Origin of the sequence: Mesorhizobium sp. Root695 (assembly GCF_001428185.1) — a bacterium.
Taxonomy (GTDB): Bacteria; Pseudomonadota; Alphaproteobacteria; order Rhizobiales; family Rhizobiaceae; genus Mesorhizobium.
The window spans coordinates 111943-169613 of sequence record NZ_LMHO01000046.1; the positions used below are offsets into that span (position 1 = coordinate 111943).

At 62.2% G+C, this 57671-nt stretch carries 51 protein-coding genes, 1 tRNA gene and 2 pseudogenes (2 of these 54 only partly in view); 19 read left to right on the plus strand and 35 right to left on the minus strand.

Translation table 11 applies throughout. The features are described 5' to 3' along the window. Positions 1–221, minus strand: a pseudogene (locus ASD99_RS35580) (IS5/IS1182 family transposase); its annotated part reaches 185 nt to the left of the window's first position; the annotation flags it as partial. 55 nt (positions 222–276) lie between these two features. On the opposite strand from ASD99_RS35580, the gene ric reads away from it, so the two are divergent. After that, on the plus strand, positions 277–1257 hold the full coding sequence (gene ric, locus ASD99_RS30885) for an iron-sulfur cluster repair di-iron protein (RefSeq protein WP_244497972.1): 981 nt from the start codon (positions 277–279) through the stop codon (positions 1255–1257). A gap of 191 nt (positions 1258–1448) precedes the next feature. Here the strand turns inward: ric and ASD99_RS30890 are convergent, their stop codons facing one another. From ASD99_RS30890 to ASD99_RS30910, 5 genes are all read right to left on the minus strand, one after another. Continuing rightward, the gene (locus tag ASD99_RS30890) at positions 1449–1736 is read right to left on the minus strand and encodes a DUF6522 family protein (protein WP_056583227.1); all 288 of its coding nucleotides are present in this window, start codon (positions 1734–1736) and stop codon (positions 1449–1451) included. A 253-nt stretch (positions 1737–1989) separates the two neighbouring features. Then, a complete protein-coding gene (locus ASD99_RS30895; protein ID WP_056583229.1) occupies positions 1990–2259 on the minus strand; it encodes a hypothetical protein in 270 nt (89 codons plus the stop codon). A gap of 318 nt (positions 2260–2577) precedes the next feature. Continuing rightward, positions 2578–2787, minus strand: a complete 210-nt coding sequence (locus tag ASD99_RS30900; protein ID WP_156389122.1) for a hypothetical protein — start codon at positions 2785–2787, stop codon at positions 2578–2580. Positions 2788–2828: 41 nt separating this feature from the next. Then, positions 2829–3167 (minus strand): metal-sulfur cluster assembly factor, encoded by a 339-nt coding sequence (locus ASD99_RS30905; RefSeq protein WP_057145958.1) that lies wholly within the window; start codon positions 3165–3167, stop codon positions 2829–2831. Positions 3168–3236: 69 nt separating this feature from the next. After that, positions 3237–3491: a DUF2249 domain-containing protein gene (locus ASD99_RS30910; RefSeq protein ID WP_056583234.1), complete on the minus strand. Its 255-nt coding sequence runs from the start codon at positions 3489–3491 to the stop codon at positions 3237–3239. 252 nt (positions 3492–3743) lie between these two features. On the opposite strand from ASD99_RS30910, the gene ASD99_RS30915 reads away from it, so the two are divergent. From ASD99_RS30915 to hemN, 4 genes are all read left to right on the plus strand, one after another. Further along, positions 3744–4172 (plus strand): Rrf2 family transcriptional regulator, encoded by a 429-nt coding sequence (locus tag ASD99_RS30915; RefSeq protein WP_057145959.1) that lies wholly within the window; start codon positions 3744–3746, stop codon positions 4170–4172. Between the two features lie 334 nt (positions 4173–4506). Further along, positions 4507–4743, plus strand: coding sequence for a hypothetical protein (locus ASD99_RS30925; RefSeq protein WP_056583240.1), 237 nt, complete (start codon positions 4507–4509; stop codon positions 4741–4743). A 9-nt stretch (positions 4744–4752) separates the two neighbouring features. Further along, a complete protein-coding gene (gene fdxA, locus ASD99_RS30930) occupies positions 4753–5094 on the plus strand; it encodes a ferredoxin FdxA (RefSeq protein WP_056583241.1) in 342 nt (113 codons plus the stop codon). Positions 5095–5346: 252 nt separating this feature from the next. Next, complete coding sequence (gene hemN / locus ASD99_RS30935; protein ID WP_057146021.1) at positions 5347–6699, plus strand: oxygen-independent coproporphyrinogen III oxidase; 1353 nt, start codon at positions 5347–5349, stop codon at positions 6697–6699. Between the two features lie 170 nt (positions 6700–6869). On the opposite strand, the gene ASD99_RS30940 is transcribed toward hemN, so the two are convergent. The 7 genes from ASD99_RS30940 to ASD99_RS30970 are packed head-to-tail and all read right to left on the minus strand — an operon-like array spanning position 6870 to position 15837. Then, positions 6870–7865 (minus strand): FAD:protein FMN transferase, encoded by a 996-nt coding sequence (locus ASD99_RS30940; RefSeq protein WP_057145961.1) that lies wholly within the window; start codon positions 7863–7865, stop codon positions 6870–6872. Between the two features lies 1 nt (position 7866). After that, on the minus strand, positions 7867–8409 hold the full coding sequence (locus ASD99_RS30945; protein WP_057145962.1) for a nitrous oxide reductase accessory protein NosL: 543 nt from the start codon (positions 8407–8409) through the stop codon (positions 7867–7869). After that, positions 8406–9236 (minus strand): ABC transporter permease, encoded by an 831-nt coding sequence (locus ASD99_RS30950; protein ID WP_056583247.1) that lies wholly within the window; start codon positions 9234–9236, stop codon positions 8406–8408. The genes ASD99_RS30945 and ASD99_RS30950 overlap by 4 nt, the downstream gene beginning before the upstream one ends. Then, positions 9233–10150, minus strand: coding sequence for an ABC transporter ATP-binding protein (locus ASD99_RS30955; RefSeq protein ID WP_056583249.1), 918 nt, complete (start codon positions 10148–10150; stop codon positions 9233–9235). Before ASD99_RS30955 ends, ASD99_RS30950 begins: the two co-directional genes overlap by 4 nt. After that, complete coding sequence (locus tag ASD99_RS30960) at positions 10147–11535, minus strand: nitrous oxide reductase family maturation protein NosD (RefSeq protein WP_057145963.1); 1389 nt, start codon at positions 11533–11535, stop codon at positions 10147–10149. The genes ASD99_RS30955 and ASD99_RS30960 overlap by 4 nt, the downstream gene beginning before the upstream one ends. A gap of 3 nt (positions 11536–11538) precedes the next feature. Beyond that, positions 11539–13464: a TAT-dependent nitrous-oxide reductase gene (gene nosZ / locus ASD99_RS30965; RefSeq protein WP_056583253.1), complete on the minus strand. Its 1926-nt coding sequence runs from the start codon at positions 13462–13464 to the stop codon at positions 11539–11541. Between the two features lie 24 nt (positions 13465–13488). Continuing rightward, the gene (locus ASD99_RS30970) at positions 13489–15837 is read right to left on the minus strand and encodes a NosR/NirI family protein (RefSeq protein WP_057145964.1); all 2349 of its coding nucleotides are present in this window, start codon (positions 15835–15837) and stop codon (positions 13489–13491) included. Positions 15838–16000: 163 nt separating this feature from the next. On the opposite strand from ASD99_RS30970, the gene ASD99_RS30975 reads away from it, so the two are divergent. The 3 genes from ASD99_RS30975 to ASD99_RS30985 all read left to right on the plus strand — a co-directional run bounded on the left by ASD99_RS30975 (position 16001) and on the right by ASD99_RS30985 (position 18848). After that, positions 16001–16846: a ferritin family protein gene (locus tag ASD99_RS30975; protein WP_082583472.1), complete on the plus strand. Its 846-nt coding sequence runs from the start codon at positions 16001–16003 to the stop codon at positions 16844–16846. A gap of 279 nt (positions 16847–17125) precedes the next feature. Further along, positions 17126–17569, plus strand: coding sequence for a pseudoazurin (locus tag ASD99_RS30980; protein ID WP_056583260.1), 444 nt, complete (start codon positions 17126–17128; stop codon positions 17567–17569). Between the two features lie 574 nt (positions 17570–18143). Further along, the gene (locus tag ASD99_RS30985; protein ID WP_056583262.1) at positions 18144–18848 is read left to right on the plus strand and encodes a Crp/Fnr family transcriptional regulator; all 705 of its coding nucleotides are present in this window, start codon (positions 18144–18146) and stop codon (positions 18846–18848) included. Here ASD99_RS30985 and ASD99_RS33010 read toward each other — a convergent pair. From ASD99_RS33010 to scpB, 12 genes and pseudogenes are all read right to left on the minus strand, one after another. Continuing rightward, on the minus strand, positions 18814–19065 hold the full coding sequence (locus ASD99_RS33010) for a DUF1858 domain-containing protein (protein WP_082525294.1): 252 nt from the start codon (positions 19063–19065) through the stop codon (positions 18814–18816). The genes ASD99_RS30985 and ASD99_RS33010 overlap by 35 nt on opposite strands. Positions 19066–19164: 99 nt before the next feature. Then, positions 19165–19689, minus strand: a complete 525-nt coding sequence (locus ASD99_RS30990) for a DUF2249 domain-containing protein (protein ID WP_057145966.1) — start codon at positions 19687–19689, stop codon at positions 19165–19167. A gap of 24 nt (positions 19690–19713) precedes the next feature. Beyond that, positions 19714–21075: a hypothetical protein gene (locus tag ASD99_RS30995; protein ID WP_056583265.1), complete on the minus strand. Its 1362-nt coding sequence runs from the start codon at positions 21073–21075 to the stop codon at positions 19714–19716. A gap of 234 nt (positions 21076–21309) precedes the next feature. After that, complete coding sequence (locus ASD99_RS31000; RefSeq protein WP_057145967.1) at positions 21310–22029, minus strand: peptidylprolyl isomerase; 720 nt, start codon at positions 22027–22029, stop codon at positions 21310–21312. Continuing rightward, entirely contained in the window at positions 22026–22745 is a 720-nt protein-coding gene (gene narI / locus ASD99_RS31005) for a respiratory nitrate reductase subunit gamma (RefSeq protein WP_056583268.1), read from the minus strand. Before narI ends, ASD99_RS31000 begins: the two co-directional genes overlap by 4 nt. Positions 22746–22763: 18 nt before the next feature. Beyond that, positions 22764–23387, minus strand: coding sequence for a nitrate reductase molybdenum cofactor assembly chaperone (gene narJ / locus ASD99_RS31010; protein WP_056583270.1), 624 nt, complete (start codon positions 23385–23387; stop codon positions 22764–22766). 10 nt (positions 23388–23397) lie between these two features. After that, complete coding sequence (gene narH / locus ASD99_RS31015; protein WP_056583272.1) at positions 23398–24930, minus strand: nitrate reductase subunit beta; 1533 nt, start codon at positions 24928–24930, stop codon at positions 23398–23400. Continuing rightward, entirely contained in the window at positions 24927–28706 is a 3780-nt protein-coding gene (locus tag ASD99_RS31020) for a nitrate reductase subunit alpha (protein ID WP_057145968.1), read from the minus strand. The genes narH and ASD99_RS31020 overlap by 4 nt, the downstream gene beginning before the upstream one ends. A 22-nt stretch (positions 28707–28728) precedes the next feature. Then, positions 28729–29982, minus strand: a complete 1254-nt coding sequence (locus tag ASD99_RS31025) for an MFS transporter (protein ID WP_057145969.1) — start codon at positions 29980–29982, stop codon at positions 28729–28731. A 224-nt stretch (positions 29983–30206) separates the two neighbouring features. Next, positions 30207–30401: a hypothetical protein gene (locus tag ASD99_RS31030; protein ID WP_056583278.1), complete on the minus strand. Its 195-nt coding sequence runs from the start codon at positions 30399–30401 to the stop codon at positions 30207–30209. A 357-nt stretch (positions 30402–30758) separates the two neighbouring features. Beyond that, complete coding sequence (locus tag ASD99_RS31035; RefSeq protein WP_056583281.1) at positions 30759–31223, minus strand: Hsp20 family protein; 465 nt, start codon at positions 31221–31223, stop codon at positions 30759–30761. Positions 31224–31683: 460 nt separating this feature from the next. Next, positions 31684–31989, minus strand: a pseudogene (gene scpB, locus ASD99_RS33015) (SMC-Scp complex subunit ScpB); the annotation flags it as partial. An 881-nt stretch (positions 31990–32870) separates the two neighbouring features. Here scpB and ASD99_RS34235 point away from each other — a divergent pair. The 4 genes from ASD99_RS34235 to ASD99_RS34240 all read left to right on the plus strand — a co-directional run bounded on the left by ASD99_RS34235 (position 32871) and on the right by ASD99_RS34240 (position 33990). After that, the gene (locus ASD99_RS34235; RefSeq protein ID WP_164482340.1) at positions 32871–33032 is read left to right on the plus strand and encodes a hypothetical protein; all 162 of its coding nucleotides are present in this window, start codon (positions 32871–32873) and stop codon (positions 33030–33032) included. Positions 33033–33101: 69 nt separating this feature from the next. Next, positions 33102–33323: a DUF768 domain-containing protein gene (locus ASD99_RS31055; RefSeq protein WP_057145973.1), complete on the plus strand. Its 222-nt coding sequence runs from the start codon at positions 33102–33104 to the stop codon at positions 33321–33323. A gap of 68 nt (positions 33324–33391) precedes the next feature. Then, on the plus strand, positions 33392–33682 hold the full coding sequence (locus ASD99_RS31060) for a hypothetical protein (RefSeq protein ID WP_056583289.1): 291 nt from the start codon (positions 33392–33394) through the stop codon (positions 33680–33682). Between the two features lie 143 nt (positions 33683–33825). Further along, positions 33826–33990, plus strand: a complete 165-nt coding sequence (locus tag ASD99_RS34240) for a hypothetical protein (protein WP_164482342.1) — start codon at positions 33826–33828, stop codon at positions 33988–33990. An 850-nt stretch (positions 33991–34840) separates the two neighbouring features. Here the strand turns inward: ASD99_RS34240 and ASD99_RS31065 are convergent. Together ASD99_RS31065 and ASD99_RS31070 are read right to left on the minus strand one after the other, a co-directional pair. Beyond that, a tRNA-His gene (locus ASD99_RS31065) sits at positions 34841–34917 on the minus strand. 373 nt (positions 34918–35290) lie between these two features. Beyond that, on the minus strand, positions 35291–35749 hold the full coding sequence (locus tag ASD99_RS31070) for a phasin (RefSeq protein WP_056583292.1): 459 nt from the start codon (positions 35747–35749) through the stop codon (positions 35291–35293). 249 nt (positions 35750–35998) lie between these two features. Between ASD99_RS31070 and ASD99_RS31075 the strand changes: the two genes are divergently transcribed. Continuing rightward, complete coding sequence (locus ASD99_RS31075) at positions 35999–39919, plus strand: PAS domain S-box protein (protein WP_057145974.1); 3921 nt, start codon at positions 35999–36001, stop codon at positions 39917–39919. Between the two features lie 386 nt (positions 39920–40305). On the opposite strand, the gene ASD99_RS31080 is transcribed toward ASD99_RS31075, so the two are convergent. Continuing rightward, the gene (locus tag ASD99_RS31080; RefSeq protein WP_057145975.1) at positions 40306–42276 is read right to left on the minus strand and encodes an acetoacetate--CoA ligase; all 1971 of its coding nucleotides are present in this window, start codon (positions 42274–42276) and stop codon (positions 40306–40308) included. A 217-nt stretch (positions 42277–42493) separates the two neighbouring features. Between ASD99_RS31080 and ASD99_RS31085 the strand changes: the two genes are divergently transcribed. After that, positions 42494–44347 (plus strand): AsmA-like C-terminal region-containing protein, encoded by a 1854-nt coding sequence (locus ASD99_RS31085; protein WP_057145976.1) that lies wholly within the window; start codon positions 42494–42496, stop codon positions 44345–44347. 20 nt (positions 44348–44367) lie between these two features. Here ASD99_RS31085 and ASD99_RS31090 read toward each other — a convergent pair whose 3' ends face one another. From ASD99_RS31090 to ASD99_RS31115, 6 genes are all read right to left on the minus strand, one after another. After that, positions 44368–45186, minus strand: a complete 819-nt coding sequence (locus tag ASD99_RS31090) for an ABC transporter permease (RefSeq protein ID WP_056583301.1) — start codon at positions 45184–45186, stop codon at positions 44368–44370. Positions 45187–45190: 4 nt separating this feature from the next. Beyond that, positions 45191–46162: an ABC transporter permease subunit gene (locus ASD99_RS31095; protein WP_057145977.1), complete on the minus strand. Its 972-nt coding sequence runs from the start codon at positions 46160–46162 to the stop codon at positions 45191–45193. Between the two features lie 9 nt (positions 46163–46171). Further along, positions 46172–47311 carry an ABC transporter ATP-binding protein gene (locus ASD99_RS31100; protein WP_056583305.1) on the minus strand — a complete coding sequence of 380 codons (1140 nt, stop codon included), beginning with the start codon at positions 47309–47311 and terminating at the stop codon, positions 46172–46174. A gap of 82 nt (positions 47312–47393) precedes the next feature. Next, entirely contained in the window at positions 47394–48491 is a 1098-nt protein-coding gene (locus tag ASD99_RS31105; RefSeq protein ID WP_057145978.1) for a polyamine ABC transporter substrate-binding protein, read from the minus strand. A gap of 350 nt (positions 48492–48841) precedes the next feature. Continuing rightward, a complete protein-coding gene (locus tag ASD99_RS31110) occupies positions 48842–49795 on the minus strand; it encodes a DMT family transporter (RefSeq protein WP_057145979.1) in 954 nt (317 codons plus the stop codon). Positions 49796–49930: 135 nt separating this feature from the next. Further along, positions 49931–51373 (minus strand): helix-turn-helix domain-containing protein, encoded by a 1443-nt coding sequence (locus tag ASD99_RS31115; protein WP_057145980.1) that lies wholly within the window; start codon positions 51371–51373, stop codon positions 49931–49933. A 236-nt stretch (positions 51374–51609) separates the two neighbouring features. Here ASD99_RS31115 and aceA point away from each other — a divergent pair, with 236 nt between their 5' ends. The 3 genes from aceA (at position 51610) to ASD99_RS31130 (ending at position 53885) form a co-directional block, all read left to right on the plus strand. After that, the gene (gene aceA / locus ASD99_RS31120; RefSeq protein WP_057145981.1) at positions 51610–52899 is read left to right on the plus strand and encodes an isocitrate lyase; all 1290 of its coding nucleotides are present in this window, start codon (positions 51610–51612) and stop codon (positions 52897–52899) included. A gap of 59 nt (positions 52900–52958) precedes the next feature. Then, on the plus strand, positions 52959–53201 hold the full coding sequence (locus ASD99_RS31125) for a hypothetical protein (RefSeq protein ID WP_006202762.1): 243 nt from the start codon (positions 52959–52961) through the stop codon (positions 53199–53201). Between the two features lie 279 nt (positions 53202–53480). Beyond that, positions 53481–53885 carry a response regulator gene (locus ASD99_RS31130; protein ID WP_413813971.1) on the plus strand — a complete coding sequence of 135 codons (405 nt, stop codon included), beginning with the start codon at positions 53481–53483 and terminating at the stop codon, positions 53883–53885. 69 nt (positions 53886–53954) lie between these two features. On the opposite strand, the gene ASD99_RS31135 is transcribed toward ASD99_RS31130, so the two are convergent. Next, on the minus strand, positions 53955–54671 hold the full coding sequence (locus tag ASD99_RS31135; protein WP_057145982.1) for an HAD family hydrolase: 717 nt from the start codon (positions 54669–54671) through the stop codon (positions 53955–53957). A gap of 145 nt (positions 54672–54816) precedes the next feature. On the opposite strand from ASD99_RS31135, the gene ASD99_RS31140 reads away from it, so the two are divergent. Both ASD99_RS31140 and ASD99_RS31145 read left to right on the plus strand, forming a co-directional pair. Beyond that, positions 54817–56253: a glutamine synthetase family protein gene (locus ASD99_RS31140; protein ID WP_027035719.1), complete on the plus strand. Its 1437-nt coding sequence runs from the start codon at positions 54817–54819 to the stop codon at positions 56251–56253. A 174-nt stretch (positions 56254–56427) separates the two neighbouring features. Continuing rightward, positions 56428–57671: the 5' portion of an NAD(P)/FAD-dependent oxidoreductase gene (locus ASD99_RS31145; protein WP_057145983.1), read on the plus strand. The gene runs 43 nt beyond the window's last position; only the first 1244 of its 1287 coding nucleotides appear in the window; its start codon is at positions 56428–56430; the stop codon falls past the right edge of the window.

Consider the following 57671-nt stretch of genomic DNA (forward strand, 5'->3'; position numbering starts at 1 on the left):
GCCACGGCGTCTTTGTCTGCGATCACTTGGCGCAGGCGATCGGCGTCTTAGGCAGCGTCGGCCATGACGACTTTGGCGCGCCGTCGATCAAGGGATAAGCCTGCGGCCTAACCCCGGTGGTCGGCGATCAGGATGAAGCGCACCCGGCAGGAGAGACCTCGTACGGCCCATATGGTGCTCAGGTCCCCGCGGGAACGGCCAACGGCCTGGTCGTCAGACCCCTTGTTTAGCGCTTGAAGACAGCTTGCTGCCTTGGGACCTTGGCGGTAGTGCGCGGTGGAACCCGACGTGGTCCCCTGGCTGTCCACCTTTGTGCTTCCGCGCTTCGATGGGCAATCGGCAGACAAACGGCAGCCATCGCCACACATGAACGATCCATGCCCGATTAAGGAACGCGCGCAAGAAATGCATTTTGCCCCTCTTTGTTCCAGCGCAAAGACTAGGACCTCTATCTGGACAATTCATGGTCCCAACGGCTGGCACTATTTCGCCCTCGCGACGGAGCGAAGAGTTCGCTCTGAGTTTCAAAGCCGTTGTGTTGAAAATGCATGGAGCTTCGTTATGAACACCCAATTCCCAGGTCCAGAATTATGGGAACGCACAGTCGGCGACATAGCCGCTACGCTGCCTGGCGCCACCGCCGTTTTCCGCAAATTCAAGATCGACTTCTGCTGCAACGGCGATCTCACCCTTGATGGCGCCGCGCACCGGCGCGGAGTCGATCCCGACGAGCTTGAGCGCGCGCTGGAGGCGCTTGGTACCGGCGCCGGGGACACGGCCGCACCAGCTGCGATGGACAGCGATGAACTGATCGACCACATCGAAGCCTGCTACCACGAGGCGCACCGCCGCGCTCTGCCCGAGCTCATCGCCCTGTCGCGTAAGGTTGAGGCGGTGCATCGCGAGCATCCGAAGGTGCCGGCCGGCCTTTCCGATGCGTTACGGCAGATGCAGAGCGCACTGGAGCAGCACATGGCCAAGGAAGAGGCTATTCTGTTTCCGGCAATGCGGCAGTGGGACAAAGGCAAGTTCGATATCCCGATTTCGGAACTGCGGCACGAGCACGATGACCAGGGGACCTTGCTTCGGCTCCTCGAAAGCCTCACCGATGACTTCGCCACGCCAGATGGAGCTTGCCGCTCCTGGCAGGCGCTGTACGTCGGCACGGCCCAGCTTGCCGAGGACCTGATGGAGCACATCCACCTGGAGAACAACATCCTGTTCCCGCGGTTCGCGGCAACGGAAAGCCGTGCCTAGCCGCCCAACGTTAATAGCGACTGCAGCAATGTAAATCGCTTGGCGAATCTTCGACTGACAAGCTTGGCGCTGGACCCGGTAGTCGCCGTGCTGCCACTGTTGCCGTTAACGCCAACTGGCCTACCGGTCTGTTTTTAAGCGAATGAAAAGAGGCTTAGTTCACGCATTTCAACGGGCATGGGCACCGTCCGCTATCGGCCTGAGCGATGCAATTGGCGCGGTAGGACAGCTTGGCCAAAGTCGATCATCGAGCGCCGTAACACGTTGCCGGCGGCATCAATGCTCACACGCGCGCGGCGATTGCCGTAGAAGAAGCTCAGTCGATATTCGCCCTCGTGCTCGCCAATCCCGCGTTCACAGAGAGATGTAATCTCTTGTGTTCTCAGCAGTGAGTGCACCGCCGTTGGATCGAGACGTAGCAAATCGGCAAGCAATCTTGCGTCGATGAGAATCTCGTCCGTGTCGATCTCGACTTGCATAGGTCCACCCGCGAATCAGAAAGCCTTTGACGAACCGTGGCCGGAGCCGCAACTGATCCATTCCGGAGGATCACTGGCGGGAACGATTCCCACAACGGCCGTGGGTCATCGCACGGCCACCTCCCGACATAAGATACACTAAATATATATCTTAATATTCGACATTACAAGGAATCTTGGAATGTCGCGCGGAAGCTGACGGCGCGGCCCGCATGCCGACGAACGAGCGGACGGGCATCGAAGCGCATGATGCCTAGGCTGTCACGACCCACTGCAAGATTGTTTGTACAGCCGAAAGGCCGGGATCTTCTGATTTGCGCATCAGCGTTAGAAGCTGGAACCAGAGATCATCGTCGGCTTCGTCGAGAAACGTTCGCACGGCTCCAGCTGAAAAGTCCCCGACGGACATCGATGCTTGTGCTGCGCGTTCAGCGACCTTTGTGGCGAGTTCGGGATGGAGAGTCGACAGGACACTGGCGACCACCTCTGGCTGGTCCAGCGCGGCGATCAAATCCCCAAGCATATTACACCCGCGCTTGGTTCACTCTGTGCCTTAGCCAACATAAGAATACAGGCCCTCAAGCTTGCGTGACGCTGCCCCCGCCCCTGAATCCCTCTGCGCTCGCCTACAGGGGCCAGTCGCTGACATCCTGTCGCGTATCGGCATGTCGGGTCAGGCTAAGCAGATGACGAAGATCATGCCGACGACGATAAGTATAAGGCCCTCGACAAGCATGGGGCAACAGCGAGCTTTCGTGTTGCGCTTGCTGCCTTTCGTCCTGAGCGGACCTGTTCATGGGATCGCCGTTGTCCATTCTCCGGCAAAGGCGCGATAGTCCCTCTACGGCTCGTCCCAACGCACCTGTTTGCTCAACCGATGCAGAAGCGCGTTGAACTTCTGCCATTGCCTCGCGTCGATGTCCCGCAGTTGGGCACACGCCCGACCGGCAAGGCGGCAGGCGGTATCTGTATGTCCGGCCTTTGCCAGTAATGCAAGGCTGGCGACCAGGATATCCGCCAGGCCTTCGATCCGATCCGCCTGTTGCACCATGCTGGCCTCCGTGAACTTGATCAAGGCAGTCCGAACGTCGCTCACCACTCGCCATCATCGCCAATGCCGAGGTGCCGCTTGGCTTCGATGCTCATCTTCTGTGGCGACCAGGGCGGCTCATAGGTCAGGGTAACGTCGACGAATTCGACGCCTGGAACGCTCCAGGCGGCGTCACGGGCCCCCTCCTTCATGTAGTTGGTGGCCGGGCAACCGCGTGTCGTTGTGGTCATCACGATGTTGACGACACCGCCGTCGTTGACCAGGACAGCGTACACAAGCCCCAGGTCAACGATGTTGTAGCCGAGTTCCGGATCGATCACGAGGCGAAGCGCCTCCTTGACCTTCTCGTCGTTAAGCCGCGGTTCTGCTCCAACGGTCATGTCACGGTCCCTGCCGCAGCGCCGCCCACGCAAAGTCCGGGGGCGGCTTGTCGGGTTGCGATGCCTGTCTCACGCCGCCTTCGAGAGGCGACCGATCTCGACGCGCCAGACCGGCCCCCTCTCGAGATAGGTCCAGGAGAATTGGTGCGGATGTTCTGCCTCCAGCTGGTAGTAGAGGGGCTTGGGATCATGATCGTTGACGAGGATGAACTTCCCGCCGGGCGCAAGCTGATCGACAAGCTCGAAGATCTTCTGGTGCCTCTGCATCGGCACCAGGCTGCGGACATCTATTTCGTTCGTTTCTGCTTCTGTCGTAAGTGCCATTGAATCGTTCCTTCGATTTCAGTGAGGAGCGGCGGATCCAATCTTGACCCAGGTCGCCGCCGTGCCGAGGCAAATTGCGCTGCACCGACAGTCATCGATAATCGATGCATAAAGATACATTGTCAATGTATGTTTTATCGCTCCTGCCAGAAACGCCGAAAATTGCCCGCCTTGCAAAAGATACCTCCGCGGCGCATCTTTCTGGTGTTTTATCGCCGAGATGGCGCATTGGGTTTGGCAAGAGGGCTTTGGATGAGACTGACAGATTTCTCGGACTACTCGCTGCGGTTGCTTATGTACGCCGCGGCCAGGGCCGGGCAGCTGGTCACTATCGAGGAAACCGCTCAGGTCTATGGAATTTCGCGCGCGCACCTCATGAAGGTGGCCAACCAACTGACCCGCGCCGGGTTCCTGAGGGCGGTGCGCGGCCGCTCTGGCGGCCTCGCGCTCGCCAGGCCGCCAGAGCAAATCCGATTGAGCGACGTATTGCGCGCGACCGAGCCCGACTTTGCGCTGGTCGAATGCTTCCGAAGCGAAAACAACTGCCTGATCACCCCGCGTTGTCGCCTGCGCGGTATGCTGAAGGAGGCGCTCGCCGCCTTCTCCGGGACGCTTGACCGCTACACCTTGGCCGACCTTCTGCTCAGTCCCGAAGACTTCGGCATCCAGCCGGCGGCCTAAGGGGGCGACGCTCCCGCTTCACCTGGTCGCAGCGTTTTCCCTTGCTGGGTCATATTCAAAAAGATACATTTATGATATATCTTTTATCCAGCCTGATGGTGATCACCTTGCCAGCCACTTTCATCGGTCACACGTTGCGTACCCTTCAAGGATTCTTGCCAGCGTTGACGCGCCCGGACCTCACCTGCGGCCTGTCACGCCAGGAGCGGCTCGGCCTGATCTTCTCAGCGATCGAACAATGTGGCGCCGACTGCCCGCCCTGCGCAATTTGGGCGCTGGAGCAGGACAGGTCGTAGGCAGTGATGGATATTGAACTAGCCGAAAGGAGATTGCCATGCTGAGCAATTCGCACGATTTCGTCCAGCCCGCGGATACAGCGGACCGCGCTTATCTCGAATCCTTGGTTCGCGCGGATTATGACGGGAGCCATCCTGGTGAAACTTTCGACGACATGAAGCGCCGCATGTCCTTTTCCAGGGAGGATCAAGGCCTCTACCGCGATTGGATAGCCCTTGCCGTGGCTCGCGCCGAGACCGCGCGCGCGGCAAGACCGAGCCCGGTTGCCGCCTGAGGATTTCGCATGGCCTATGTCGTCACCGACAATTGCATCAAATGCAAATACATGGACTGCGTCGAAGTGTGTCCTGTGGACTGCTTCTACGAGGGCGATAACATGCTCGTCATACATCCAGACGAGTGCATCGACTGCGGCGTCTGCGTCCCCGAATGTCCAGCGGAAGCAATCTTCCCGGATACCGACCCATCCGCCACTCCGGCCTGGCTCGCGCTCAATCACAAATATGCGTCGTCCTGGCCCAACATAACGCGCAAAAAAATACCGCCGGCCGATGGGGAAGCCTGGGACGGGATGCCCGGAAAGTTCGACGCACATTTCAGCGCCAAACCCGGTGAGGGCGACTGATTTGGTGCCCTTCCCTGACAATGGCCGCGGACGATGCGGGCAAATGAAACTCGGCCGACCGCTCGGGCAGTGGCAGCCGGAATGGCCCGCAGCTTCGATTTCTGTACTCGCCACGGCGTCGCCACTCTCTCGATGGCGGGCACAACTGCTCCGCAGCATCGCCTTCCCAGATGCAAGACATTTGGCATTTCGCAAAGAAGCCGGGCGGGAGATCCACGAGTGTCCGATGCTTCAACGGAGGCGAGGAAGGTCGTGAAATTGTCTGTTTTGCAAAAATATGGTGAGGCGCGCCTGCCGCGCTATACCAGCTACCCACCCTCGCCGGAGTTCTCACCTTCGGTCGACGTTGACACCTATGCAAACTGGCTGTCGCACCTGCCGCGAGGCGCTCCAGCCTCCCTCTACCTGCATATCCCATTCTGCCGCTCGATGTGCTGGTATTGCGGCTGCCACACAACCGTCACGGCCAAAGATCAGCCCATCGTCGAATATCTGAACCTGCTTCGCAACGAGATTCACATGGTCGCCGCGCAGGCGGCGCAGCCACTTCATGTCGACAGGGTACACTTCGGCGGCGGTACCCCCACCATCGTCACGCCAGCGGATTTCGTAGCATTGACGGATCTTCTTCGCGATCGCTTCGTTTTGGCCGAGACCGCCGAAATCGCGGTCGAGATCGATCCGCGCACGCTCACGATCGAGATGGCGGGCGCGTTGGGTGGCGCGGGCGTCGGCCGCGCCAGCCTGGGCGTACAGAGCTTCGACCCGGTGGTCCAGAGAGCGGTGAACCGCATCCAAAGCGAGAAGACAACAGTGGAGGCGGTCGACCGCCTGCGCCAGTCCGGCGTAGGCAGCATCAATTTCGACCTGATCTACGGCCTGCCTCACCAGACGGTCCGATCCTGCATCGACACGGCCAAAACCGCAGCCGCCATGCGGCCTGACCGGCTTGCAGTTTTCGGCTACGCCCATGTGCCGTCGTTCAAGAAGCACCAGCGCATGATCGAGGAAGCGACACTGCCTGACAGCCTCGCTCGCATGGAGCAGGCACTTGCCGTAGCCGGTACGCTCGTTGGCGCTGGCTACGTCCAGGTCGGGCTGGATCATTTTGCGCTGCCCAACGACGATCTCGTGCGGTCGCAGGCTACGGGAAAACTGCGGCGCAACTTCCAGGGTTACACCACCGACAATTGCGAAACGCTGGTCGGCTTCGGCGCCTCGGCCATCGGTCACACCCGTCACGGCTATGTCCAGAACCAGGTCGGCCTCGGCTTCTATGCCGGTTCGATCGCTTCCGGGCGGCTGGCGACCGCCAGGGGCTACCGGCTAACCGACGAGGACCGCCTGCGCGCGGAGATCATCGAGCGTCTGATGTGCGACTTCACGGTCGACGTGCAGGAGATTTGCATCCGGCATGGATTTGAACCGGCCAGGTTGCTCACCGACAACCAAAGGCTTGCCGAACTCGCCGATGACGGCATCATCTACGTCGCCGAGGGCATCGTCCGGGTACCGCGTGATCATCGGTTCCTGGTCCGCGCCGCCGCGGCTGCCTTCGACGCCTATCTCCATCGGTCGAGCCGAGGCCACAGTCAGGCTGCCTGAGCGGTGGCAATCTAAGGCGAGAATCCGGAGCGTGAGGGAGGCCAAGCGCATTGGCGCTGGCCGCTACCACCATTCGGCGATATCCGCCCAGCCGGAGTGGGACAGATCGAGATGTCCGCCGTGTTCAATGCCGCCAACCGGGCAATTGGGCCTGCTTTCCGATCGCCTCCTCATGCCCTGATACGAGTCCATCCACCTTCATGCGACAGGGTATGGACCTCCACGCCGGCATTGCCGTGGACGGAGGCCGCGATCGCGGCCGCGTCCATCAGGTTGAAGGCGGTTGACAGCGCATCCGCCAACGCCGCCTGCCCGGCCACCACGGTGACGCTGGCATGGCGCTGTGGCGTCGCGCCGCTGCGTGGATCGATGATGTGGCTGAACCTCCCCTCCGCGTCGAAGCGGAAGCCGAACGGGCTCGACGTGGCAACCGCGCGATCCTCCACTTCAAGTATCTTGAGGATTTGGGCCGAATCGAGCGGGTCGGAGACGCCAACACGCCACGGCCGGTCGCCCGGAGCAGAACCGATAGCGCGGCTTTCGCCCATGTTCACCATCGAGCGCTCGATGCCGCCGGCCTTCAGCAGATCCACCACCCTGTCGGTGACATAGCCTTGGGCGATGCCGTTAAGCGTCAATGCCGCACCCGGCTCCGACAGTTCTATCCGGTCGGGTGAGCAGGTGACATTTTCAAGGCCGACGCAGCCGAGACATTCACGCACAACCTGCCTCGAAGGTCCGGCTTCGGAGGCGCCGGGCGTCGAGAAATGGCGTCGATAGGCTTCCCACAGCGGCTGCACCGTCGGATCGAAGGCGCCGCCGGTGAGCAACCAAACATCACGGCACTGCTGAAGTATGTCCACCAACTCTCGCGGCGGCGCGATGAGAAAGCGCTGATGGTTTAGGTGCGTCAGATCTGAATCGTCCAAGTACAGGCTGAAGATACGCTCCAGTCGCCGCACCTCCGCGACCACGTCGTTGATCAGCGTCAGTGCCAAGGCGCGATCGGGATGATGGATGACGATCGAGGCCTGCGCCCCCATCGCCTCGCCCTGCCAAGTCACTGCCGTTGGGGCTGCCTTACCATGCGGTGGCAGTAGCGCCATGCCGACCGTAGCGGCACTGATGGCAATCATGCGACGTCTGGTCATCGTTCCGGAAATCATGTCAATCGACCTTCCTGGCAGACTGCTTAGACGTATCGCCGCCGCTGGCCTGCCCGTCCAATATGTAGTCGCGCGGAACGGCGTCGAAGCCGATTACCTTGCCGCCGTGGTCCCCAGCGAAGGTCTTCGCCGCCGCCTCCGTCGAGAAGGGCACGGCTTCGGCCACTCCCATGCCGCCTTTGCGATCGCTGCCGACGACGAAGAAGGCCTTGCGAGCGTCAACCCAGTTGTCCGCACCGGGCTGCTCCCAGCTTGCCGCCTTGGCCATGTCGGAAACATAAATAGCCCTTATGTCCTTGGGCTCCTCCGGCAACATGGTGAAGGCGATCGTGTCGCGCGCCGAGGAGAACCAGATCGGCTCGTCGTATCGGGCGAGGATGACCTGCCCCTTCGGGCCCGCATGTTCGAGGATGTTCATGCCGCAATAGCGGCCCATCGCCTCCTCCGTCATTGCGAAGGGAGGCGGAGGCGCCTCTGGCGTGCGCTGACAGGCGCCGAGCACGAGCAGGCTTGCGAGCAGACCTATCTTCAGATGTCGCTTCACAGTTCCCTCCGTGAGAAGGCGAGTGCGGCAAGCGCCATCGGCCCGGCGACCCATGCCGCGAGCGCCGCGATCAGCGCCAGGGGCGCCAATGCGACGCTCTGCACGCTCCCGGCCATGCCCGAGGCAGCGGCGATCTCGTTCGAGCCGGAGAGATTGAGGATGCGGTAGGCATCGGTAGGATTGAACAGGAGCAGGGCATTCAGCGCGCCGCCGCTGACGTGGTGGCCCTGGTCGGCGACCAGAATCCCCAGCAGAGCCATGTCGTAGATCACCACGAAGACCAGCCATATGCCAATGGCAATGCCGGCGGCTGTGCCGCGGTCGCGCGCCAGCGCACTGACCAGATAACCGATCGCCACGAAGACGGCGCCCAGCAGCACCGACGACGCGGTCATTGTCGCGAACGCCGTCCAGCTTTCGCCGCCAATCCCCTTGTCCGTTGCCGCCAGCGCCAGTGCGGCAAGCCCGTAGCCGACGCAGGTGGCGAAGGCCAGTATCCCGAGATGGCCCAGGAACTTGCCGAGCAGCACCTGACGGCGACGGACCGGATAGGAAAGCAGCAGCGTCATGGTGCCGCGCTCAATCTCTCCGACGATGGCATCGTGGGAAATGAGCAGCGCAATCAGCGGCACGACGAAGATCGTCAGGCTGGCGAGGCTGATCACCACGACATCCAGCGCGCCGGCGCCGACCGTGCCGGCAGGCGCACTGCCGAGGAAGACGAGCGTCAGCGCCAGAGCTGCCAGAAGCCCCGTCGCGGCGATCACCCAGCGGTTGCGCAGGCCTTCGCGCAACTCCTTGGCCGAGAGCAGCAGGATGGTCTTCATTGGGATGCCCTCCCCGCGAGGAAATGTGCATAGAGTTCATCGAGGCCGGGTGGCACCATGTCGAGATCCTCGAAGGGGGCGCCCTCGCCCGCGGCGCGGCGGAGGAAGGCAGCCTTGTACTCAGGCGTGGCGTCGATCTCGACGATGTGACCGTTGATCTGCCTGAGGCCTTTCGGCTCTCCCATCCATTCCCTCAGCCGCCGCGCGCCGCCCTCGCCAGACGTCAGGCGGATCCTCGTCGGCAGTCGTGCGATACGGCGCAATTCGTCAAGCGAGCCGTCGGCGATCTTTCGGCCTTCGTCCAGGATAACAACTCGGCCGGCATTGCCTTCCAGCTCGTTCAGCGCATGGGAAGACAGAAGCACGGTCGTGCCTGCCGCCTGCATCTCGCGCACGATCCCATAGAACTGCTGGCGCAGTTCAGGATCGAGCCCGGTGGTCGGCTCGTCCAGCAAAAGCACCGCCGGCTTGCCGATCATCGCCTGCGCCAGTCCCAGCCGCTGGCGCATTCCCTTGGAATACGTGCCGATGCGTCGGTCGGCGGCGTGGGCAAGGCCGATTCGCTCCAGCAGCGCATCAGCCTCCTTTGGCCGGCGGCCCTTGAGTTGGACATAGAAGCGCAGCGTTTCGCGACCCGTGAGGACCGGATTGAAGGAGACGTTTTCGGGAAGATAGCCGAGACGACGGCGAACAGTCACGTCTCCGTCGGCCGGGTCCTGCCCGAGCACGGAGACCGAGCCGGAAGTGGGCCGCGCAAGCCCGAGCATGAGCTTGATGAGCGTGGTCTTGCCAGCGCCGTTGTGGCCCACGAGGGCGACTACCTCGCCTGCGTCGGCCGAAAAGGAGACACCATCCACCGCCTTGACTGAACCATAGTGCCGGGCGACCGCGTCCAGTTCGATGTTGAAGCTCATGGCTTTCCCCTTTTCTCGATGCCGTCGGGATACATGAGCGGATGGCTGTCCATCACGCCGCCGGGAAACACCCCCGGGAAGCGCGCCTGCGCCCAGCGGATCACCTGCACGGCCGGGCTGTTGACCAGCACCTTCGCCGCCGGCGTCTGCCACAGAACCCTGTCGATCATGTCGTTCGGCCGGTAGGGCTTGTCGGCAACCCCGTCGCCGTCAAGGTCGAAGGCCGGGTTGTCGCTCCAGTAGTTGCCACGGCCGCCGCTCGACCAATCGAGCGAGCGGGTCCCGACATATTTGACCTGATTGCGGTTGCGCACGAAGGCGTTGCCGGTCATGGCGTTGCCCTCGGAACCCGCCGTAAAGTGCACGCCGATCTCGCAACCCTCGAAGAGGTTGCCACTGAAGCGGTTCTTGTTGGCATTGTAGATGAAGACACATTTTTCCGGGCCTATGCGCATGCCCGAGGGCGTAGCGAGGACTGGCGCCGCACCATCGCCGGCTGGCAGGTCCTGATCCGCGACGAAGCGTTGCCCGTTGCTTGTCCAGCGGCCGGCCGGCTGCGGGCCGCCGCGCACGACATTGCCGCTGATCTCGGAACCATTGGCGTAATTGAGCAGGAGGCCGTTGTCGCGATCGCCGTCGGACACATTGCCGGTGACCTTCAGGCCGTTGGAATACATGATTGCATAGCCGACGATGTTGCCGGTCGATACGTTGTCGGCGATCACGCTGTCGTTGGTGTACATGTAGTGGACGCCGAAACGGAGGTTGGCGAAGGCGTTGCCCTTGAATTCGTTGTTCCTGCTGGCGTTGGCGAAGATGCCGTCGCGGCCGAAGCGGATGTCATTGCCGATGACCTTCGCCCCCGGCGCGTTCCACACCGAGACCCCGCTGCCGGACCGGCTGATGCGCCCCTCGCGCAGGCCCTCGATGCGATTGTTGCGCGCCACAGAGTCGCGCGCCCCGTGCAGATAGATGCCGTAAAGGTTGCCGACGACCGAATTGTTCTCAATCTGGGCGCGCGTCGCGGTCTCGGTGGCGAACACGCCCGCATCCATGGCGTCGAGGTCCATGCCGGAGCCTTCGATCTCAAGACCACGCACAGCCGCATCGGGCGCCAGCAGCGTAACGACGCTGCCCTGTCCGTTGCCCTTGAGCGACGCGCCCGGGTCGCCCTGCAACGTCAGCGGTTTGGCGATGATGACCGGCCCGCGATGCTCGCCCGGCGCAAGACGCAGCACGTCGCCGGGCGCGGCGGCGTCCACCGCCGCCTGCATGGGCGCAGCACCAGCAGGCACGGCAATCTCGGCCGCGGTGGCCGCGCAGCCGGGAATGGCGGCTAGAAACGCCGCCATTCCCATCGCTGCCAGGTTCACGACGCGGAACATGTCCTAGGCGCCTTGTGGCTCTACGAACATGCGGCCCTGCATCTCCATGTGCATGGCGTGGCAGAACCACGAGCAGTAGTACCAGTAGACGCCGGGCTTGCTTGCCTTGAACGTCACCGATGCCGTGGCTTGGGGGGCCACCTCCATGTTGATGCCGTAGTTGACGATGGCGAAGCCGTGGGTGAGGTCCTCCACCTCGTCGATGTTGGTAACGTAGACCGTGACCTCGTCGCCCTGCTTGACGCTGAAGCTCTCCAGCCCGAAGGCCGGCGCCGAGGACGTCATATAGACGCGCACCTTGTTGCCGTCGCGGATCACCTCGCTGTCCACCATCAGGTCAATGCCGTCGGCCTTCGCCTGCTTGACCGCATCCTCGAAGAACGGATCGGCTCGGTCCCAGATGCTGATCGGGTTGATCTTCGAGCGGTGGACGAGGGTCGCGTCGTGCGGCTCGGCGAAGCTCGGGCTGTCATGCACCAGCACCATCTGGTCACCGGAAATGTCAATGAGCTGGTCATTCTCCGGCTTCAGCGGGCCGACGTTGAGGTAACGGTCCTTGGAGAACTTGTTCAGCGAGATCAGCCACTTGCCGTCCGCCTCCTTGGTCTGGCCCATGGAGGTATGGTTGTGGCCGGGCTGATAGTGAACGTCGAGCTTCTGGCGGATCGGGTCGACTTTCTCGCCAGCGAAGGAGCGCTTGGCGTCCTCGATGCTCCACTTGCAGATCTGGCTGTCGATGAACAACGTGGTGTAGGCGTTGCCCCGACCATCATAGGCCGTGTGCAACGGCCCGAGCCCCAGTTCCGGCTCGGCCACCACCGTGTCGCGCGGCTTGATCTTGTCGTCGAAAAGGTCATCGAACTTGCGCACGTCGAACACCGTCACCGTTGGCGACAGCTTGCCGTTGGCCACCACATGGATGCCGTCCGGCGCGGTGTTGATGCCGTGCGGGCTGTTCGCCACCGGCACGTAGCGGGTGTAGGGCGAGCCGTGTCGCCCGTCGATGACCGGCACCCCTCCCATTTCCTTGTAGTCCCCGCTCTTCACCGCGTCCTCGATGCGCTTCAGGTTGAAGATCACGATCCAGTCCTGCTCCTTCGCCATCGTCTGCTCGAGGTTGACGCCCTCCTCGGAATTGTAACAGGTGGAGAAGGCGTACTTGCCCTGGTAGTCGGCGTCGACATTGTCGAGATTGCCGTCCACCATCACCTGCCAGGCGACCTTCATCGTCTCACCGTCCACGGCACTGAAAATGGAATGGTACTGCTTGCTGTCATCCAGGATCTTGCCGTCATTGGGGATCGGCACGCGGTCCTCGCCATTGCAGAACACGTAGCCGGTCTTGGGATATTTCTGCACGCGCAAGCCGTGCACCGTATGCTGGTTCGGCAGTTGGATGATCTTGTCACACTTCATCACGTCGAGTCGGATGCGGGCGACGCGCGTGTTGGCCTTGTCGTTGACGAACAAGTAGCGGCCGTCGTAGGTCCCATCCGTTTGGGAGGGGTGGGGGTGGTGCAGATCGCCATTGAGGTAGATGCCGCCGCGGTCCTTCAGGAATTCAACAGTCTCCGGCAGCAGACCCTCGGTCAGGATCTTGCGGCTCTCGTTGGTCAGGCCCCAGCCGGTGGCGCTGCAGCGGTTGAAGACAGGGATGCGCATCATCTCGCGCATCGAGGGCGCGCCCATGATGCGGACCTCGCCCGTCTGGCCGCTGGAGAAGAAAACGTAGTACTCATCCAACTCGCCGGGCTTGACCTCGAATTCCTGCCCGCCCTTCTCGCTGGCTGCCGCCCGTGAAACCACGCCTCCGTTCAGCGCCAGTCCACCGCCTACGCCGGCAGCCCCCGCCGCGGCTATCGCCGCCGTCGTACCCAGCAATTGGCGCCTGCTCAGGATCGTCTTCCTGTCCTGGTCTTCCTGCGACATGTCCTTCTCCTTTTGGTTGGCCTGTCAGCCTGTTGGGTTTGTGTCGTCTTCGGGAACTTTTATCGGCAAACCCTTGTGGGTGATGACCGGCGGTCTTGCCGGCCCCTTGCCCGGCTTGGCGGGGGCCCGCGTTGTGGGCGATGACAGCGCCTCGAACTTCTCCCGCTTCAGCCGCACCTGGATCATGTGCGGACAGCGGTGGTCGTCGTGGTAGAGTTCCTGGCAGTGCATGCAGTAAATGCACTCGTTGACATTGATCTGCCCTTCGGGATGGATCGCCTCGACCGGGCATTCCTTGGCGCAGCGCTGGCATGGCGACCCGCATTCGGGATAGCGCTTCAGCCATTCGAACATGCGGATTCGGCCAGGAATGGCGAGGGCCGCGCCCAGCGGGCACAGGTACCGGCAGTAGAAGCGCTCGATGAAGAGGCCGGCTCCCAGCACCGCCAGCGCGAAGGCGACAAAAGGCCAGCCGCGTGCGAACTTCAGGATGATCGCCGTCTTGAACGGCTCGACCTCGGCATAAGTCTCGGCCAGCGACACGGAATAGAGCGACAGACCGAACAGGCCTAGGAAGATCATGTACTTGATCGGCCACAGGCGTTCGTGCAGCCCGAAGGGCAGCTTGACCTGTGGGACTTTCAGCCATTGCGCGATGTTGTTGGTCAGTTCCTGCAGCGCGCCGAATGGACACAGCCAGCCACAGAAAGGCCCCCTGCCCCAAAACAGCAGGCCCACGGCCACCGCCGCCCAAAGGATGAAGATGAGCGGCGCGGTGAGGAAGAATTCCCAGCTGAAACCGGTCAGGAGCGAATTGATGAAGGTCAGCACGTTGACGACGGAAAGTTGGGCGTTCGCGTACCAGCCGAGCCAAACCAGCGCGAACAGAAGGTAGCCCCGCCGCACCCAGGCGAACAGGCGTGGTCGACGCACCAGCCAGTTCTGGAAGAAGAAGATGGCGGTGAGCACCAGGAGGGCGACGACGGTGATGCCGATTTTGACAGTGTTCAGCTTCCAGATCTTCACCCACAGCGGTTCTTCGTCCGCTGAGCCCTGTCCGGCGGGCTCGGCGGCCGCCTGCGTGCCAGCCGCCAGCCCAGGTGCGGCCGCTTGCGGCTGCCGAGGAGGCTGTGCTGTCTGCGTTGGCGCGGACGTCGCCTTCAGGTAGCGATGGGGCAAGGTGTAGCCGAGGTCGAAGGGTAAGGTCGCCTTGTCGCGAGCGCCATAGCTGCGCTGGACGAGCAGTTGCAGCGCCCACGGCTCGGTAAGATCGAGCGGAAACTCGTCCGGCACCGTGAATAGCGCAATCTCGCGCAGGTGCGGCGCGCCCTTGGTCGCGAGGTCGCCGAGACGCGTATGGTTGCGGTCGCGAAAGCGCACCCCTTGCCCGTCCTGCAACAGCTCGATGCGATCGAAGATGCCGCCGCGCACATAGCCGGAGCCCTTGAAGGAATATGCGCCGTCTCCTGCCACCACGATCGCCTGCTGGCCGGGTCTGAGCGACTTCTGCAGACGCTCATAGGCGGTATCGCCCAGGAGGCTGCGGCCGATGGTGGGCACGCTGACTGGCGCGATAAAGAGATCGATGAAGCGATCGTCCGCATTGCCCGTCTCCGGTCGCGCGGCGGCCTCCGGATGGCCGGAATCGGCGAACGCCTTGGTTACCTCGCCCACAGTCAGGCGCAGGCTTCGCACCGAGCCGTCGCCAAGCAGGGTATTCCAGTCGTGGACTTCAGAAACGGTCGCATCCACTGTTTTCGCCGGGGTGACTGGCGCGCCGGAGGCCAACGTTCCGGTTTCCGCCAGACGGCCACTGCGGATCAACTTCACGGCCGAGCGCACGACGCTGTCGCTCATCACCAGGACGGTGACGGTCGCGCCGCTGACGATGTCCACTTGCGGCAGCTGTTCCTGACCAGCAGCGACTCGGCCAAGGTCCTTGCCGATCAGCGAATTGAGCGCCGCGACGACCTTTTCCTGCGGGATGCCTATGAGGACGATGGGTTCCTTGTGCTCGACCAGCTTGATGCCGCGGATGACCCCCTTGGGGTCGATCCCGACAAGGATGCGGATCGGCTTGCCTGAATAGCCTACGGCGCTGGAGAAGTCCGTGTTGAGATAGGCGTAGCCGACCGGCTTTCCGCTGGACAGGAGCGGCACCAATGGCGGGCTTCCCGACATCTCGCCATAGGCATCCGCGCCTTGGATCAGCTCCCCCGGCCGCGTGCCGGAAATAAAGTGCTGCAGGCTTTCGTCCGCACGGCTCTGAGGCATGGAAAGGGCGAGCAGTATGAATGCCGCCAGTACGAATGCCAGCGCGCGCCGCGCTCGTGCGCCGACATGGCGCGATGCGGCTCGATCGGTTCTGTGCATGAATGTGCCTGTAGGCATGCGCTTCCTCTCCGGCCGCTCCAGACGCAACCGGTCTCAGGACGCACATGTCGGTGGTTTTGCCTGATGGTTCTTTGATCAAACGCAAACAAATGCGCCGAGGAAGATGGTACGACTAAGCGCTTAAGCGAGGGAAAGCTGTCCCATGTCCCGTCTGACGTCCGAACCGACCTCAATCCGGTCGATGGACGAGCTTCTTGCCGTCGCGCTGGCGATGGAGAAGGAGTCCGCCGACCGGTACGCAGGCTTGGCCGAGCGCATGCGCTCGGTCGGCCGGATGGAATTGGCCGATGTATTCGATCGTCTCGTCCGCGAGGAAACCGGGCATATCGATATGGTTGTGAGCTGGTCGCGTCAGGTCAGCCGCCAACCGCGAGAAGTTGTGCCGGCCGACGCCATGCCGCAGGATGTGTTCGACGATGAGGCAATAGGGCTGGTTTCGCCCGAACTTGTGGACGCCTACCGTTCTTTTGCGATCGCCGTCCGAAACGAGGAGCGCGCTTTCGCCTTCTGGTCCTATATAGCTGCCCATGGCGCGTCGCTGGAAATCCGGGAGGCTGCCGAGCGGATGGCGCGCGAAGAGCTCGAGCACGCGAAAACGCTGCGGCGCGAGCGACGGAAAGCCTTTTTCAAGGATCGGCGTCTGGGGCCGACAGTCCGCGAACCCCATGATCTGCCCGGCCTGGAGATGGAGGTCTGCCAGCGCCTTGAGGAATATGCTGACAGGAACGAGGATCGAAGCGAATACCGGGATCTCGCCCTTGAGGCGCGCATGATCTCCCTCGATCTCGCATCGGATCCTCTCCAGGACCCCGCGCAGGTTGGGCCGTCGCCGCCGAGAGCCCTGGATGCGCTCTGCGAGTGGTTGGCTGACTACTATATCGACGCCGGCGAACAGCTACCTTCGCAGGCCGCCCGGGATCGGGCGCAGGCCCTTGCCACCATCGCCGTCAAGCGCCTTGCTGTCGTCCGGACCCTTGCAGGGAAATAGGCGGGAACCCGACAGTCTGCGTCGGGTCGTCACTATGCCAAATCATTTTACCTCCAGACCGCGGCTTGCCGGGCAAGCCGAAGTCATCGCCGGTCCCCGGGGCACGTCCGCGTCAGTTGGCGCAACGCGTCGTGGCGTCGTTCAAGCTCGTCCTCGATCGCCCATCGAAAAATGAAAAGAACAATCTCACGCCAGTTTGCGCTGCAACAAAGTGAACCTCCCTGGGCCACGGTAGGTACCAGCGCGGTGTTCATCCCGTAGAAGAAGGAAAGTTAGATCATGAAATACGCAACCATCGCAGCGGCAGCGTTCGCGACTCTTGTCGCCTCAAGCGTAGCCCAGGCCGCCGACCATCAAGTGCAGCTGCTCAACAAGGGCGAGCACGGCGTCATGGTCTTCCAGCCGAATTACATCGAAGCAGCCCCCGGCGACACGGTGACTTTCGTCCCGACTGACAAGGGCCATGACGCGGCCAGCATCGACGGTATGATCCCGGACGGCGCGCAGTCCTTCAAGGGCGAGATCAGCAAGCCGGTCACACTCACGGTCGACAAGGAAGGCGTCTACGGCATCAAATGCGTCCCGCACTACGGCATGGGCATGGTGGCGCTGATCGTCGTCGGCAAGCCCGTCAACCTGGAAAAAGCCAAGGCCGTCAAGCAGCCTGGCAAGGCCAAAACCGTGTTTGCCGATCTGTTGTCGAAGGTCCCGGCAAGCAACTGAGCCGACACTCACCGCTTTGGCCGCCTCCGGCTCATCCGGCGGCGGTCTTTGCGCATCCCGTCACCCATACAGGAATGCGGGATTGCGATGTCGCGCACGAGGGCAGGCAATTAGCCCGGGACTCCATCCTAAGGTTCCCCGGCCCCGGACACGGCTCCCTGAAGGCACACGCCATATTTGCCACGGACCGGAGAAATGCCACGCCGTTGGCCATTGTCAGGCCTGCATTGGTTGGTCACCGCATTCTGAGCATAGCCAGCAGCGCGTCTGTCGCGTGCCAGCCGGATGACGAGGTTGTCCGTGGCAAGACCGGCAGCGCAGCCGCCCTTCCTGCAGTCACGAAGGATGCTGGACATGTACCCCCGCGATGTCGGCCAGTTACGACACGCGTGCCGCAGTTGTGGGCACTTCGGGGAACCGACGCATCCACGCCAGCACGAGGCTGGATGAGTGCCACTCAAGATCGCGGCGAAATCCTTCCGGGTATTAGGCCGCAGCACGAATGACTTGCAGCAAAAGTCGTTCGCGTGACATGTTACTTGGAGCGCAAAACTGCCAAAGCCGGAAAATAAAGATGACTCGTCTTGACCGCTCACTGATCGCCAGCCTGTCGGCGTTTGAGGGGCTGACCCCGGCTGAACTCGACCGCATGGTTGGCCAGGCCCGCTCGCTTCGCATTGCAAGAAACCGGGCCGTCTTCGAGCAGGAGGGCGATGCCCATTCCTTCTTCCTGTTGTTGGATGGCCATATCCGCGTCGTCAAGAGTACGGCAGAGGGCGGAGAGGTCACCGTGCGCTACATCGGTCCTGGCGAACTGATGGGCATAGCCACGGCCCTTGGCCGCATCACCTATCCAGCCAGCGCCATCGCCGCGGTCGACTGTGTGGTGCTGGCATGGGCTAGCAGCCTGTGGTCGGAATTCGCCTCCGCTTATCCAAGCTTTGGTGCCAGCACCTACAAGACCGTCGGCAACAGGCTTCAGGATGCCCACACGCGTGTGGTCGAAATGTCAACCGAGCACGTCGACCGGAGAGTGGCCCATGCCCTCCTCAAGCTGGTGAACCAGACTGGAAGAAAGACGGAGGAGGGTCTCATGATCGACTTTCCGATTTCCCGCCAGGACATCGCCGAGATGACGGGAACGACGCTGCACACGGTCAGCCGCCTTATGAGCGCCTGGGAAGGAAAGGGATTGGTCAGAAGCGGCCGCCAGAAAGTGACTGTCGTGGAGCCGCATCGCCTGCTCATGCTGGCCGAAGGTCGGACGCAGAAGACATAGGCGACGCCGAACTGCCCGAGGATGCAGCGGTTTCCAGATCGCTGCGCAACAAATCTTCATCCAATCCGTGCTCGCGGGCGGCGTCAGCAACCCCATGGAAGGATGCAATGGGACAACCAACGCACAGCATGCCGCTGCGAATGACCACGCGGATGGTCAGCGGCCATCTGCGCATGATCTGGTCCATGGTCATATCGTCATCAATCAAAGATTCCATCGTCGTCATCCGCTTCCGAAGTCGGTCAACCCTAAGGCAATGGACGGCGGCGGTTCTTTGCGCCTCGACAAACTCCGGCGCGGAGCCAGCGTCATGCGCTCAGCCTCGCCGGATCAAGACGCGATAGTGTCCGTCGGGCTCGAAGGCTCCGCGCCAGAGATGGCCGCGCGATTGCAGTTCCTCGAAAAGGAAAATCGGCTCGCGCGGCAGCAGTGCTGCCAGCGTCTGTCCGGGCGACAGCGCCTCGACCCCTTCCAGCGTCCGCACCATCGGTTCAGGTGGCTCGAGGTTGCGATTGTCCAGTTCGACGACGGGCGCGGGCCAGGTCTCGCTGGTCGGGATGGTTCCATCAACCGCTGACGCCTGTTCTGCTTCCACGGGGTCAGGCTGCTGGCCGACCGGCGTGAAGATCACCTCCCAGTCGCCATTGCCGATCTCGCGCGCCGCCGGTTCAAAGCCACGACTGCCCAGGACATGAAACAGGGGGATCGGCTTGAAGGTAGCAAGCAGGCGCAGGCTCTGGCCAGGTGCGAGCGCCTCGACCGCCGCCATGATGGCACTGAAAGGTTCCCCGCCTTCTCGCAGGATCGGCCTGACGTCGACATCGTAGTAAGGAAGAGTCATCGCTATCTCCAGTTCATTTCGCCATCAATGGGGGGCGGGGAGGAAAAGTCGTGGCCGCGACGCGCCTTCGGGCAGGCGCTTGTCATCCGGTACGTTGGCGAGACGGCGCGCCACGACGAGTTCGGCGACAATGGCCAGCGTCGCAAGCAGCGTCGCGGCGGCTGCGGCGCGAAACAAGCCAGGTTGGTCGACAAGCAGGGTTGCCGTGCCGGCCAGCACGCCGAGGAAATAGAGCGCGAACCAGATCCAGCCACGGCGTTCCATGACGAGGTCCTGTACTCGCGGAGTAGGCTTCCTGCCCATGACCGGGCCATAGCATTCCAGCCACGTGAGGAACGGCACGATCTTGTAGAGCTGCGAGAGCCCCAGTCCAGTTAGCCAGCCGAAGGCGACGAGATAGAGCAGCGCGCCGATATGGCGTTCCAGCGTTCCGGTCGCCAGCAGGGCAAGCAGCAGAATCGCTGACAAAGCGAGTGCCAGAAAGGCACCTTGGGCCGCGCGGCTGTTCAATTCCATGGTACGGCGCTTGCGGTGACGGTAGAAGAAGGCAAGATCGAGGCCGTAAAGGACGAGGGCAGCCATCCCGAGTGCCACCGCCAGCCTCGTCGCCGGGCTGACTGCGGCAGCAAGGCCCATTTTTTCCAGAAAGGCGGCGATTGGCGAGGCCAGCACGGTCAGCAGCAGTGCGACGACCCCGCTCCACCAGGACACACGACTGCTGGCGCGCTCCCGGTCCGGCGACAGCATGAACATGGGCAAAAGGCGGTAGGAGACGCCGATCGCCGTGAAACTCAGCCATCCGCCAAGTCCAACGGCGATATGGACAGGAAGCGCCTGCGTCCGGAAGTCGATCACCGCCAGCGCAGGAAGAAAGCCCGAAAGCAGCAACGCGAAGAGCGCGCCGAGGATGGCCGTGACGAGCACGCATCCCAAACCCACGGCAACGAAACGCGCGGGAAGCTGCAGGTTCGCGCGCCAGAGCGTGCCGCCGAGCACGCCGGCGACGAGCAGAAATCCGGCAGGCAGAAGCGTGCCTGCCAGGGCGAGCAGAGGAATACCGGTATCGAAGACGCCGGCCAATTGCAGGAAACCCGCCAGAAGAGAGGCGAGCCCGGTCAAAAGACATATCAAGGCGGGCAACACCAACCGTTCCCCGCGTAAAGGCTGCGCGATCAGCACCGGCACGAACTGAAACAGCGCGCCGCACATCAGCATGCTAAGCCAGCCGATCGTAACCATGTGCACGAGGACCAGCGTCTCTGGCGCCTCCACCGCCACCGCAGGGAAGCCGTAGCCGGCGACCATCAACATCTGGGCACCGACAAGAAAGGCCAACGCTACGGTGAAATATGACATTGTCCAGCGCGATAGCGCGGTGCCTATCATGGCCGTTTCCTCGCAGCGCCTCCATGACGGACAACGCATCAAAACCGTCGAAACTTCGCTGTGGCTTTCCGGCGACGGAGCCCTTTGCGGTTCGGGGTGCTCGCGCTGCAAAGAGATATCTATATCCAGTCGAGCACCTCAACAGGAAGCTTACCCGACCTGTCTCAATGGACTTTGTCCAAACGCAAACTTGTTCGCGAGCGAAGCATTTTCTCTTCGGCGGAAGGGTCGAGCCTACTGGACCAGCGGCGATGCGCTTGCCTCGATATGTGCGCCTTCGATTTCGGCCTGTCCGGCCAGAACGCTGACATACTGGCGCAGCGCCCTTTCCTCCACCTGTGACCGAAGACGCTCGGCGATCCGCTCCTGGACAACATCGAACGGAAGCTTGCGGCCTGGGATGCGCAGATCCACGGCCACGATGTGGAAGCCATAGCGTGTCTTGACGAGGTCGCGAAGAATTCCGGACGCTCCGAACTTGAAGACAGCCTTTTCGAACTCCGGCACCATGTCGCCGCGCCCGACCTGGCCGAGATTGCCGCCCTGCTCTCCTGACGGGCAGTTGGAAAGCTCGGCGGCAAGCGCCGCGAAGCGGTCTGGCTCGGCAAGCAGCGTGTTCAGCGCTTGTTCGGCCCGCACCCGCATATGCGGCACGTTCACCTGCGGCGTCACTTGAAACAGAATATGACGAACATTGACCAGATCGCCGCTTTCGAACTCGGCCGGGTTACGCTCGTAATACCGGCGGCATTCGGCGTCCGTCGGAACGGGCGTCACCACCTCCTTTTCCAGCAAGGCCTCAATCGCCGCCTCGACCGTCTCATCGTCCTCGGTCGCCGGCTCCAGCAGGGCGAGTGCGATGGCACGTTGCCGCAAAAGCTCGCGCGCGGCTGCAAGCTCAGCCGGCTGACCGGCGTCCACCGTCACCGCAAAACCGTTGACCGACAGGATCATGGCCGGGTCGGCTCCTGGGCGCGGGTCTTGGGCGTGCGAACGATCTGGTAGGGCCTAAATAGGTAGGACAGTGCGCCCGCCCCGCTCCAGATGTGGATCATGCGCGTGAACGGCGAGACGAGGAAGATCGTGAAGCCGAGCAGGATGTGCAGCTTGTACGTAAGCGGCACACCCATCATCAGTGTTGCAGCGCCGCCGTCAAGCGTGACAATGCCCTTCACATAGCTCGTCAGTGTCTCGAACAGTCCGCCGTCCATATGGAAGGCCGACAGTGGAACGGTGAGCAGGCCAAGCGCAAGCTGCAGCCAAAGCATGAGGGTGATGGCAATATCCCATTTGCGGCTGTTCAACCGGATACGCGGATCGGCGAGCCGGCGATGGATGAGGATCGTCAGCCCGACGATGGCGACGAGGCCGGCGATGCCGCCGACCACCATGGCAAGAAGCTGGTGCGCGACTGGCGTCAGCGCCCAGTCGACCGCCCAGTGCGGCGCCAAGAAACCCGCGAAATGGCCGAGGATGACGACAAGGACGCCGTAGTGGAAGAGATTGGAGCCGAGCCTCAATTCGCGCTTGCGCAACATCTGCGAGGAATCGCTCTTCCAGGTGTAGGGCTCGCGGTCGAAGCGGATGAGGCTGCCGATCAGGAGCACCACGAGACAGATATACGGATAGACGCCGAAGAGAAGCGTGTTCACGTAGGAATTGGCGAGCATGAAGAGCCTCCTTCCTTCTCAAGTTGTGGAGCCGCCGCCGGCCGTGTCGGCATCGGCAAAAGCGGGCCGCTCGGCCCAGTCGCGGTCGAGCGTTTCCGCCGGTTCGCGAACCGGTTTCACGCTGGCCGCATCGACGGGTTTCTCGCCTGCGATGGCGAGCAGTGCCTGGATGACAGCGGCATAGCTGCTTTGCCGGGCCAGCAGCGCGCGGCAGATGGAGGCCAGAATGGCCTTGCAGTCGACCAGCAGTTCGCGCGCCTCGGCCATGTCGCGCTGGCCCAGATACTCGAGCACGACCGGCAGGTAGTCCGGCAGTTCCGAAGCGGTGAGCTCAAAACCGGCGGCGGCGTAGAGTGCCTTCAGTTCGACCATCGCGGCACCCCGATCCCGGCCGTCGCCATGCAGGTGCTCGAAGAGATGTAGCGACAGCGCCCGCCCCCGGTCGAAGAGATCGACATAACGCTCTTCCGCCGCAAGCAGGTCGTCTTCGTCGATCTCGGCGAGAAGGCGAAGCAGGTCCTCACGCTCGCGTGTGGCCAGCAGTGGCGAGGTGCGCATCAGCTCGGCGATCTCAGGCAGCGCCTGGCGCATCTCGGCGTCCGGATAGGAAAGCAGGGCACTGAACGCCTTGAAGATCAGCATGGCACGTGCCTCACGTATCGAGTGGTCGCACTGGGTTCAGCTTGCGCCGCCCCATCTTGCCGCCGAAGAGCGAGGAATGCGGCGGGCCGAAATCGCAGCCATTGCCGAAGGTGAAGCCGCATGAGCCCTTCAGCCCGTACGCGTCTTCGGCTTCCTCGCGGTGGCTGGTCGGGATGACGAAGCGGTCCTCATAATTGGCGATGGCGAGATAGCGGTGCATGTCCTGGACCTGCGCGACCGAAAGCCCCGCCTGCGCCAGCACCGCGTCGCCGTCGCCCTCTCCGAGCTGGCGCTGACGGAAATAGATGCGCATCGCCAGCATTCGCTCCAGGGCCGATACGACCGGCGCCTCGGCGCCGGCGGTGAGCAAATTGGCGAGATAGCGCACGGGGATGCGCAACGAGCGCACGTCGGGGATCTCGCCCACCGTCTCGATGGCACCGGCATTGGCATGCGACTGGATGGGCGAGAGCGGCGGTACGTACCAGACCATGGGCAATGTCCGATATTCGGGGTGCAGCGGAAAGGCGATCTTCCAGTCCACCGCCATCTTGTAGGCGGGGGAGCGCCTTGCTGCCTCAATCCAGTTGTCGGCGATGCCATCTGCTCGAGCCTGCTCGATCACTGCTGGGTCGTTCGGGTCGAGGAACAGCTTGAGTTGCGCTTCGTAGAGGTCCTGCTCGTCCTCGACGGATGCCGCCCGCTCGATGCCGTCAGCATCGTAGAGAAGCACGCCGAGATAGCGAATGCGGCCGACGCAGGTCTCCGAGCAGACGGTCGGCTGGCCGGCCTCGATGCGAGGATAGCAGAAGATGCACTTCTCCGCTTTCCCCGAGGTCCAATTGTAGTAGATCTTCTTATAGGGACAGCCGGACACGCACATGCGCCAACCGCGGCACTTGTCCTGATCGATGAGGACGATGCCGTCCTCCTCGCGCTTGTAGATCGAGCCGGAGGGGCATGAGGCGACGCAGCTCGGGTTCAGGCAATGTTCGCAGAGCCTCGGTAGATACATCATGAACGTATTCTCGAACTGGCCGTAGATGTCCTTCTGCACCGCCTCGAAATTATAGTCCTGCGAGCGCTTGTCGAATTCGCCCCCGAGGATCTCCTCCCAGTTCGGCCCCCATTCGATCTTTTCCATAGGCCTGCCGGTGACCAGGGACAGCGGCCGGGCGACGGGCGCGGTCGGCAGTTCCGGCGCTTTCTGCAGATGCTCGTAGTCGAAGGTGAAGGGCTCGTAGTAGTCGTCGATCTCGGGCAGATTCGGATTGGCGAAGATATTGGCCAGAACGGCGAGCTTGCCGCCCTGCTTCGGGACGATCTTGCCATTCTTTTTCCGCTTCCAGCCGCCGTTCCAGCGCTCCTGGTTCTCCCAGTCCTTGGGATAGCCGATGCCGGGCTTGGTCTCGACATTGTTGAACCAGGCGTATTCCATGCCCTGGCGCGAGGTCCACACCTGCTTGCAGGTGACGGAGCAGGTGTGGCAGCCGATGCACTTGTCGAGGTTGAGCACCATGGCGATCTGCGCGCGGATCTTCATGATGCGGTCTCCTCGGCAATCGGGTCGACAGGGTTGGAGCGGTCGAGCCATTCGACCTTGACGAGCTTGCGCACCACCACGAACTCGTCTCGGTTGGAGCCGACCGTACCGTAATAGTTGAAGCCGTAGGAAAGCTGCGCGTAGCCGCCCACCATGTGGGTGGGTTTCAGCACCGTGCGCGTCACCGAATTGTGGATGCCGCCGCGCTGGCCGGTGATCTGCGAACCGGGCACGTTCACGATCTTTTCCTGCGCGTGATACATCATGCACATGCCTTCTTGGACGCGCTGGCTGACCACCGCGCGCGCCGCGATCGCGCCGTTCAGGTTGAAGAGTTCGATCCAATCATTGTCGACGATGCCGGCCTTCTTCGCATCGGTCTCCGAAAGCCACACAATCGGCCCGCCGCGCGACAGCGTCAGCATGATCAGGTTGTCGGTGTAGGTGGAGTGGATGCCCCATTTCTGATGTGGGGTGATGAAATTGAGTACGATTTCCTTCTCGCCATTCGCCTTCTTGCCAAGCATGGCGACTGCGGTACGGGTGTCGATCGGCGGACGGTAGACGGCCAAGCCTTCACCGAAATCGCGGAACCAGCGGTGATCCTGATAAAATTGCTGACGGCCGCTGATTGTGCGCCACGGGATCAGCTCGTTCACGTTCGTGTAGCCGGCCGTGTAGGAGACATGCTCGCTCTCTATGCCGGACCAGGTCGGCGAGGAGATGATCTTGCGAGGCTGCGCCTGGATGTCGCGGAAGCGGATCTTCTCGTCCTCGCGCGTCTTGGCAAGATGGGTGTGGTCGCGCCCAGTGATTTTGCCGAGCGCCTCCCAAGCCCTCACCGCTACCTCGCCGTTGGTTTCAGGCGCGAGATACATGACGGTTTCGGCAGCATCGATGTCGGTGTCGATGCGCGGCCGTCCATCGGTCGGTCCGCCGTCGTTGACACGATGGTTAAGGTCGCCGAGTCCCTTCACCTCGGTTTCGGTGTTCCACGAAATGCCCTTGCCGCCGTTGCCGAGTTTGTCGGCCAACGGCCCAAGCGCCGTGAAGCGGCGGTATGTATTGGGATAGTCGCGCTCGACCACGCTGAGCTGAGGTGCGGTGACCCCGGGCACAAGATCGCATTCGCCCTTCTTCCAGTCTTGTACTTCGAACGGCTGGGCAAGCTCCGCCGGCGTGTCGTGCTGGATGGGGGTCAGCACCACGTCGCGTTCGACGCCAAGATGGCCTTCCGCCAGTTCGGAAAAGCGCTTGGCGATCGCCTTGTAGGTCTCCCAGTCGCTTTTCGCCTCCCACACCGGATCCACGGCCGCCGACAGCGGGTGAATGAAAGGATGCATGTCGGAGGTATTGAGGTCGTTCTTCTCGTACCAGGTGGCCGTCGGCAGCACGATGTCCGAATAGAGGCAACTCGTCGACATGCGGAAGTCGAGCGTGACCACAAGGTCGAGCTTGCCTTCGGGTGCGGCGTCGCGCCAGGCCACCTCGCGCGGCTTCTCGCGGCCTTCCTCGCCGAGGTCTTTGCCCTGCAATCCGTGGCGCGTGCCGAGGAAGTGACGCAGGAAATACTCGTGCCCTTTGCCGGACGATCCGAACAGGTTCGAACGCCAGATGAATAGATTGCGCGGGAAATTGACCGGATTGTCCGGGTCCTCGCAGGCCATGCCGATCTTGCCGGATTTCAGGCCGGCGACGACATGGTCCTTGACACCGACGCCCGCGTTCTCGGCTTCGGTCGCGAGCGCCAACGGGTTGACGTTGAGCTGCGGCGCCGAGGGCAGCCAGCCCATGCGCTCGGCCTTGACGTTGAGGTCGATCATGCTGCCGCGATAGGGCGCGGGATCGGCAAGCGGCGACAGAAGCTCGGCCACGTCCAGCTTCTCGTAGCGCCACTGGTCGGAATGCGCGTAGAAGAAGGAGGTGCCGTTCATGTGGCGCGGTGGCCGCACCCAGTCGAGCGCGAAGGCGAGCATGGTCCAGCCTGTCTGCGGCCTCAGTTTCTCCTGCCCGACATAATGCGCCCAGCCGCCGCCCGAGACTCCGACTGTCCCGCACATCATCAGCATGTTGATGATCGAGCGGTAGCCCATGTCCTGGTGGTACCAGTGGTTCATGCCGGCGCCGATGATGACCATCGAGCGACCCTTGGTCTTCTCGGCGTTTGTCGCGAAGCCGCGCGCCACGTCGACGGCGTGCGCGATCGATACGCCGGTGATCTTTTCCTGCCACGCGGGCGTATAGGGCACATTGTCGTCAAAGCTTTTGGCGCAGTCGCCGCCGACCCCGCGGTCAAGCCCGTAATTGGCACAGAGCAGATCAAAGACGGTGGCGACATGGGCCTCGCCGTCCGCCAGCTTGACGCGACGTACCGGCACGTTGCGCATCAACACGTCGCCGCCTTGGTCGTTTCCAGAAAAATGCGGATGTGGCGTGCCGCCGAAATAGGGGAAGGCGACCGGCAGCACGTCGTCGCGCCGATCTATGAGGCTTAGCCCCAGTCGCACCTCCTTGCCCGTCTCGCCGTCCTTCTCCTCGAGGTTCCAGCGACCCTTTTCCTCGCCGTCCGACGGCCAGCGATAGCCTATCGAGCCCTGCGGGACGACGAGATCGCCGCTATCCTCGGCAAAGGCCACGGTCTTCCAGGCGGCGCGATCGGTTTTCGGTGTCTTGCGGCGCGATTTCGGCCCGCCTGCGAGATCGCTCTGGCGGACATAGCGGTCGGGCACAAAGCGGTCACCGTCCTTCCGCAGCCGCACCAGCATCGGCAGGTCGGTCAGACGCCGGCAATAGTCCTGGAAATACGGCACCTGTCGGTCAAGGAAGAACTCCTTGAGGATGACGTGCCCCATCGCCATGGCGAGCGCCGCGTCCGTGCCCTGCTTGGGATGCAGCCAGAGGTCGGACAGTTTCGCCACCTCGGCGTAGTCGGGTGTCACGGCCACGACCTTGGTGCCATTGTAGCGCGCCTCGACGAAGAAATGCGCGTCGGGCGTGCGCGTCTGTGGCACGTTGGATCCCCAAGCGATGATGTAGCCGGAGTTGTACCAGTCGGCCGATTCCGGCACGTCGGTCTGCTCGCCCCAAGTCTGCGGACTCGACGGCGGCAGGTCGCAGTACCAGTCGTAGAAGGACAGCAGCGTGCCGCCGATGAGGCTCAAATAGCGCGCACCGGAGGCATAAGAGACCATCGACATGGCCGGGATTGGTGAGAAGCCTACGACCCTGTCAGGACCGAAGGCCTTGACCGTATGCACGTTAGCGGCGGCGATGATCTCAATGGCCTCCGCCCAGGACGAGCGCACGAAGCCGCCGCGCCCGCGCATCGCCTTGTACGATTTCGCCGCCTTTTGATCATCGACGATCGAGGCCCAGGCCTCCACCGGCGCAAGCGTCTTGCGCGCCTCGCGCCAGGCCTTGACCAGACGGCCGCGCACCATCGGATATTTGATGCGGCTGGCGCTATAGAGATACCAGCTATAGGAAGCGCCACGCGAGCAGCCCCGCGGCTCGTGGTTGGGCATGCCGGGCCGCGTGCGCGGATAGTCCGTCTGCTGTGTTTCCCAGGTGACGACGCCACTCTTGACGTAGATCTTCCACGAGCACGAACCGGTGCAGTTCACGCCGTGAGTGGAACGTACGATCTTGTCGTGCTGCCAGCGCTGTCGGTAGCCCTCCTCCCACATGCGGTCCTCGTCGCGCAACTCGCCATGGCCATCGGCAAAGGTCTCGCGGCGGCGGGACAGGTAAGTCAGGCGTTCCAGGAAGTGGCTCATACGGCTGTTCCTTTTGTCGGCGTCAGTTTTGCGAAGCCTTCTGCTGTGCGGCCCCCTCGCCCATGACCGGGGCGCGCCGCACCTCTGTCAGATAGTTCCACGTCAGTGACACCCAGACGATGCCGTAGAGCAGCATGAAGCAGCTCGAATTGACGCCGAGCCGATCGAGGATGGCACCGAACATGATCGGCAGCAGGAAACCGCCAAGGCCGCCCATCATGCCGACGATGCCGGACACCGCGCCCATGTTTTCCGGAAAGTCGTCGCCGACATATTTGAAGGTCGAGGCCATGCCGCAGGCGAACGCGATGCCGAGCACGAACAGAAGCGCGGTGAAGAACCAGGCCGGCAGGGCTAGGCCGAAGCTCGCCGGGCCGCTGACCGTATGGATGGTCAGCTCGGTCTTCGGATAGGAAAGCAGGAAAAGGCAGATCCAGGCGACCCACAGCACCCACCATGTCACCGCATGCGCGCCGAAGCGGTCGGAAAGCCAGCCGCCGAATGCGCGGAAGACGCCGGCCGGCAAGGCAAAACAGGTCGCCAGCAGCGAGGCCTGCGCGATGGTCAGACCATATTCGGACTTGAAATACTGCGGCATCCAGATCGACAGTGCCGTAAAGCCGCCGAAGACGATGGAATAATACTGGCAGTATTTCCACACTCGCGGATCGCGCAGCACGGCAAGCTGTGACCGCATGGATGGCGAAGTCGCCGTCCGCGCGGTATCCGGCGCCGAGAATATCCAGAAGACTCCGGCCGTCACGACCAGGCCGACTGCATAGACCTTGGGCACCATCTGCCAGCCATAGGCGTCGATAAGCCACGGCGCCACGAACATGTTGAGGGCCGCGCCTACCGTGCCTGCTCCAAAGAAGCCCATGGCGAAGCCGCGCCTTTCCTTGGAAAAGAACCGCGCGACATAGGGCGTGCCTACCGAGAAGGAGGCTCCCACCAGCCCGAGCGCCAAGCCGAGCAGCAGGAAATGCCACAGCGCAGTGGCATAGGAGGAAATCCACACCGGAACGGCGCAGCCGAGAAGCAGTGCCAGCATCAGGCGTCGGCCGCCGAGACGGTCGGTCCAGATGCCAAGCGGCAAGCGGAACAGCGCCCCCGTCAGCACCGGCATGGCGGTCAGAAGACCGAATTCGACCGAATTGAGCCCGAGTTGCTCGCGGATCGGGATGCCGATCACGCCAAACATCATCCAGACGGCAAAGCAGGCCGTGAAGGCCCACGTGCTGACAACCAATACCGCGGCGCTTCCTCGCCTGGGCATCCAAGCCTCCGGCTCCGATTCCTAGGTTGTTCCGAAAAATATCGCATCGCGATCATCCCAGTTCTTAGCGCAAATGCAAGTACAAACCGGAATCGCCCACCAAACCCAGGTCCCACCGCGTGAGCCCTGCGAGCTCTGTAAGAGGGCCTGGGACTCCTGATGACGATGCACGCAGCAATCGACAACGGAGCTCTGAATGATGCCGGAAGACCAGATACACATCGTCATGGGTCACGCAACCGGCGCCATGCGCCGATCAAAAACGTCGAGAAATTTCGCCAGAATTCAATCAAGCCGACCTGAAGCGCCAAATACAAGATGGCGACCTGCCGGTGCTGCATCAGCGATCCTGCAGATTCGAAATAGATCACGCTGGCTACAAATATCCCATTTTCGCCTTCGCCGATCGCGAGGGGCAATGGCGCATCAATCGCATCCGGCGGTCTCGAAACGGAGAACCTTGGGGAGCTTGCAGCTCGCATCCTATAGCGCGGAGCAGGTGTTCCCACGATTGACGCGTCAACCCACCAAGGCAAGGATGCGTTCCGGCGAACGCGGCAGGTCCGTCAGTTCGGCGCCCAGCGCATGATTGACGGGGTTGCCGCCGCAACCGGAATGGTCGCTACCTCGCCGACGGCTTTTGCGAGCCGGGACAGGCCCTCGGCAGATGTTATCGTTTCATGATGCGGGTTGTTCATCTCCGTTCTCCGCAATCTGTGCCTCCCGGCCGAAACCGGGAGGCGGACCGCAGTGTTGAGGGTGAAAAATCGCAACGGTCAGGCAGCTTTGCGGGGACGTTCGGTATCCTGCGCGATCTGCTTACTGACTGCCGACGCATCGCCAGAGCCGATGGTGATGCGACGCGGCTTCAGCTCTTCGGGAATCTCACGCACTATGTCGATTGTAAGCAGGCCATTGTCGAGGTTCGCCGCCACAATCTTCATGTGGTCGGCCAGCTTGAAGGTCTGACGGAAACTGCGGTAGGCGAGGCCCTGGTGCAACAACTGCCCGCCGGTCGGTTCATCGCTCTTCTGGCCAACGACAACCAACTCGGGGCCGTGCTGGGTGAGCTCAACTTCTTCTGTGCTGAAGCCCGCAATCGCCATGGTGATACGGTAGTCGTTCTCGCCGACCTTCTCGATGTTGTAGGGCGGCCAGTCGGCCCGAGTGCTACTGTCGAGCATATCGAAGAGGCGGTCGAAACCGACCGTGGTGCGGTAGAGAGAGTCAAAGGTTCTCATAGCCATATTCTCCTTGAGCAACATGGGTATAAGGGACGCCGCCCCATGCGGCGCCGCCAGTTTGCCGAGCCAAACGGCCTCGACGGCGAGGAATTAGGGACGGCGGAAATTTGGTTCAAGAGCCCTATTCAAAAAAAATTGGCTGAGGATCCGCAGGCCCGTCCATCCTTTCGTCACCGAAAGAGTGCCGGGATGTCACGGTCCCCCTCAAAGATGTTTGCCACCTTCAGGAACTCACCCTGAGACGATAGAAAATCACCTCTTTGCGGCCGTACTCTCTGCCGATTGGAACGCCGCATAAATCGCGCCGAGGCGGATAAGAAATCTAAGCATGGAATCTCTCCGTCGACAGGATCAACAGGCCGGCATCAAGATAGTTCCAAGGTTTGCGAGCTGGGACTATTTTGCCGCCTCGCCCATTGTCCAACCACGGGCGTCGAGCTTTGGCATCGCGCGGCCATCACCCTTCCTGTCTGTGATCGCCTTCGTCGTTCAATCCAGGTATCAGATGCGCTTCACCGGACAACCATTTGTCCTTGTTCAGCAAGCCAGCGTCTTCGAGCGCGTCGATGTCAGGCAGATCACGCAGCGTGTTGAACCCTAAATGGGTCAGGAATGTCTTTGTCGTTACACAAGTGTAGGGTGCCCCGGGGGTAGGGCTGCGCGGACCCGATGCGATGAAGCCCGCACCGCGCAGATGGCCGATCAGGTCGCGGCTTATCTCGCGGCCGAAGAACGACGATAATTCACCGCGGGTCACCGGCTGGTGTGGAACGCATAAAGTGCGCCCGAACGGCTTAGGCCGGAAAGACCTTTCCAACGAAATGGCGCGCCTGCATGGCAAGTGAAGCGGAGTTCGTGCACCGCGAAAACATCAAGCACTTCGAAAAGAGGTTGGAAACCGAGACGGACCCGGCAGCCCGGAGTGTGCTTTTGAAGTTGCCGGATGAGGAACGGACGAAGCTCTCGCAGATTGAGACTCGGACGCGTCAGCCCCATAAGTCCCATCAAATCCAGCGCTAGACGCAACGGCTCAGGCCCTGGGGGAATGGTCTGTCAAATATCTAATCGCTCCATATGCGCGAACCATCTACGCGGCGAGGAAGACTTGCGGCACGCGTCACTGCAGGATTTCAGAGAGCTAATGCAGCCCGAGCCTGAATAGCTCAAGGCTGCTGCGTTTTGGTTCCCGACGTTAACCGACCTTGCGAAACTGCGTGCGCGGTCGCCCGCCTTCAAGCAGTTCGGCTTCGGTGTTACGTCCCGACTCGAACAGATTTACGAGCCTTGTGGCGATATCCTCCGCCTCGGGAGACCTTGGCTGGCATTGATCCTCGGCACGGAGGACGTCGAAAACTCGCTTTAGCAAGTCGAGGTCAGAGGGATAGAACCCCGCCGCCTGTAGGAGTGACCTGTGCATCTCTGTGCCTCCAGAAGGGCGAGAGTGCGGTCTACGCTCCCAAGCAACGGAGCCCATACAATGGCCGCTGACCTTCGTACTATGGGCCGCAATTGCGGGCGTGGCATTGTCATTTGACATAGCGTTGCAAAAAAAGGCGATGGCTGAGCATCGAGCGCTCTGTCCGTTTCCGACTAGGAACCAGGCTCGTTCGGGGGCGTTCGCCACCTGAAGGGATTCATTCCACCATGGTTGATGAAAACAAAAGCGCTCTCGATGTATCGGTCGGCATACTCAGCCGTCTAATGACGGAAACCGGCATCACCGAAGCGCAAGCCCGTGAACTCATTGCTCTACTCGGGCTGAATTGGTCATCGCTGTTGCGAGAGGCGCGGCTCCTGAAGCGGTGACTGCCCTAGTATCGTAGACCCACACCTCGACAAGCCGAACCTAATATCGCCAAGCAGCTTGTTTCATGCATGAGAACACGCGGTGTCAATTTTCTCGATCAAGGGTTCGCCAACAACATCCCTGAGACGACAACGGCAGACGTCATCTCCGTCGACGAACTCACGCATAAGCTGATCGCCGCCGTAAAGGCGCACGGCATCAAGCGAGACGAGATCGACGAGGATGTCGACAGCCTCTATCGCACCATCCCCGACGCGATTGTGCACTACGACCCTGGCCTGCCTGAATAGCCTTGCCACTGCGGTTGTGGCGAGGAATACATTCCTCCGTTGCGGCGATCCCTCTCACGGAGATTGCCATGCCTCAGAAGACCCTCGCCGATACCCTTGCCGCCCGCGAAAGCATCCACATCAACTGCGGGCACCCGGTGTGCTGCAGATCAACCAAGCTCGATATCCAGGCGCTGATAGACCGCCTCGGGCCTGACCACGGTTCGATGCACCAGGATCTTGTCGGGCTGTTCGGCTGCTCCAGTTGCAAATTAGCCGACCGTGAGCGGCGTCCGGTGTTTTTCACATGCATTCCTGACTACGAAGGCCAGCAGCGGGAGCGCAACCGCGACTGGAAGCCGGCGTTCGATCGAGGATAGCGATTGACGGGAACATTAGCCGTCTCTGAAAGTTTGTGCCCGGCAGCTGGCGGTGCCTCCATTGCCTGCTGAAGATCGGGGGCAACCCTGATCGGCCCGCGCTCTCCGCCAGAGGCGCGGGCTTTCGAACCAAAGAGGAAGAGATGCCTGAAACGCCGGCTACAACCTACGTCGTGAGGGTGTTCGAGAAACCGCATTGGCGGACTGTGCTCACGACCAACGACAAGACCAAGGCGCTGGCTTTGGCGAAAGAGATTGGTGACAAGGTACGGGTCGACACAATTACGCCGAAGCCGGAGGAGCGCTAGAGGGCTCGGCGCAGTCGGCGACATAGCCGGTGATAGATCGGCGAGCTTTGAAGGTCACGGGCTGCGTGGGTGAACAGCAGCACGAAAAACAAAACCACAACTGCAGACACAAACCCGGTAACGAGAGCCATACAAGGGAACGACGCCGCCGTCGGGAAGTTCCGCGCTGAACGAGCGCCTTCTTCCGACGCCGGGTTGAGGCGACCATGGAGTATATGATCAGCATGCTTGACGCGATGGATGGTGACCCCGATCTTGAACCTGACCTGTCGAAGAACAGCACGACCGAGAGGCTGTACCGCTGAGGGCGTCACGGCCCTTCCTCTTGGCCGAAGTCCAACGGCGATACCGAAAAACTCACCGTTGATTGGCAACAGAGACCGGCGGACGACCCGCCGGTTTTCATTTGGTTCGATCGCTGCTTGGCAGGACATGAGACCCCGGCGCCAAGCGTGCTCCCCGAAGGGAGCGCTTGAACGATTTGAGCGAATAAGGGCAGTGGGCACGGCCCTTGGCCTGCAGGCGGCTGGCGCCAAGACGCGGGAGAAGTCGGCGGCGTAGAACACTGCGACCAATGTGCGACCAATGAATGGAGATAAGGGCAAGGTTGGGGAGATTATGATCGCATCATCGCCGAGGAGAACAACAATTCGTGGGTAGCCAGATCGTGGGGCCGATGCTGGCGGCTGCCTTGGCCTATTTCGAGGCCCAGCCATGAATATCACCAGACGTTCCGCGCTTAGTCGCAGGAAACCCTTGGAAATCAACGGAAGCAGTTTGCAACATAGCGCGAGGGCGATTTGGCACCACGGTCCGCCGATCAATGCATTGACTTTATTGGTCAATTTTGTGGTACCGTTGGCTGGGATCGAACCAGCGACCTCCGGATCCACAATCCGGCGCTCTAACCATCTGAGCTACAACGGCACGTTTGCCTGAGCGGGAGCGAAACAGAAACTCGTCCCGACCTGTCGTTCGGCGATGCGTCCTTACGGGCTTCTGGATTCTAATTCAAGGCTTTTGGAAAGCAAAGGTCACTTCCCCACATCGGCGCGGCATTTGCCTGGCAAAAAGAGGGCACAAGACAAGAACTGGGCACCAGACAAAGAAAAAGGCCGGCGGGAGGAGGTGCCGGCCTTTTCCTGTTACGAGCCAGCGGGAGGAGGTGCTGGCTGGTCACCCCGGGGAGCAGAGGGAGGAGGTTCCACCCGCCGGGTATTCCTTGATGGCTACCATCATACGCCTGATCGTTTTTAAGAAAATGCGACCTTTTGTTGCATCTTCGGATCATGCGTAAATGTTAGGCAACCTTGATTTCCTTCATCGCCTTCTCGAAGGCGGTCTTGATCGGCTTGGAGACGTCCTCGGCTGCCTTGGAGGCGACGGCCTGGAAGTCCTTGGCCTGCTCGACGGTCGCTTCGACGCGCTTGCGCAGGAAGGCGGTCTGCAGCTCGACGACTTCCGACAGCGACTTGGCGCCGATCAGGGCTTCGAGATGGGAGAAGCCGGCCTCGGCATTGGCGCGCAAAGCGGAAATGGTCTTGAGCGACAGGTCGCTGGAAACGGTCTTGGCGGTCTCGAAGGTCGACTCCAGAGCCTTCTGGGTCTCCTCGGCACCGGTCTTCAGCTTGGCATAGGCTTCCTTCGACTGCTCAACGCCCTTTTCGGCGAAAGCGCGCATCTGGTCGGTGGCCTTGGAAGCGTCGAAGCTCGGGAATTCAACGTTTTCGATCGTCTCGGCGGTTTTGGTCCTGGACATTTTCCATCCTTTTCAGCGGCGGCGGCTTTGACAGAAGGCCGTCTCGTTCATGTATGATGGCAATATAAAGGCAAATTTTGTGCATTGCAATATCTTTGTTGCAGTGCACCATAAATTTCTTTTGAGCCGTTAACCAAGAGCCCAGATTCCAGCCTTTGCACGTTCTGGCTTGTGGACCTTCGCGCCTCCGGCTTTTATTAACAAAGCGTTAACTGCAAATTCGCCGCTCCGTGAGGGTTCGCCAAGCGCATGCCGTCCGAATATTCCTTCCTCGACGTCGCCGTACTCGACGCGGTCCGCCAGCGCTTTGCCGCTGGCGACGCGATCGCGATCCTGTCGGCGGATCTGGAGCAGGTGATCTGGGCCAATGGACCAGGCGCCGCGGTGTTCGGCTATCCCGACATCGAGGCGATCATCGGCGCCTCGGCGCAGTTGCCCTTGATCGCCAGGCGCCAGATCATGGCGACCAGCGGATTTCCCGAGATCGGCAGCGACCGCGCCATCATGGTGCGGCTGGCGACCGGCATGACCAGCCGCGCCGTCGGCTTCCTGGCCAGTGCGGTGACCATGCCGGATGCCGAAAAAGCCATCATGCTGGCCGTGCCGGCGGCGCAGACGGGTTCGCGCAGTGCCGGCGAAATCGCCGCTCGCGCCATCAGCGGCTTCACCGAGGATGGCCATTTCATCGCCTTTGTCGACGCCGGCGGCACTATCGAGGCGGCCTCGGAAGGATTTTCGGCACTGGGCATCTTGCCGGAGACGCTGGCCGCGCTCGTCGCCGACGTCGCGGCCGAGAGCGACCGCATCGTCAAGCGCCTCGTCCCCGGCCGCATGGTCTCCTATCCGGCAGGGCTGGCAAGATTGACCGAGGAGCGGCATCTGCTGGTGGTGATCGACGAGGACCAGCTCGACGATAAAGCCGCTGCCGACGACAGCGTCGTGGAACCACAGCAGCCAGCCCCAACCGAGACCGCAGCTCCGGAAAGCACGATCGCCCAGCCGGAACCGGATCAGGACAACAGACCGGCAGTCGACAGCGAACACGCGACTGCCGCAGTGGACGAATCGAGCGTTGCACAAGCCACCGAGACCAAATCGGTGCCTGCCGAGCCTGGGAATGTCTATCCAGACGAGCGACCCGCGGAGACTGCGGACAACGACCCAGGGAGTGCCGGCGGCACGCCGGCGCAGCATGATCACTGGTACTTCAATGCCGGTGAGGATGATGCACAACGAACCGACCGGCCAGCCGCAACCGAGCCCGTTGAGCCTCCCAGCACCGCCGCGGAGGTCGCAGCGGAAAATCCGACGCAGGACGGCACGAAGACCGCCGCGCCTCTCGAACGCCCGGTGGCGCGGTCGATCGACCGCACGGCGGCGCCGGTACGCTTCGTCTGGCGCACCGATGCCGAGGGCAGGTTCAGTGCGCTGTCGCAGGAATTCGCCGACATCGTCGGCAAGCCGGCGGCCGACGTGATCGGCCGCCGCTTCAGGGATGTCGCGGCCACCTTCGGGCTCGACCCCTCCGGCGAGATATCCGGTCTCCTGGAACGGCGCGATACCTGGTCCGGGCGCTCCGTGCTGTGGCCGGTCGTCGGCACCGATTTGAAGATACCTGTCGACCTAGCGGCCCTGCCTGTCTATGGCCGCAGCCGCGCCTTCGAGGGTTTCCGTGGCTTCGGCGTCGCCCGCCCCAGCGATGCGGTCGTCGATCCGGAAGCGATCGGCATGGCGCTGGTGCCCAATGGCAAGGCGCCGGTGCCGCAAGCCGTCGAACCCGAGCCCGAGCAGCCGAAGGCCGAGCAGCCTCAGGCATTGGATCCATTCAAAGGTGAGGTGCCGGCGCTGACCATCGTGCCGAAACCGGAGCGGCGCTTTGCCGACAAGGTGATCCGGCTGGCCGAGCATCGCCAGCCAGCCAACGACAAGGGCCTGTCGACGCTGGAACGCAGCGCGTTTCGCGAGATCGGCGAACGACTGAAGAAGGACAGCGCCCCGGTCGAGCCGGCAGAGACCCAGAAGCCCAACCTCGAAAGCTTCGGGGAGGCTACGATCGAGACGTCTGCCGAACCTTTGGCGGAAACAGCGGAGGCCGAGGCTCCGGTCGAGGCGGCTGGCGACCTTACGCATGCCGGCGATATCCCCGCGGCAGAGCCCGAGGACGAACCGGTCGAGCCATCCGAGACCGATGCCGAAGACGAGCAGGATCTGGCGCGGCTTGACGGCGGTCGCCCGGACAAAGCGGTTCATGAGGGACCCACTGGACCGAATGTGACGGGCTCGTTGCTCGACTATGCCGGCCATGATGACGAAAGCGGTCCGGTCGCGGACAACAATGACGCGGCCTCTGTTTCCGAGCCGGTGACGGCGGAAACAGAAATCACCATGCCCGTCACGGCTGGCGAAGGGCCGGCTGGCGCTGATGCGACACATGACGCCGTCGATGACGACAGCATGACCTCAGCGGATTTTCGCGATGCCGAGGATAGTGAAGATTGGGCGCAGCCCGACGCGGAAGGCGCGGCGCCTGACGAGGAGGCGGCTGCATCCGTCGAAGACACCACCAGCGCAAGCGACGCCGTCGCGGCACGCGTGGAGCGCCCTCGCCTGCAGGTGCCGCCGCTCAAGACAGAAGGCTTCGTGCCGTCGGCGTTTTCCGCCGGAGATGAACACAAGGCTCCGGACACCTTGCTGCTCGGCAGGCTGCCGGTGCCCCTGCTCATCCATTCCGGCGACCAGTTGCACTATGCGAACGAGGAATTCCTCAATCTGACCGGCTATGAGGCGCTCGATGACCTGACGGACGCCGGCGGCCTCGGCGCGCTGTTTGCCGACCCCTATGCCGACGACGGCGCTACCGACGGCACCGATCATGCGCTGCGGTTGAAGACGCGTGACGGACAGGAATTCCCGATCGAGGCCATCTTGCGCTCGGTTCCCTGGCGCGACGGCAAGGCTCTGATGCTGGTCGTGCGCCGCTCCGGCGAGGACGACGCACCGGCGGCCCTACATTCGGTTGGCGACGAACAGACGCAGCCCGACATTCCCGAGCTGAAGGCCCGCATCGCCGAGATGCGCACCATCATCGACACCGCCACCGACGGCGTCGTGCTGATCGGCCGTGACGGCACCATCCGCTCGATCAGCCGCCCGGCCGAAGCGCTGTTCGGCTTCGACAGCGACGACGTGACCGGTAAGCCGTTCGCCTCTCTGTTCGCGATCGAAAGCCAGCGCGCGGCGCGCGACTATCTCAACGGACTGTCCGAGCCCGGCGTGGCGAGCGTCATGAATGACGGCCGCGAGGTGATCGGGCGCGAGGCGCAGGGGCGCTTCATTCCGCTGTTCATGACCATCGGCCGACTGCCCAACGACAGCGGCTTCTGTGCAGTCGTGCGCGACATCACGCAGTGGAAGCGGGCCGAGGAGGATTTGACGCAAGCGCGTGCAGTGGCCGAGCGCGCGTCTTCGCAGAAGACCGATTTCCTCGCGCGCATCAGCCATGAGATCCGCACGCCCCTCAACGCCATCATCGGCTTTTCCGAACTAATGATCGACGAGAAGTTCGGACCTGTCGCCAATGACCGCTACCGCGACTATCTGCGCGACATCAACCGCTCGGGCAATCATGTGCTCGACCTGGTCAACGACCTGCTCGACATCTCGAAGATCGAAGCCGGCCAGCAGGAGATGGCCTACGAGGCGGTTTCGCTCAACGACACGCTGGCCGAGACAGTGGCGATGATGCAGCCGCAGGCCAACCGCGAACGCGTCATCATCCGTTCCAGCTTCGCATCGCGGCTGCCGGAAGTGGTGGCCGACCTGCGCAGCGTGCGCCAGATCGCGCTCAACATCCTGTCGAATGCCATCCGTTACACCCAGGCCGGCGGCCAGGTGATCGTCTCGACCGCCTATGAGACGTCGGGCGACGTTGTCATGCGGGTGCGCGACACCGGCATCGGCATGAGCCAGGCCGAAATCGAGCAGGCGCTGAAGCCGTTCAAGCAGATCAACGCGCTGAAGCGTGGGCGTGGCGACGGCACGGGCCTTGGACTGCCACTGACCAAGGCGATGGTGGAAGCCAACCGCGCCCGGTTCACCATCAACTCGACACCGGGGGAAGGCACCCTGGTCGAAGTCGCGTTTCCGTCGACCCGTGTGCTCGCGGAATAGGCCAGCCCTTTCCACAGCTCAGCCTCTTTTGTTTGGCGCAATTCCGAACGGAAAACCGCTATGCACTTTTCCTGGAATTGCTCCGGTAAAAGAAAAGGCGCCCAAAGGACGCCTTAAGAGATGGGATTGCTGTCACAACGGGGGCTTGAGCGAATTCGGATCCTCCGGGGGCTGAGGAACGGGATTTCTCCCTCAAGTTGTATGCGACTATCGACGCCGGACCTTAACAACTCCTTACCGGGCAGCCAAAAAATTTACGAATGTGTACCACTCGTGAAATCTAGGTAAATTCTACCGACATATTTGGTTAACCATGCCCGAGAGTCTTTTTCATGGATGTCGTTGTCTCAAAACCGGAGCCACATTTGAGCGACATGCAGTAGCAGCTACTCGGCCAATTGCGGCAGGTTCTTGAACAGCTCCAGCGCCTCTGGATTGGCGAGCGCCTCCTTGTTCTTGATGGCGCGGCCGTGCACGACGTCGCGCACCGCAAGCTCGGTGATCTTGCCGGACTTGGTGCGCGGGATGTCGGTGACGGCGACGATCCTGGCCGGCACGTGGCGGGGGCTTGCCCCTGTTCGGATTTTCGCCCGTATGCTTTTTTCGAGATCCGCGTCGAGCCGCACGCCGGCGGCCAGCCGCACGAACAGCACGACGCGCACGTCATTGTCGAAATCCTGGCCGATGCACAACGCCTCCAGTATCTCCGGCATCTGTTCGACCTGGTTGTAGATCTCCGCCGTGCCGATGCGCACGCCGCCTGGGTTGAGCGTGGCGTCGGAGCGGCCATGGATGATCAGGCCGCCATGCGCGGTCCATTCGGCGAAATCGCCGTGACACCAGACATTGTCGAAGCGCTCGAAATAGGCCGCCCGGTACTTCTTGCCCTCGGGGTCGTTCCAGAAGCCGATCGGCATCGCCGGAAAGGCCTTGGTGCAGACCAGTTCGCCCTTCTCCTGTCGGATCGGCCTGCCGTCGTCGTCCCAGACATCGACTGCAAGGCCGAGGCCGGGTCCCTGGATCTCGCCGGTCCAGACCGGCTGCGTGGGCACGCCGAGCACGAAGCAGGAGACGATGTCGGTGCCGCCGGAAACCGAGGCCAGATGCACATCCTTCTTGATGCCGTCATAGACGAAGCGGAAATCCTCCGGCGACAGCGGTGACCCGGTGGAAGAAATCGCACGCACGCTCGACAGATCATGCGTGCGGATCGGCTTGAGACCGGCCTTGCGCACGGAATCGATGAATTTGGCCGAGGTGCCGAAAAAGGTCATCTTCTCGGCATCGGCGAAGTCGAACAGCACATTGCCGTCGGGGTAGAAGGGCGAGCCGTCATAGAGCAGCAGCGTCGCACCCGAAGCGAGCCCCGACACCAGCCAGTTCCACATCATCCAGCCGCAGGTGGTGAAGTAGAAGAAGCGGTCACCGTCGGTGAGACCGGCATGCAGCCGGTGTTCCTTGACGTGCTGGATCAACGTGCCGCCGGCCGAATGGACGATGCATTTGGGAATGCCGGTCGTTCCCGACGAGAACAGGATGTAGAGCGGATGCAAAAACGGCAGCGGCTCGAAGGCAACGGGCTTGCCGGCGAAGGGCGACAGCGCTTCTTCCAGCGCCACCGCCTTGTCGACGGTAGCAGCGACATCGCTCGATGTGCCGAGATAGTCGACGACCAGGATCTTGCGGACAGTGCCGAGCTCGGCCGCGACCGCGGCGATCTTGTCGGCGACCTCGATCGCCTTGCCGTTGTACCAGTAGCCATCCGGCGCGATGAAGACGACGGGCTCGATCTGACCGAACCGGTCGAGCACGCCCTGCTCGCCGAAATCGGGAGAGCAGGACGACCAGACGGCGCCGATCGAGGCGGCGGCCAGCATGGCGGCAACCGTCTCCGGCATGTTGGGCATCATCGCCGCAATGCGGTCGCCCTTTTTCACCTTGAGCGACAGGAAAAGCTGCTGCAAACGCGAGGTCAGCGCATGCAACTCGTTCCACGACAGCCGGCGTTCGACCTTGTCCTCGCCACGAAACACGATGGCCTCACTGGCGCCGGTCTTCCTCAGCAGATTCTCGGCGAAATTCAGCGTGGCATTAGGGAAGAAGGAGGCACCGGGCATCTTGTCGCCGTCGACCAGCACGGACTCGATCCCATTGGTCCCCTTGTCGCCGACGATACCGCAGAAATCCCAGACCAGGCCCCAGAACCCTTCTCGGTCCTCTACCGACCAGCCGTGAAGCTGCGAATACGAAGAAAACGTTACGCCGGCTTTCACAGCGGCGGCCTTGGTGAAAGCGGTCAAGGGTGCTGCATCAATCTGGTCTTGTGTCGGGGTCCAGAGCGGTACTTCGGCAGCCATGATGGTTCCTCCACGGTCGCCATCGCTTATGCATATCGCAGCGCAGCAGAGCAAGATTTTGTTCGGTCAATGCGACCAGATGTGCGCAAATGCCATCGCCGAGCCATAAAGACTTGAAATGCCTCAGCCCTAAGTCGTAGTGACGACTGGACGTCGTGGTGACGACTGGGGTTACACCCGTCGGGCGATTTGTCGGAATGGAAGCATACGGGGCGATATGCCATCATCTTTGATCCGGCGCGGGGTATGGACGATCGGCGCTGCCGGTATCGTCATCGCGCTGGTGGTTGCCGCCCTGCCGCTGATCGCCTCCACCCGTATCGTGCGCGACCGTATCGCCTGGGAAATGAGTGCGTGGAGCGGCTTCCGGGTCGCCATCGAAGGTTCGCCGCGCATCGAGGTCTGGCCGACATTCCGGGCCATCCTGACCGATGTGACGCTTTCACAATGGACCGACACCGAGGCGCCACCGGTCGTCGAGGCAGAACGGGTCGAGGTCGACCTTTCCGCCATGGCGGCGCTGCGCGGCGACGTGGTGTTTTCGACGGCGCGGCTGGTGCGGCCGACGATCCGGGTTCAGCGCACGCCAGCCGGCCTCTTCCTGCCCGCCGTCCCGACCGGCGGGCGCATCACGCGCTCCATCGATGCGGCGCGCGGCGTGGTCAATGCCGACCCCGCCAAGCCGGACCTCGATAAGCTGCCGGCCGACACCTTCGGCACGGTGGAGTTCCGCGACGGCCGCATGGTGGCCTCCATCGCCGGCAAGGACGTCGAAATCCTGAGCAGTTTGACCGGCCAGGCGAATTGGGCGGCGATGAACAGCAATGCGACGCTGTCGGCCACAGGGATCTGGCGCGGTGAAAGCGTTGCGCTGGACGTCGCCTCGGCGAAACCGCTTGTGCTGTTTGCCGGCGGTACGGCGCCGCTCACGCTGTCCTTCAAGGCGGCACCCGCCACCTTCTCGTTCGACGGCACGGCCAGCATGTCCGAAAACACCTATTTCGACGGCCAGGCGAAATTCTCGGCACCCTCGCTGCGGCGTGTCCTGGAATGGTCGCAGGCCGGCATCGCTCCGGGCGCTGCCATCGGCTCGGTCGGCATTTCGAGCAAGATCACGGCGACGGGCGGGCGCGTCAAGTTCGACAACACGGCCATTTCCCTGGACAACAATCCGGGAATGGGTGCGCTGGACCTCTCGCTCGGCGAGGCACAGCCGGTGATCTCCGGCACGCTCGCCTTCGACACGCTCGATCTCAGATCGTTCCTCTCCGCCTTCACGCCGCTGGCGCCGACCGGAGGGGCGGGACCCGGCGAAATCGACACAAGTTTCGCCGACAAGATCAACCTTGATCTCAGGTTGTCGGCAGCGCACGCCACGGCGGGGCCTATCCAACTCGCCGATGTCGCCGCCACCGCACAGGTCAAGGATGGTCTTTCCGCCTTCGATATTTCCGATGCCTCGGCCTTCGGCGGCAACATCCAGACCAGCCTTCGTTTCGACCGCAAGCCGGAAGGTACGCAGGTCGAAATCCGGCTGCTGGCGTCCGACATCGACGGCGGTGCTTTCGGCACGGCGGCAGGCATGACCCGGCTGGTGCCGGTCGGCACGGGGACCGTCTCGGTGATCCTCAAGGGACCGGGCAGAACCTGGGACTCCATCTTTGACAATGCCGACGGCTCGGTTTCGGCGACCTTCGGGCCAGGTGCGTTGAGCAAGCTCAACCTGCCGGCCTTCCTCAAACATACCGAGCAAGGCGGCTTCTTCGCGCTTGACGACGTCTCCGACGGAACGTTGCCGATCGACGGCGCCGAGATCAAGGCCAGCATTTCGAAGGGCGTGGCACGGATCGACAAGGCCGAGGCCAATTCGGCGAAGTACAAGATCTGGCTGTCGGGCATCGCCTCCTACGCCGGACGAGGACTGGCATTGTCCGGCGGTGTCATTCAGGCGGACCAGGCGGCAACACAGACCAATGGTCAGCAAGGCCCCAACCAGTCCTCGTTCTTCGTCGGCGGGACATGGAGCACGCCGTTCATTTCCCCGATCAGCCGCGGCGTTTCGGGGGAATAGGCCCGCCGCGCTTTCAATCTTCAGCCGCGCTGTGCGGCCTGCTCGTCGAGCTGGCGCTGCACCTCACGGCGCTTGTTGGCAAGCGAGGCGATGATGACGCCAATCGCCACAACGGCGATCAGGATGGTGCAGGCGGCGTTGATCTCCGGCGTCACGCCGAGGCGAACCTGGCTGTAGATCTTCATCGGCAGCGTCGTGGCGCCCGGCCCGGAGGTGAAGCTGGCGATGACCAGATCGTCGAGCGACAGAGTGAAGGCCAGCATCCAGCCGGACACGATGGCCGGCATGATGACCGGCAGCGTGATCTGGAAAAAGGTCTTCACCGGCGTTGCGCCCAGATCCATCGCGGCTTCCTCGAGCGAGCGGTCGAAGGTGATGAGGCGCGACTGCACGACGACGGCGACGAAGCACATGGTCAGCGTGATGTGGGCGAGGGTCACGGTGAGGAAGCCGCGGTCGAGGCCGACCGCGACGAAGAGCAGCAGCAGCGACAGGCCGGTGATGACTTCCGGCATGACCAGCGGTGCAAAGACCATGCCTGAAAACAGCACCCTGCCCCTGAAGCGCGTGTAGCGGGTCAAGGTGAGCGCAGCCAGAGTGCCCAGCACCGTCGCAACGGTGGCCGAGATCAGGCCAACACGCGCCGTCACCCAGGTCGCGTCCATGAGGCCCTGGTTGTGGAACAGCGAGACGTACCATTTGGTCGAGAAACCGCCCCAGACCGTGACCAGTTTCGACTCGTTGAAGGAGAAGACGATGAGCAGCACGATCGGCAAATAGAGAAAGGCAAAGCCAAGCACGATCGAGGTGATGTTGAAGCGACTCCAGGTGGTGTTCATGCGGTCACCTGTCCATTTCTTGAGCGCGCGCCTGAGCCCGCTGGAAGAGCATGATCGGCACGATCAGCAGCAACAGCAGGATGACGGCCACGGCCGACGATACAGGCCAGTCGCGATTGGCGAAGAACTCGTTCCACAGCGTCTTGCCGATCATCAGCGTCTGCGACCCGCCAAGCAGATCGGGAATGACGAATTCGCCGACGGCCGGAATGAACACCAGCAGACAGCCGGCGATGACACCGGGCAGCGACAGCGGGAAGGTGATCTTCCAGAAAGCGCCGGTTGGCGGACAGCCGAGATCCTTTGCTGCCTCGATCAGCGAATAATCCATCTTCTCAAGAGCGGAATAGAGCGGCAGCACCATGAACGGCAGGTAGGAATAAACGATACCGATGAAGATCGCCGTGTAGGTGTTGAGGATGATCAGCGGCTGGTGAATGACCCCAGTGGCGAGCAGCAGCTGATTGAGCAGCCCTTCGGGCTTGAGAATGCCGATCCAGGCGTAGACGCGGATCAGGAACGAGGTCCAGAATGGCAGGATCACCAGCATCAGCAAGGTTGGGCGGATCGTCGCCGGCGCGCGCGCCATGCCGTAGGCGATCGGATAGCCGACGAGCAATGTCAGGACCGTCGAGATCGCGGCGATGATGACGCTGGTCACATAGGCGTTGAAGTAGAGCGCGTCCTGCGTCAGCCAGGTGTAGTTGTCGAGACTGAGTTGCTTCAGCTGAGCAAGGAACCCGGAAATGCCGCCGCTGAAATCGAGTGCCGGCGTATAGGGCGGAATGGCGATCGCCGTTTGCGACAGTGAAATCTTGAAGACGATGACGAACGGAATGAGGAAGAAGAACAGCAGCCAGACATAGGGGACGATGATGACCAGGCGGCCAAAGAAGGCGGCGCCCAGCCTGGCGAGGGCGGATCCGCCGGCATTGGTAGCCGGGGCTGATGCGGTGGTGACGGCGGCGCTCGACATGGTCGCCCCCTACCGCGTCAGCACGACGCCGGCGTCGGGCCGGAAGGAAACCCAGGCGCGGTCGTTCCAGCTCAACGGATCCTCGGTGATGCGGGCCGCGTTCATGGTGCTCGCACGCACCACCTGGCCGTCGTCCAGCCTGACATGATAGACGGTCATGTCGCCGAGATAGGCGATGTCGTAGACCTCGCCCTCTATCGCGTTGACCGCCTCGGCCGGCTTCTTCGACGACACCTTGATCTTTTCCGGCCTGATGGCGAAGGTGACGGCCGTCCCAGCGCCGGCGGTGCCGGCATTGTCGGTGCGGATGGTGATGCCATTGCCGGCATCGATGCTGGCGCTGCCGGCCTCGCCACGCGCGATCTTGCCTTCGAACATGTTCACATTGCCGACGAAGCCGGCGACGAAGCGCGACCCCGGCGCCTCGTAGACTTCGGCCGGCGTTGCCACCTGCATCACCTCGCCCTTGTCGATGATGGCGATGCGATCGGCCATCGTCATCGCCTCTTCCTGGTCATGGGTGACGACGACGAAGGTCAGTCCGAGGTTCTGCTGCAGGTCCATCAGTTCGAACTGCGTTTCCTCGCGCAGTTTCTTGTCGAGAGCGCCAAGCGGCTCGTCGAGCAGCAGCACCTTCGGCCGCTTGGCGACCGAGCGGGCGAGTGCGACGCGCTGGCGCTGGCCACCTGACAGCTGATGCGGCTTGCGCTTGGCGAACTGCTCGAGCTTGACCAGCTTCAGCATCTCGGCAACGCGCGACGCGATCTCGGGCTTCGGCATGCCGTCCTGCTTGAGGCCGAAGGCGATGTTGTTCTCGACCGTCATGTGCGGGAACAGCGCATAGGACTGGAACATCATGTTGACCGGCCGCCGGTAGGGCGGGATGCCGCGCAGATCCTGGCCATCGAGCAGGATGCGGCCTGATGTCGGCTCCTCGAAACCGGCGAGCATCCTGAGCAGCGTCGATTTTCCGCAACCGGAGGCGCCGAGCAGAGCGAAGAACTCGCGCTCGAAGATGGTCAGCGACAGATTGTTGACGGCGGTGAAGTCACCGAACTTCTTGGTGACGTTGTCGAACTGGATATATGGCTTGGCGTTCGGGTCGTTCCACGGCGCAAAATCCCTGCGGATGCTGCCAAGCGATTTCATGTCCCACTCCGTCCTGACTCTTGCTTCTTGCCCCAGAAAAGAATGGTCCCGGCAGGTGGCTGCCGGGACCATGTCGGATTGCTTACTGGCCAGTAACGATCTTGGTCCAGGTGCGCGTGATGACGCGCTGGGTCTTTGGATCGTATGGTGAGACGGTGTAGAGCTTCTTTATCGTTTCGGCATCGGGATAAACCGAAGGATCATCCAACAGTGCCTTGTCGACGAATTGCTGCGAAGCCTTGTTGCCGTTTGCGTAGAGCACATAGTTCGACGACTTGGCGATAACTTCCGGCTTCATCATGTAATTGATAAACTCGAGCGCCTCCGCGACATGCTGCGCGTCAGCGGGGATCGCCATCTGGTCGAACCACATCTGAGCGCCCTCCTTCGGCACGGAATAGCCGATCTCGACGCCCTGCTTGGCCTCGACCGCGCGGTTGCGGGCCTGGAATACGTCACCCGACCAGCCGACCGCCAGGCAGATATCGCCGTTGGCGAGCGCGTTGATGTATTCGGAGGAGTGGAACTTTCGGATATAAGGCCGGACCTTGAGCAACGTCTCCTCGGCCTTGGCGATATCGTCTGGCGACGTGCTGTTCGGGTCGAGGCCGAGATATTTCAACGCCGCCGGGATGATGTCGGCCGGCGAGTCCAGTACATACACGCCGCAGTCCTTCAACTTGGACAGGCTGTCGGGATTGAAGAAGACATCCCAGCTGTCGATCTTGTCGGTGCCGAGTGCCGCCTGCACCTTCTTGATGTTGTAGCCGATACCAACCGTGCCCCACATGTAGTTGACCGAGTATTCGTTGCCGGGGTCATACTTGGCGGTTCGCTCCGAGACCGTGTCCCACATGTTGGAAATGTTCGGCAGCTTCGACTTGTCTAGCTTCTGGAACACCCCGGCCTGGATCTGACGCGCGAGGAAATTGCCGCTGGGCACGACGACGTCATAGCCGCTGCCGCCGGCAAGCAGCTTGGTTTCAAGGATTTCGTTGGAATCGAAGGTGTCGTAGACGACCTTGATACCGGTTTCCTTGGTGAAATCATCGATGATCGAACTGTCGATGTAGTCCGACCAGTTGAAGACGTTGACGACGCGGTCTTCGGCGTGACCGCCGACGGTAAAAAGCGTCAGAAATGCCGAGGTTGCCGAAAGCCAGAGCGCTTTGCGGATCATGCTATTCTCCTTTGGTGAGTGTTCCATTGCCGGCTCGTCGCGGACCCCGCGCGACCGGGCATTTGTTTCAGACTATTGAGCTTTCCAAGGGCCGACAAGCGCGAACTGGCGACACCATGCAGGCGGTTCAATGAGCGGCAAGAGATGGCTCTGTGTCCCTGCGGCGGCCTGAGAGGCGTGCCGATACCGTCAGAGGCTTTCGCCGTGGCGGGGGCAGAGATACGACGATATGGTCCGGTCTCGATCTGACCGGCTGGGAGACTTGGCAAGATACGCCTGTCTTGTTGTTGCCGTGGTCTCAGCCTGCCCGCGCGGCTACGAAGTTGTCAATGGCAAAGCTGCACACCGCTTCAATTAGGCGACGGCACCCCGGTGACCCCTGCACGCTCGGGCCGTGTCTGGCGCTTGAACTCAAGCCCGATATGGACGAGCAGCGCCGTCACCACCACCGCGCCACCGATGATGGTGCGCGCCGACGGCACCTCGGAATGGATGAGCCAGACCCATATCGGGCCGAGGATCGGCTCGAACGTGCCGAGCAACGCCGCGATGGCCGCCGGGATCAGCCGTGCGCCAGTGGCGAAGAACGCGAGACCAATGCCGAGATTGACCACGCCGAAAGCAAAGAGAAAGCCCATGTCACTGACCGATACAGTGAATGTCGATGCCTGTGAGGCGGCAAAGCCGGCCGCAAGCATGGTGCCGAGACAGGTTGCCGGCGTCATGCGTACGCTGGAAAACCGCCGGGTGATGACGGTCGCGATCGAGAACATGACCGCGATCAACAGCGCCAACCCGTCGCCTATGGGCGAGACGGCGCCATCAAGCGATTCCGACACCATGATGGCGACGCCGGCGATGACGGCGGCAATCGCCACCCAGGTCGTGATACCAACCCTTTCGTGGAACAACGCCCAGGCAAACAGCGCCGCCAGCAACGGCACGCCGGCCTGCATCAACAGGATGTTGGCGACGGTGGTGTAGGCAAGCGCCACAACGAAGGCGGTCGACGCGGTGGCGAAGCAGATCCCGACGGCAAGGCCGGGCAGACCCATGTCACGGAACATTTTCAGCATGCCGCGCCAGCCGTCGCGCCAGACCATGAAGCAGACCAGGAAGGCGGCTGCCCAGATGGAGCGCCAGAAAATAACCGTCCAGCTGTCGCCGGTGGTGATGACGCGGGCGATGGTGCCGCCGAAACTCCACATCAGCGCCGACAGGAACACCAGCAGGAAGCCGATGCGCTCCTCCCGTTGCGGGACGCTCGATGAAACAAGGATCGGCGATGGTGCGGTGTCGGTCATGGGCGCGACTGTCGGGCTTTTGTGGACGGGACGATGCGCAAGGGACGACGAAAAGATGCTCTGTTCGCGTAACGCAAAGACGCAGGCCGGGGGTGAGCCAGCGACCGGCGACAATTGTGGCACCTTGCCTCGGCGCTACTGGAAGTCGAAGGCGCTCAGGCCCGTCACCATCTCGTCGAGGCCGAGCGGACGCGTCACCGGCGGTTCGGCGCGCGCCAGGCAGCCGACGCGTTCGCAAAGCCGGCAGGCAGGCCCGACAGGCGTCGCCGCTACACTGCCAGCCTTTGCGGTGATTGCCGCACCGGGCAACGCTGCGCCATAGACGATCTCGTCACGAAAGCCGATGTCGCAACCGAGCAGCAGCGCGGTGCGGCGCGGGCGTTCCGAGAACGCGCCTTGCGGCCCTTCCAGCGTGCGGGCGATGCACAGGAACTCGGCGCCGTCGGGCATTTCCACTGCCTCGACGAAGATCTGGCCGGGCTGGGTGAAGGCCACATGCACGGGCAGTTTGGGACAGCCGCCGCCGAAGCGGCTTTGCGGAAAGCCCTGGCTGCCGGCCTTGCGGAAGCGGTTGCCGGCGCTGTCGACCTCCAGCATGAAGAACGGCACGCCTGAGGCACCCTGCCGCTGCAGCATGGTCAGCCGGTTCGCCGCCTGTTCGAAAGAGACCCCGAAGCGCGAACGCAGGACGTCGACGTCATAGCGGGCGCGCACGGCTGCCGCATGAAAGGCCTGATAGGGCATCATCAGCGCATGCGCCGCGTAGCGGCCAAGTTCGAAGCGGGCTAGGCGGCGTGCCTCGTCGGTGGTGAGTTTGAGCGCCTGGATCTCGCCGGCGACCGCGACTGTCATGCGGATCAGACAGGCCTCCATCGCGACTTCGCGCAACTGGTCGAACGGCGACAGGCGTTCGGACAGGAACAGGCGCTGCGAGTGGCGATCGTAACGGCGGCGCCAGTTCGGCATGGTGGCGACCGGCAGCACCTTGACCACGATGCCATATTCGCGCCTCAGCCAGGCCTTCAGCGCGCCGAACAGATCGTCGCCGGGATCGAGGACCGAGGTGAACGCCGCGGCCTCCTCCTCGAGGGCTGCGAAATGGTTCGGCCGGCGCTCGAAAATCTCGTGCACCTCGTCGATCGGCAGGCGGGCGCCGGAAAGCGCCGTCGCGCGACCTTCGCGCGCCAAAAGCGCGTTGAGATCGGACAGGCGCTCGGCCTGCTCGCGATAGGCGCGGAACAGTTTTATCACCGCCGCGGACGCGTTGGGCGCTGCCTCGGCAATCTCGATCAGCTCCTGATCGCCCGGCAGCTCGCCGACCAGCAGAGGATCAGTGAACACCTCCTTCAAGGCGGCGACAGACCCCCTTGCCTCGCCCTGCAACTCGTGTGGGTCGACCTTGTAGACGGACGCCAGTTTCAGGATCAGCTGCACCGTCAGCGGCCGCTGGTTGCGCTCGATCAAGTTGAGATAGGACGGCGAAATGCCGAGGCCCTCGGCCATCGCCGTCTGAGTCAGGCCCTTGGCGTTGCGGATGCGGCGGATGCGCGGCCCGGCGAATATTTTCTGGTCAGCCATCGACTGTCCTTGACAGGAATTTACACAAGTTTCGCGGCAACCTCGCTGCGCTGCCCTTTACAATCATGACAAATTTACAATGCGAGTCTGTCAAAGGCAACACAGATTTTCCCTTATATTTCGCCAACTTCCTTGATTTTTCTGGCTCATTTTGCGCCGCAATGTAAATTCAGTCATATCCCGGCGCACAGATGATCAACGCCCGGACACGGTGCAGCAATCTTTCGGAGTGACCCATGACCGATTTTTACAACCTCGTCCCATCGGCGCCTGAAGGTCGCTTTGACGGTATCGAACGGCCCTATTCCGCGGCGGATGTTAAGCGGCTGCGCGGTTCGGTGCAGATTCGCCAGAGCCTCGCCGAAATGGGCGCCAACCGGCTGTGGAAGCTCATCCACGAGGAGGACTTCGTCAACGCGCTCGGCGCCATGTCTGGCAACCAGGCGATGCAGCAGGTGCGCGCCGGATTGAAGGCGATCTATCTGTCGGGCTGGCAGGTTGCCGCCGACGCCAACACGGCTGGCGCGATGTATCCGGACCAGTCGCTCTATCCGGCCAATGCGGCGCCCGAACTGGTCAAGCGCATCAACCGCACGCTGCAGCGCGCCGACCAGATCGAGACGTCCGAAGGCAACGGGCTTTCGGTCGAGACCTGGTTCGCGCCGATCGTCGCCGACGCGGAAGCCGGCTTCGGCGGACCGCTCAACGCATTCGAGATCATGAAGGCCTTCATCGAGGCGGGTGCCGCCGGCGTCCATTATGAGGATCAGCTGGCGTCGGAGAAGAAGTGCGGCCATCTCGGCGGCAAGGTGCTGATCCCGACCGCGGCGCACATCCGCAACCTCAACGCCGCGCGCCTGGCAGCGGACGTGATGGGCACGCCGACCCTGGTCGTCGCGCGCACCGATGCGGAAGCCGCCAAGCTGCTCACCTCCGACATTGACGAACGCGACCAGCCTTTCGTCGACTATAGCGCCGGGCGTACGGTGGAAGGTTTCTACAACGTCAGGAGCGGCATCGAGCCCTGCATCGCCCGCGCCATCGCCTATGCGCCTTACGCGGATCTGATCTGGTGCGAGACCTCGAAGCCCGACCTGGCACAGGCCAAGAAATTCGCCGAGGGCGTGCGCAAGCATCACCCCGACAAGCTGCTCGCCTACAATTGCTCGCCATCGTTCAATTGGAAGAAGAACCTCGACGACGCGACGATCGCCAGGTTTCAGAAGGAGCTCGGCGCCATGGGCTACAAGTTCCAGTTCATCACACTCGCCGGCTTCCACCAGCTCAACTATGGCATGTTCGAACTGGCGCGCGGCTACAAGGCACGGCAGATGGCGGCCTATTCCGAGTTGCAGGAGGCGGAATTCGCTGCCGAGGCCGATGGCTACACCGCGACCAAGCACCAGCGCGAGGTCGGCACCGGCTATTTCGACGCCGTGTCGATGGCGATCACCGGCGGCCAGTCGTCGACCACCGCCATGCATGAATCGACCGAGCACGCACAGTTCAAACCAGCCGCGGAATAGCGGATCACAGAAATACAGAGGAAACGCCCAACGGGGCTTGGAACACAAGGAGAAGACCAATGGCATCGATAAGCCGCGTCAAGGAACGCGCCGAGGAACAGTCCACGACGATGAGCGTCGACCAGCAAGCGACGATCCGCATGCTGGCCAACGACCTGCACCGCCTGAACCAGTCGGTGATGAAGGCGGTCGAGGCGGGCGTCTCGGTTGAGCTCGTGCGCTCGGCACGCCACCACGGCGGCGACGGCAACTGGGGCGATCTGCTGATCCCGGTGATCGTCACACAGCAGAGCCACGGCTGATCGAAATCCTTGCAACCTACCCTTCACCTGCGCAGTCTCTGCGCAGGTGAATTTTCTTTTTACGAAATGCACGAATGGACAGTTCAGTACAGTAGCGTTGCTTGGAATGCACTGCCCCCGGAGATGATTTCGGGTCGTTTTATTTCACCTTGACATGGGCTTCGATCTCACGCCAATTGCGCTCCAGATTCAACTCTGCATTGAAATAGGGGCGAGCTTCTTGGCCGACTTGTGTGCCCAGTGAATCGCGAAGGCGAGACTCCCAGACATCCAAATCTGGTGACCCGCGACTCAAGCACCGAGACGATCCATGATCCGTCGCAGGTGCTTGTCGTTGGCAGATCGCCAATCAATCGCGTGGTGATCTCAAAGATCGTCGAGCGATCCGGGCTCAAGCCGATTTCGGAATCTCCCGACACGGCGGCAAGGATCTTGCGGTCCCTCATTCCCGGCGCGGTTGTCCTTGACGGCGGCGCAGACAACAAGGACTGCGACAGTCTGATGTCCAGCATCGCCGCGTTGCGGCGGGTCTCGGGCAAATCGCAGCCACCGGTAATCCTGCTTTCAACCAAGAATGGCACGACGGAAAGCCTGGGCCTGTCTGATATCATCGATGTCGTGGTCGCCAAGCCGATAACGCCCGAACGGTTGCAACCGGTGATCGATCGCCTGATCGGCCGCTAGAGCAATTGCAGGAAAAGTGTGTAACGGTTTTTCCGTCCGGAATTGCGCAAAATAGGTAAGGCCCGGCGATCAGCCCGGATTGATGATGCTTTCAACCAGTCCGGGCAGTTGTCCGAGATCGGATATCTGGCAAAACCTCGATTCGGCCACCGGCGCCTCGACATGCTCCAGCACCCAGGTCAGTTCATGCGGCACATGGACACCCCAACCGCCGGCCTCGATGGCCGGCACCACGTCCGACTTCAGCGAGTTGCCGACCATCATGCTTTTCGCAGGACCATCGCCGTGGCGGTTGAAGAGTCTGTTATAGGTGGCGGCATTCTTGTCGCTGACGATCTCGACCGCATCGAACAAATCGCCCAGGCCTGACCCAGCCAGCTTGCGCTCCTGGTCGAAGAGGTCGCCCTTGGTGATCAGCACAAGGCGGAATGCGCCGGCAAGCTTCTCGACAGTCTCGCGCGCATGCGGCAGGGGCTCGATCGGATGGCTCAGCATCTCGCGGCCGGCATCGAGAACCTCCGATATGACCGAGGCCGGCACGCGGCCTTCAGTGACCTCGATCGCCGTTTCGATCATCGACAGGGTAAATCCCTTGATGCCGAAGCCATAGATGGCGAGGTTGCGCCTTTCGGCTTCCAGCAATCGTGCGGAGATGTGCTCCGCTTCGCCATGATCGGCAAGCATGGCGGCAAAGCGCTTCTCCGTCAGGCGGAAGAACTGCTCGTTCTGCCACAGCGTGTCGTCGGCATCGAAGCCGATCGTCGTCAGTTTACCGTTGTGCCGCATTGAACGTCTCGATTGGCATTGGGAATGGGGAAACTAAGCCGATTGGCGTGATTTTCAACCGCGTCAGCCAATGCCCGACGCGGCTCCCCTTCCCTTCCATAGGGGGGCACGGCTATACTCCACAATCCGCAACCCAATCTGGTGAATGATGCCGCCTGCAAAAAAGGAAGTCCGTCCGTCGAGCCGCGGAGGACGTGCCCGCACGCCTGCCTTCGTGAAAAACCAACGGGGCGTCAAGAACTGGAAGGAAGTCAGCGCCTGGCTGGAATGGCGCGGCATCGAGGACATCGAGTGCATCACGCCCGATCAGGCAGGCGTCGCGCGTGGCAAGATGATGCCATCGAAGAAATTCACCTCCAACACCTCGCTGGCACTGCCCTCGGCAGTCTTCATGACGACGATTTCCGGCGGCTACCCCGAGGATGGCAACGGCTTCCATTACCCGGAAGACGACGGCGACCTCAAACTGATGCCGGACCTCTCGACGCTGACTGTGGTGCCCTGGGAAGAAGATCCGACGGCCGCGGTCATCTGCGACCTCGTCCACCAGGATGGCCGCTCAGTCGAGTTCACACCGCGCAATGTGCTGAAGCGTGTGGTGGCTGCCTATGACAAGCTCGGCCTGAAGCCGGTGGTGGCACCCGAGATCGAGTTCTACCTGGTGCGCAAGAATCCTGATCCGGACTATCCGCTGACACCGCCGGTCGGCCGTTCAGGACGCGCGATCGGCGGCGGCGCCGGCTATTCGATCGCCGGCGTCAACGAATTCGACGAGCTGATCGACGACATCTACCATTTCTCCGAAAGCCAGGGCCTGGAGATCGATACGCTGATCCACGAGGAAGGCGCCGGCCAGCTGGAGATCAATCTGCGCCACGGCGACCCGATCGAACTGGCCGACCAGGTGTTCATGTTCAAGCGCACCATTCGCGAGGCGGCGCTGAAGCACGAGATCTATGCCACCTTCATGGCCAAGCCGATCCAGGGGCAGCCTGGCTCCGCCATGCATATCCATCAGTCGATCATCGACAAGAAGACCGGACAGAACATCTTTTCGGCCGCCGACGGCTCGGAAACCGACGATTTTTTCCACTTCATCGGCGGCATGCAGAAGCACGTGCCGAACGCGCTGGTGATGTTCGCGCCCTATGTCAATTCCTACCGCCGGCTGACACAGGCGGCGTCGGCGCCGGTCAACAACAAATGGGGCTATGACAACCGCACCACGGCGTTTCGCGTGCCACGCTCCGATCCGGCGGCTCGGCGCGTCGAAAATCGCATCCCGTCCTCCGATGCCAACCCCTATCTGGCGCTGGCGGCATCGCTTGCCTGCGGGCTGATCGGCATCACCAACAAGATCAAGGCCGAACCTCCCGTCCTGACCACAGCCAACGCCGACGAGATCGACCTGCCGCGCGGCCTGCTCGAAGCCGTCGACCTGTTCGAGGGCGACGAGGAACTCTGCGCGCATCTGGGCAAGTCCTTCGCCGCGACCTATGCGGCGATCAAGCGCGCGGAATTCGAGACCTTCATGGAAGTGATTAGTCCGTGGGAGCGGGAGTATCTGCTGCTCAATGTTTAGGGCAATAGCGAATAGCGAATAGCGAATAGCGAATAGCGAATAGCGAATAGCGAATAGCGAATAGAAATGATGAGACAGGCGACACAGTCTCGATCAACCCTCACTTTTCAATTCTTCCCTATTCGCTACTCGCTATTCGCTTCCCCTTCCAAATCTCCGAGTCTTCACCGCATCATGACCTACCAATCCCCGATCTCCCCCGGCCGTTCCTGGTATGAGGACACGGCCGGCCCATGGCCGGAATACCCGGCGCTTGATGGCGACCGGACTTGCGACGTCGTCATCATCGGCGGCGGCTTTACCGGCCTGTCGGCGGCAGCGCATCTGGCCAAGGCGGGCGCCAATGTCGTGCTGATCGAGGCGTATCGCTTCGGTGATGGCGCCTCGGGGCGCAATGGTGGTCAACTTGGCACCGGCCAGCGTGCCTGGGCTGAGGAGCTGGAAGCCGAGTATGGTTTCTCCCGCGCCAAGGCGCTGTTCGATCTTGCCGAAGAGGCGAAGACGCATCTCCTCGAATTCGCCGCCGCCAACCAGATCGATATCGACTATATGCCGGGCCAGCTCTCGGTGGCGCACAAGCCGCGCTACGTCGACGACTACAAGGCGCATGCCGAGACCATGGCGAGCCGTTTTTCCTACCCGCATATCTCGTTCATGGATGCCAGGGAGACGGCGGAGCGGCTGGGCTCGACCGCCTATTTCGGCGGGACTCGCGACACCGGCACTGGCCACATCCATCCGATGAAGCTGGTGATCGGTACAGCGCGGGTGGCAGCGCAAGCGGGCGCGCAGCTGTTCGAGGGGACACCATCGACCGGGATCATTTCCCATGGCGGCAAGGTCAAGGTTTCGACACCGAGAGGCACAGTGACCGCGCAGAAATGCCTGATCGCGGTCAATGCCTATGGCGGCACGCTCGAGCCGGTGAGTGCGGCGCACATCATGCCGATCGGTTCGTTCATCGGCGCCACCGTTCCTCTGGGAGCGGACTCAGACGTGCTGCCGGGCGGCGAGGCGGTCGACGATTCCCGCTTCGTCGTGCGCTATTTCCGCAGATCGAAGGACGGGCGGCTGCTGTTTGGCGGACGCGAGGTTTACGGCGTCAACGATCCGAAGGATATCCACATCCACATCCGCCGCCAGATCGCCGAACTCTATCCGGCGCTCAGGGATGTCGAGATCACGCATGGCTGGGGCGGCTATGTCGGCATCACGGTGCCGAGAAAGCCGTTCGTGCGCGAAGTGATGCCCAATGTGATCTCGGCCGGCGGCTATTCCGGCCACGGCGTCATGCTGTCCAACTTCTTCGGTAAGCTCTATGCCGAAACCGTAGCCGGCAACCGCGACCGGCTGAAGCTGATCGAGGATCTGAAAATCCCGCCCTTCCCCGGCGGCCGGCGCTTCCGCACGCCGCTGCT

Bases quoted from the DNA above. Each gene is read 5' to 3' on its own strand.
- ASD99_RS31075 (WP_057145974.1), top strand. From the start codon at position 35,999: ATGCCGTCCGAATATTCCTTCCTCGACGTCGCCGTACTCGACGCGGTC.
- ASD99_RS30955 (WP_056583249.1), bottom strand. From the start codon at position 10,150: ATGAGCTTCAACATCGAACTGGACGCGGTCGCCCGGCACTATGGTTCA.
- ASD99_RS30900 (WP_156389122.1), bottom strand. From the start codon at position 2,787: ATGGTGCAACAGGCGGATCGGATCGAAGGCCTGGCGGATATCCTGGTC.
- narJ (WP_056583270.1), bottom strand. From the start codon at position 23,387: ATGCTGATCTTCAAGGCGTTCAGTGCCCTGCTTTCCTATCCGGACGCC.
- ASD99_RS31025 (WP_057145969.1), bottom strand. From the start codon at position 29,982: ATGCCCAGGCGAGGAAGCGCCGCGGTATTGGTTGTCAGCACGTGGGCC.
- ASD99_RS31090 (WP_056583301.1), bottom strand. From the start codon at position 45,186: ATGAACACCACCTGGAGTCGCTTCAACATCACCTCGATCGTGCTTGGC.
- ASD99_RS31035 (WP_056583281.1), bottom strand. From the start codon at position 31,223: ATGAGAACCTTTGACTCTCTCTACCGCACCACGGTCGGTTTCGACCGC.
- ASD99_RS31110 (WP_057145979.1), bottom strand. From the start codon at position 49,795: ATGACCGACACCGCACCATCGCCGATCCTTGTTTCATCGAGCGTCCCG.
- ASD99_RS31115 (WP_057145980.1), bottom strand. From the start codon at position 51,373: ATGGCTGACCAGAAAATATTCGCCGGGCCGCGCATCCGCCGCATCCGC.
- ASD99_RS30905 (WP_057145958.1), bottom strand. From the start codon at position 3,167: ATGACCGTTGGAGCAGAACCGCGGCTTAACGACGAGAAGGTCAAGGAG.
- ASD99_RS34235 (WP_164482340.1), top strand. From the start codon at position 32,871: ATGGTTGATGAAAACAAAAGCGCTCTCGATGTATCGGTCGGCATACTC.
- ASD99_RS34240 (WP_164482342.1), top strand. From the start codon at position 33,826: ATGCCTGAAACGCCGGCTACAACCTACGTCGTGAGGGTGTTCGAGAAA.
- narH (WP_056583272.1), bottom strand. From the start codon at position 24,930: ATGAAGATCCGCGCGCAGATCGCCATGGTGCTCAACCTCGACAAGTGC.
- ASD99_RS30990 (WP_057145966.1), bottom strand. From the start codon at position 19,689: ATGACTCTTCCTTACTACGATGTCGACGTCAGGCCGATCCTGCGAGAA.
- ASD99_RS31020 (WP_057145968.1), bottom strand. From the start codon at position 28,706: ATGAGCCACTTCCTGGAACGCCTGACTTACCTGTCCCGCCGCCGCGAG.
- ASD99_RS31070 (WP_056583292.1), bottom strand. From the start codon at position 35,749: ATGTCCAGGACCAAAACCGCCGAGACGATCGAAAACGTTGAATTCCCG.
- ASD99_RS31125 (WP_006202762.1), top strand. From the start codon at position 52,959: ATGGCATCGATAAGCCGCGTCAAGGAACGCGCCGAGGAACAGTCCACG.
- ASD99_RS30910 (WP_056583234.1), bottom strand. From the start codon at position 3,491: ATGGCACTTACGACAGAAGCAGAAACGAACGAAATAGATGTCCGCAGC.
- ASD99_RS30925 (WP_056583240.1), top strand. From the start codon at position 4,507: ATGCTGAGCAATTCGCACGATTTCGTCCAGCCCGCGGATACAGCGGAC.
- ASD99_RS30960 (WP_057145963.1), bottom strand. From the start codon at position 11,535: ATGTTCCGCGTCGTGAACCTGGCAGCGATGGGAATGGCGGCGTTTCTA.
- ASD99_RS31140 (WP_027035719.1), top strand. From the start codon at position 54,817: ATGATGCCGCCTGCAAAAAAGGAAGTCCGTCCGTCGAGCCGCGGAGGA.
- ASD99_RS30985 (WP_056583262.1), top strand. From the start codon at position 18,144: ATGACTCGTCTTGACCGCTCACTGATCGCCAGCCTGTCGGCGTTTGAG.
- ASD99_RS31135 (WP_057145982.1), bottom strand. From the start codon at position 54,671: ATGCGGCACAACGGTAAACTGACGACGATCGGCTTCGATGCCGACGAC.
- ASD99_RS30950 (WP_056583247.1), bottom strand. From the start codon at position 9,236: ATGAAGACCATCCTGCTGCTCTCGGCCAAGGAGTTGCGCGAAGGCCTG.
- ASD99_RS30980 (WP_056583260.1), top strand. From the start codon at position 17,126: ATGAAATACGCAACCATCGCAGCGGCAGCGTTCGCGACTCTTGTCGCC.
- ASD99_RS30895 (WP_056583229.1), bottom strand. From the start codon at position 2,259: ATGCTTGGGGATTTGATCGCCGCGCTGGACCAGCCAGAGGTGGTCGCC.
- aceA (WP_057145981.1), top strand. From the start codon at position 51,610: ATGACCGATTTTTACAACCTCGTCCCATCGGCGCCTGAAGGTCGCTTT.
- ASD99_RS31055 (WP_057145973.1), top strand. From the start codon at position 33,102: ATGAGAACACGCGGTGTCAATTTTCTCGATCAAGGGTTCGCCAACAAC.
- ASD99_RS31080 (WP_057145975.1), bottom strand. From the start codon at position 42,276: ATGGCTGCCGAAGTACCGCTCTGGACCCCGACACAAGACCAGATTGAT.
- ASD99_RS31060 (WP_056583289.1), top strand. From the start codon at position 33,392: ATGCCTCAGAAGACCCTCGCCGATACCCTTGCCGCCCGCGAAAGCATC.
- ASD99_RS31105 (WP_057145978.1), bottom strand. From the start codon at position 48,491: ATGATCCGCAAAGCGCTCTGGCTTTCGGCAACCTCGGCATTTCTGACG.
- narI (WP_056583268.1), bottom strand. From the start codon at position 22,745: ATGCTCGCCAATTCCTACGTGAACACGCTTCTCTTCGGCGTCTATCCG.
- ASD99_RS30890 (WP_056583227.1), bottom strand. From the start codon at position 1,736: ATGCAAGTCGAGATCGACACGGACGAGATTCTCATCGACGCAAGATTG.
- ASD99_RS30975 (WP_082583472.1), top strand. From the start codon at position 16,001: ATGTCCCGTCTGACGTCCGAACCGACCTCAATCCGGTCGATGGACGAG.
- ASD99_RS30970 (WP_057145964.1), bottom strand. From the start codon at position 15,837: ATGCACAGAACCGATCGAGCCGCATCGCGCCATGTCGGCGCACGAGCG.
- ASD99_RS31085 (WP_057145976.1), top strand. From the start codon at position 42,494: ATGCCATCATCTTTGATCCGGCGCGGGGTATGGACGATCGGCGCTGCC.
- ASD99_RS31000 (WP_057145967.1), bottom strand. From the start codon at position 22,029: ATGATCCTGTCGGTCAACGGTTTTGCGGTGACGGTGGACGCCGGTCAG.
- nosZ (WP_056583253.1), bottom strand. From the start codon at position 13,464: ATGTCGCAGGAAGACCAGGACAGGAAGACGATCCTGAGCAGGCGCCAA.
- ASD99_RS31100 (WP_056583305.1), bottom strand. From the start codon at position 47,311: ATGAAATCGCTTGGCAGCATCCGCAGGGATTTTGCGCCGTGGAACGAC.
- ASD99_RS31095 (WP_057145977.1), bottom strand. From the start codon at position 46,162: ATGTCGAGCGCCGCCGTCACCACCGCATCAGCCCCGGCTACCAATGCC.
- fdxA (WP_056583241.1), top strand. From the start codon at position 4,753: ATGGCCTATGTCGTCACCGACAATTGCATCAAATGCAAATACATGGAC.
- ASD99_RS30995 (WP_056583265.1), bottom strand. From the start codon at position 21,075: ATGATAGGCACCGCGCTATCGCGCTGGACAATGTCATATTTCACCGTA.
- ASD99_RS30940 (WP_057145961.1), bottom strand. From the start codon at position 7,865: ATGATTTCCGGAACGATGACCAGACGTCGCATGATTGCCATCAGTGCC.
- ASD99_RS33010 (WP_082525294.1), bottom strand. From the start codon at position 19,065: ATGGAATCTTTGATTGATGACGATATGACCATGGACCAGATCATGCGC.
- ASD99_RS30915 (WP_057145959.1), top strand. From the start codon at position 3,744: ATGAGACTGACAGATTTCTCGGACTACTCGCTGCGGTTGCTTATGTAC.